We start from the raw sequence: 56,406 nt of genomic DNA, 5'->3' as shown, positions 1-56,406 counted from the left end.
ATCCGGTCCTGCTCGGTGTACCTGAGCAACTCGCCGACGAAGTAACCGTTGTTGAGGATGTTGTGGTGCGACAGCGTCGCACCCTTGGGGAAGCCGGTGGTGCCGGAGGTGTACTGGATGTTGATCGGGTCGTCCGGCGACAACTCCCGCTCGCGCTCGGCGAGACGGGCCGGGTCGGCGCCGCGCCCGGCGGCGAGCAGCGCCTCCCAGTCCGGACCGCCGAGCAGCACCACCCGGTCCAACTCCGGGCAGCGGGGCCGCACTTCCCGGATCATCCCGGCGTAGTCGGAGGTCTTGAAGCGCTCGGCCGCGACCAGCAGGCGGACACCGGCCTGGTTCAGCACGTACTCCAACTCGTGCGAGCGGTAGGCCGGGTTGACGGTGACCAGGATCGCGCCGAGCCTGGCGGTGGCGTACTGGGTGAGCGTCCACTCGGCGCAGTTGGGCGCCCAGATGCCGACCCGGTCGCCCTTGGCGAGCCCGAGGTCGAGCAGGCCGAGGGCCAGCGCCTCGACGTCGGCGGCGAGTTCGGCGTACGTCCAGCGGCGGGCGGTGGCCCGGTCGACCAGGGCGTCCCGCTCGGGGAAGGCGCGCACCGCGCGGTCGAGGTTCTCCCCGATGGTGTCCCCGAGCAGCGGGACGTCCGAGGCGCCGGAGGAGTAGCTGCGCGGGGTCGGCATGATCGGCACGGTGTGACTCCTGGGTGGGCGCGTGCGGGTCCGGGACCATGGTCGCGGTCCCGCGCCCGCGCCGCCACCCCCGAACGGGGGTGCGGACACGGCGCTGGGGCCGCCCGTCGGGTTCGACGGACGGCCCCAGCAGTCGGATCAGCCCCAGCAGTCGGGTCAGCCGTTGATGCAGGTGTTGGCGATGGCCGGGTTGAGGATGCCGATGATGCCGATCGAGTTGCCGCAGACGTTGGCCTCGAAGTTAATCGGGATCTGGATCTGGTTGCCGGAGAGCACACCGGGGGAGCCGAAGGCGAGACCGTTCGCGGTCGCGTCGCCCGCGGCAGCGGTGCCGGCACCGGCCAGGACGGCCACCGCGGCGAGCGCGGTGGCGGCGAGGGTGGTACGAATACGCATTGCGTCACTCCTTGGGAGGGTGGCGGAACATCCGTGTGACGATCACACTCGCCACCGATCACACTCGACGCAGGGCGCGGCACGCCGGTATTGGTCGGTCGGAGGGCGTGTCGCTCCCGCCGCGGCGGGCCGGCGGCAGGCCCGGCCGCGCCGTGCCCGCCCCCCTCACCTCCGCAGGTCAGCCGTCCGCGGGCCCGCCCGACCGCGCCGCTACCGCGTCCAGCAGCTCCCGGGCCGGGCGCAGCCCGGGCTCGGCCGCCAGCGCGCGGCGCAGCAGCACCAGGGCCGAGGCGTCGTCCCCGGCCCGGGCGGCGGCCAGCGCCTCGTTGTAGTCGATCCGGCCGGCGTGGCGCAGCCGGACCAGCGCGGCGAGGTCCTCCCGGCAGGACGGGCAGCGCAGGCCCTGCGGGTCCGCCGGGACGGCGCACTGCGGGCAGAGCACCTCGATCGGCGGCACGTCGAGCAGCGGCACGCCCGTCGCAGGCCCGCCCGATGAGGGCACCTCAGGAGACGGCACCTCGGGGGACGACACCTCGTCCGAAGACACCTCGGTCACGTCGGAGCTCATCGCGGACCGGCCTCCTCCGGGCGGACGGGGCCGAGCGACTCCGCGAGCGGCTCACTGCCCAGCTCCCGCTGCGCCTGCGCGTACAGCGCCAGCAGGGCCGAGCTGTGCTGGTTGGCGGCCTCCATGTTGGCCGACTCCACCGCCTCGTCCAGCCCGCGCAGCTCGGCCATGATCCGCTGCGCCAGCGCCGGCGAGACCATGTTCTGGTTGACGTAGACGTTGCACATGGTGAGCATCCGGAAGGTGTGCCCGAGCGAGTCGCACAGCTCGTCGGCCCGCTGGGCGGCGCGCATCGCGCCCTCCCAGTCGGCCGCCTCGCGGCGCAGCCGCAGCTCGGCGGCCACCGACCGCAGCCGGTCGAGGTCGCTCGGGTCGAGGTGCTTCTCGCAGTAGTGGAGGAACAGGCTCAGGTACGCCTCCGAGCCTCGTACCCAGCGCTGCGCCTTGAGCTGGCGCTGGGCCCGCTCCAGCGCCTCGTCCACCGACTGGCCACGGGTCTGGCCGGCGGCCAGGTCGTCCAGGCTGTCCATGAGCCGCTGCGCCTCGCGCATCTCGGCCTCGGTGAGCTCGCCGCCCCAGCGGTCGGTGAAGGTCTCGATCTGCCGCTGCTGCTCCTCGACCTGGACCTTGAGCTCGGGGTCGAGGGTGACGCGCTCCAGCTTGACGGTCTTCTCGCCGCCGCCCTGGATCCGCACCGACAGGGTGATGGTGCGGTCCCGGTCGAGACCGAAGGACACCTCCACCGGGGTGCGGCCGCCGAGTCCGGCGGGCAGGCGCAGCGTCAGGTGGCCGATCAGCTCGTTCTGCTGGGCGATCTCGTGTTCGCCCTCGTAGACCGCGATCTCCAGCCGCTGGCGGCCGCTGCCGGAGACCACGAACTCGCGGCTGACCGGCGAACTGGTCGGGTAGCTGGTGTTCTTGGGGATGATGACGGCCAGCCGGCCGTCATTGAGCTCGATGCCGAGGTTCTTCGGGGTGATGTCGAACGGGTTGGTGACCTGCATCAGCTCGCCGCAGCCCTGGCAGACTTCGCTGCCGGGCGGGTTGACCACGCCGCAGGCGGCGCAGCGCAGGCCGACGTCCTCGGCGGCGGTCGAGGCCACCCTGGTCCCGCCGGGGGCGGCGGAGTTGAGCGCCTCGCCGCACAGCTCGCAGGCGGTGACGCCGGGGGCGGCCGGGGTGCCGCAGCGCGGGCAGTTGTCGCTGCGCACGACGGTGGCCGCCTGGGACTGCGCCGGGATGCCCGCTCCGGTGGCCGAAGCGCCCGCCTCCTGGCCGCACTTGGGGCAGGAGGCAGCCTCGGCGTCGACCGGGATGTGGCAGCCGGTGCAGGAGACCCGGGGCCCGCCGAGCAGCGAGGTGGCGCAGTTGGCGCAGTTGGAGGCGGAGAGGTCGCCGGGGGCCCGGCACTCGGGGCACTCCACCTCGCCGACCAGCGCGGACTGTACGGCCGCGCCGAGCGCCACGCACTGCATCGGGTTGACGCCGCGCCGGATCCGGCGCGGCCCGAAGACCTCGCCGAGCCGCCGGGCCACCAGCGGGATCGCGGTGGAGCCGCCGACCAGCACCACCTCGTCGATGTCCCCGACGGTGAGGTTGGCCTGCATGATGGCCTTGTGGGTCAGCTCGATGGTGCGCTCGATCTGGGCCTCGATCAGCTCCTCGAAGCGGGCCCGCTCGAACTCCGTCTCCAGCACCAGCTGGCCGGCGCCGAGGCCGGGCAGGATCACCTCGGAGGCCTCCTGGTGGGAGAGCTCGATCTTGATGGTCTCGGCGGTGGAGGCGATCTTCGGCCGGTCCCGCAGGTCGGGCTGGTAGTCGGCACCGTACTCCTCCCGGATGTCCTCCAGCAGCGCGGTGGTGATGGCGCGGTCGAAGTCGTCGCCGCCGAGCAGGTTGTCGCCCTCGATGCCGAGCACCGAGACCGAGCCGGGCACCAGCAGCAGGATGGAGATGTCGAAGGTGCCGCCGCCGAGGTCGTAGACCAGGACGGTCCGGCCCTCGTCGCCGGCCTCGGAGGTGATCCCGTAGGCGAGCGCGGCGGCGGTCGGCTCGTTGATGATCCGCAGCACGTGCAGGCCGGCCAGCCGGCCCGCCTCCTGGGTGGCCGCGACCTGCCGCTCGCCGAAGTACGCGGGGACGGTGATGACGGCCCGGTGGAAGGGCTCGCCGAAGCGCTGCTCGGCGTCCTCCTTCAGGCGGTGCAGGATGATCGCGGAGATCTCGATCGGGGTGTAGGAGCGGCCGTTGAACCAGACGTTCACGTCGCCGTCGGTGCCCGCCGTGACCTTGTAGTCGACCTCCTTGAGGGCGGCCTGGACCTGCGGGTCCTTGAACTTGCGGCCCATGAAGCGCTTGACCGAGCGGATCACGTTGGCGCCGTCGATGGCGACCCGGCTGCGCGCGGTCGAGCCGACCAGCAGCTCGCCCTTGCGGCCGCTGCCGACCACGGAGGGCGTGGCCTCCTGGTTCTGCCGGTTGAAGATGATCTCCGGCTCGCCCCGGCGCAGGTGGGCCACCACGGAGTTGGTGGTTCCCAGGTCGATGCCGAGTGTGCGGTACATGTCGTTCCCCTCTTGCCCCTCGTGGTCCTGACTACTTCTTCCGCTTGCGCCGGCCGCCCGTGGCCGCTCCCTTCCGGCGGGCCCGGGGCGGGGCCGTCGTGGCCCGGGCGGGGTTCACCGGCGCGGCGGCTTCGGGTTCGGGTTCGGGCTCCGGTGTCACGGCCGCGGGCTCCGGTGTCACGGCCGCGGACCCGGGTGCCGGTTCGGGCCCGGGCTCCCCCGGCCGGTCCGGCGCCGCCCCCGGCTCGGGCTCCGGGGCGAGCGCGCGCTCGACGTCCTCGGCGAACACCGGCTCCGGTTCCGGGGCGCGCGCGGCGACGACGACCTGGGCGCGGCGCAGCACCTCCTCCCCCCAGAAGAACCCGGTGACCACCGTCTGCACGACCGTCTCCGGCGCCACCCCGAACCGCGGTTCGGTGCCGACGATCTCGGTCAGCGCCGGGTCCGCCGCCAGGCCCTCCAGTCGCATCGGGCGCACCCCCGCCTTGGCGAGCCGTCCGAGCAGCCGTCGGCGGGTGGCCTCGATTCCGGCGCCGCGCCCGAGCAGCACCAGTTCACGGTCCAGGCCGAGCGCGGCGAGGGCGTCGTCCACCTCGACCAGGATGCCCAGCAGGTCCCGCTGGGTGGCCCGGGCGGTCTGCGCCTCATCGGCCCGCAGGCGCTGCAACAGGGAGGCCCGGTAGAGCAGTTGGCTGAACGCCTGGTCGAGGTCGACCTCCAGGGCGCGCTGCGGGATCTCCAGCGGCTGGTGGCCCTCGTAGGAGGGGGCGGGCGGTGCGTCGGTCATTCCGGTACCTCGATCTGCGGCAGCACGGACAGGTCGGCGGCGTAGCGGGCGGGGATGGGCGGTTCGGGATCGGCGCCGCCGGGGGCGGGTTCGGCGAAGTCGGCCGCCGACTCGGCCCGGTGCAGCGCCAGCAGGGAGGCGGCGGGCGGCAGCGGCGGGCGTTCGATGACCAGCAGCGGTTCGGCGAGAGCGGGCGCCAGCAGGTCGGCCGCCTGGTCGACGGGCTCCGGCGGCAGCGGGCGCTGGAGGTCCGACTCCAGCCGCCGGTCCGGGTTTCGCAGCAGTGCGGCGGCGTCCTGGATCTGCTGGCGGGTGTACCGGCCCGCCCGCATCGCCGGGCCGACGGCGAGGTTGATCTCGCGCACGCCGGCCGTGAGCGCAACGCCCAGGACCTCGTACGGCGACGGTTCGTGCAGTGGCATGGCGGGCGGCTTCTCTCCTCACGGCTGACGGTGGCTCAGGGATGGCGCAGGACCTACGACGACGGTGGCCGCTCTGCGGTTGCGGTCAGCGCAGCGCGCCGATCCTGCGCTGCAGGGCGCGCAGGTCGCGGTCGTCCGGGTTGTGCTCGACGGCCTGGCGGATCAGCTGGCGGGCCTCCCTGAACTGGCGCAGGTTGGCCCGGTTGACGGCGTAGGAGCTGTAGACGACGCTCAGTTCGATGTGCAGCTTGGTGACGTCCTCCGGCGTGCGGGCCAGGTTGAGCGCCTCCTCCAGCAGCCGGGTCGCCTCGGGGTAGCGGTGGGCCTCGTAGTGGCTGATGGCCTCGCCGCGCCAGACGCTGACCATCAGGCGGCGGATGTCGGGCGAGTCGTCGTAGGCCCTGGCCTTCTGCAGCATGGCGGCCTGGGTCGTGAACGGGCGGTCCTGCAGGTTGTCCAGCATGTGGTTGGCCAGCATCACGGCGACCCGGCGCGGGGCCTCCTGCTCGACGTCGCCGTCCCACTCCGGGTCGGCCCGCAGGGCGTCCGCCATCCGGCCGACGGCGAGGGCGCGGTGGTCGGCGAAGGCGGCGGAGCGGGCGAGGTGGCGGAGCACGAAGGCGAGGCCGTGCCGGTGGTCCGGGTCCGGGTTGAGCGTGATCAGCTCCCGCCATGCCTCGGCGGCCTCTTCCAGCTCCGCGTCGGTGGCGTCGGGGCGGCTGAGCTGGCTGGCCCGGTTGCCGAGGGCGGCCTCCAGGAAGTGCCGGGCGGTCGGCTCGCCGGGGGCGAGTTCGAGGCTCTTGCGCAGCAGGACCAGGGCGCGGGGGTAGTCCTTGTCCTCGTTGTTGATCTTGCGGGCCCACTGGGCGTAGGTGGCGCCGAGGTCGCCGCGCACCTCGGGGTGGTCGGGGGCCAGCGCGAGGGCCTTCTCCAGGAGTTCGGTGGCGCCCGCCTGGTCGTCGTCGCTGCTCTTGAGCAGGGCGCGGGCGGCTCGTACGCCGGATTCGGCGGCGATCGCGGGCGTGTCGGCGGGCAGTACGGTGCCGGGCACGGTGCGGGCCCGGGTGAGGCAGTCCAGGGCCTCGCGCCAGTCCTGGTTGCGGTGGTGCTCGCGGGCCTGGCTGACCAGGCTCTCGCCGAGCAGGCCCTGCCAGCCGGCGCCGCGTTCGGCCTCGGGCACCGCGTCCAGGGCGCCGACGGCGGCGGCCTGGCGGCCCTGGAGGAGCAGGTAGCGCTGCGGGCCGAGGTCGCCGAACAGGCCGAGGGCCCGGGTCAGCGGGTGCCCGTCGGGGCTCTCCGGCCACCGCCAGGCCCGCACCGCCTCGTCGAACCCGGCGGCCCAGACGGCGAGTTCGGGCTCCTGGCGGAGCAGCCGGTCGAGGGCGGGGCCGAGCGCCAGGCGTCGGGCCGGGCGGCCGGGCAGGGTGATCCGGACGTCCTCCTGGGCGAAGGCGTCCGCGCTGTGCGCCTCCATGCCGAGGAGCAGCGTCCAGGCGGTGACCTCGTCGCCGCTGCGGCCGGCGGCCCGGTCCAGCGCGCGCAGGTCCTCGCGGAGGCGGTCGGTGAGCGCGCTGCGGGCGGCGGACATCCGCGGCGGTTCGACCGGGCGGCCGGTGATCCGGGCGGACTCCGCCCACAGGTCGGGCTGGTGCAGGGCGGCGACCAGGCAGCCGAGCGTCCAGGCCCAGATCCGCTCGTCGGGCGCCGCCTCCTCCTGGGTGGAGACGGCCAGCCGGTAGCCGGCCAGGCCGAGGGCGTGCAGCAGCCGGGGGTGCGCCGGGTCCGTGAGCAGCAACGCGTGGTAGCCGTTCCAGGCTTCGCGGTGGCGGCCCTCGACGGCGTGCTGGTGGGCCTCGTGCTCGGCGAGCAGGACGAGCGCGGCGGCGGCCTGCGGGTGGCCCGGGGCGAGGGTGAGCACCCGGCGCAGGTCGCCGGCCGCGCGGCCGGGCTCCCCGGCGTCCAGGGCGGCGCCGGCCCGGCGGAGCAGGACGGCGCTGCGCGCGGCGCCGTGGTCCTCCGGCAGGTCGGCCAGGGCCTCGTCCAGCCGGCCGAGTTCGGCGCGCAGCAGGGCAAGGTCCAGCCGTACGGGCGCGGCGGCGGGGCTGTCGCCGAGCGCCTGCGCCCAGGCGGAGAGGACGGGCTCGGCCTGTTCGGGCACCCCGGCCCGGCGGGCGCAGTCCAGGACGGCGCGCAGTGCGGGCGCGGCGCAGCGCACGCAGCGCGGCGAGGCGGCGTCGGCGGGGCGGTGCAGGTGGGCGGCGCAGGCCTCCCGGCCGCAGCCGGCGCAGGCGTCGGTGGCGGGGCCCGCGCAGACCCCGCACTCGGCGGTCTCGGGAAGCGGCTGCGGCGGCTCGGGGGCGGTACCGGCGGTCAGGAAGTGGCGGTACCAGTCCAGCGCGGTGGCCCAGTTGCCGGCCCGTTCGGCGAGCAGCGCCCGCAGCCGGGCCAGGGCGGGGTCGCCGGCCGGGTCGGGGGCGAGCGGGGCGAGCAGGGCGATGGTCTGGACCGGACGGCCGGTCAGCAGGGCGACGGCGGCCAGGTGGTAGCGGTCGCGCGGCCCGGTGGCGGGGTCGAGCAGGGTCGCCGGCGGTTCCGTCGAGCCCTCGGCCAGAGCGAGCGCGGCGCGCAGCCGGGCCTGCCGGTGGGTGACGGCGCCGGGCAGGGCGTCGGCGAGGGCGAGGGCGGCGGCGGCCCGCTCGCGCGGTTCGAGGTGGTCGCGGCCGGTGACCAGCAGGTGCGCGGCCTCGCGCAGGGCGGCCTCGCGCAGCGCGGCCCGGTAGCCGGGGGCGGCCGGGTGGTCGGCGGCGGCCTGCTGCCAGAGCTCCCGGGCGGCCACCGGGTCGGCGGCCAGCCGGGTGCGGGCGAGCCGGTCGCGGGCCAGGGCGAGCCGCTCGCGCAGCTCCTCGTCGCGCAGCGGCTCCCAGCGGGCCAGGGCGCCGGCCGGGTCGTCGGTACGGGCCAGGGCGAGACCGTGGTGGAAGGCGGCGATCCGGGCCCAGCGGGAGTCCGGTTCGGTGTCGGCCTCGGCGCCGAGGACGGGCTCGGCCTCGGCCGCCTCGCCGGCGGCGAGCAGGGCCGCCCCGAGCCGGACCCGGGCGGGGCGCCAGTCGGGGGCCAGGCCCAGGCCGGTGCGGTAGTCGGCGGCCGCCTCGGCGGGGCGCGCGGCCCGCTCGTGCACCAGGGCGAGGCCGAACCGGGCCGGGGCGAAGGAGGGTTGGACGGTCAGGGCGGCGGTGAACTGCTCCCGGGCCTGGTCGTCGGCCCCGAGCAGCAGGGCGAGCCGGCCGAGGGCGTAGCGGGGGCGGGGGTCGCCGGGGGTCTCGGTGGCGGCGGCCGCGAGGTCGGCCCACGCGGCGTCGGTGGCGCCGAGCCGCTGCCGGGCCAGGCCGCGGAAGAGCAGGCTGTCGGTGCGCAGCGCCGGGCCGCGCACCCACGGGGAGGGCTCGCCGGGGCCGCGCCGCAGCGCCTCGTCGAAGGCGGCGACGGCGGGTTCGTCCCGGTGCAGGGTGAACAGCTGGGCGCCCCAGCGGAACCAGAGTTCGCCGCTGCCGCCGGGCGCGGCCGCGGCGAGCAGGGCCTCGGCCTCGGCGGCGCGGTCGGTGCCGCGCAGCAGGGCGGAGCGGGCCAGCACCGGCCAGTCCCGGCCGGGCAGCGCGGCCAGGGTCCGGGTGGTGGCGCTCTCGCGCTGCTCGGGGGTGCCCTCGCGGCAGAGCCGCTGCAGCCAGTCCACGGCGCGGGCTGCCGCCGCGGCCTCCTCGCCGGGTTCGGCGCCGTCGGCGACGGCCTGGAGGAAGGCGAGCAGCGGCCCGAGGTCGCCGTCCGGGGCGGATATCCGCTCCTCGGCGAGGTGGCGCAGGCTCCACCGGGGTACCTGCCGGGCCGGGTCCGCGAGCAGCGGGAAGGCCTCGCGGTGCAGGGCGAGGGTGGACGGCCGGTCGCCGGTGGGGATGGTGGCCTCGGCCTGGCCGAGCAGGGCGAGACCGCGCTGTGGGCCCAGCTCCGCGGGGCCGGCGGCGAGTCGGCGGGCGAGGCGCTCGTACCGGCGCCGGGCCTGCGGGGCCTTGCCGGCGGCGAGCCGTTCGGCCGCCGCGGCCAGCGCCTTGGCCACCGCCTCGGCGTCCAGGGCCTGTCGGCGGCGGACCAGTACGACGGCTGCCGCACCGGCCAGTGCCACCACGATCAGCAGCACCGCGAGCTGCGCCATGCACCGTCCCCCTGCGCGTCGAGTTCGCCCCCGTCATGATCAACAAGCTTCGGACGATCATGAGTTGACGTCGTGTCGTGATGTTGCTCGGGCGCCCATCAGAATAGGCCCTCCACCGGTCAGACGAACAGAAAGGAGCACTATCCTGGGCAGCGCACGGGAAACAGCACGCAGGACGCACGACGTACGAGGCCACTCGCACGAAGCAGCACGTACCAAGCAGCACAGCAGCGCGTCAGGACCGGCCCAGCGTCGGTGACAAGCCAACAGGGGTCAGTCGGGGGTTGTGTGTCCGAGTCGCGTTGGGTGCCCGGGCTCCGGTTCGGACCGGAGTTCGACCCCGAGCAGTACGAACTCCTGGAATTCCACCACCGGGGCGGCGAGGCCGAGGTGTGGCGAGCGGTGCGGACCGGCCACAGCGGGCTCAAGGAGCTGGTCGCCGCGAAGATCATGCTGGAGCGAGACCCCTCCGAAGTGCGTCGCTGGCTCGGGCGTTGGGACGACGTCTCGCACAATGCCCACCGCCTGGGCGTGACCGACCTGGTGGTGCCCAGCTTCCTGCTCGGCCCCTCCCCGCACCGGCCCGGCGCCGCGCCCTCCGGCGGGCTGCTCGGCTACCAGATCTCCCCCTGGGTCGAGGGCGTGCCGCTGCACACCTGGGGCCGCACCCAGCGTGGCGGGCCGGCGGCGGTGGCCGAGGTGCTGGCCCGGCTCTGCCGGATCGTCGACGAGCTGCACCGCAAGCGCTGGGTGCACCGGGACATCTCCCCCGCCAACGTCCTGGTGGACGCGCAGGGCCAGGTCAAGCTGATCGACCTGACCTTCCTGGCCCCGCTCGACCACACCCTCACCGTCGCGGTGTTCACCCCCGGGCACGTCCCGCCGGAGGCCGAGCAGGTCGGCGGCTTCCCGACCACCGCCAAGGACCTGTTCGCGGTCGGAACCCTCGCCCGCGCCCTGCTGCTGCCCGACCACGGCCGGCTCGACCACCGGCTGGCCGCCGAGCAGGCCCGCGCCGAACTGCTCGCCGCCGGCTACGGCGAGGAGCTGGCGCGCTGGGCCTGCGAGCCGCTGGCCCGCGACCCGGACCGCCGCCCTCCCCGCTCGGCCCGTGGGTCGCGCGCGGCCGCGAACTCCTGCGCTCCCACCGGCCGGTGGCGCGGACCGCGGGCCTGGCCGTGCTGCCCGACCGGGCCGGCCGGCCGCTGCTGGTCACCGGCGGCGCCGACGGCACGGCACTGGCCGGCCCCGGGCACGGCGGGCAGCGCTTGCCGGCCGGTCAGGGGCCCGGCGCGGTACGGGAGCTGGTGGCCGGCTGGGCCGGGCGCGCGGGCGAGCTGGTGGTCTGCGCCGAGGACCGCGGCGGCACGCTCTGGGTCGGCACCGCGGCCGGCTGGTGGGAGGCCGCGCGCGGGGTCAGCGGGCTCGCGGGGGCGGTCAACTCCGCCGGGGAGATGACGGTCTGGACGGCGGCCGGCGGCGCGCTGCGCTCCTACCGCTGGGCGCCCGGCCTCACCCTCACCGGCCAGGAGCTGCCCGGCTGCCCGGCCGACCGGGTGCTCGCCGCGCTGGAGGAGCGGGCCGGGTCCTGGCTGGTCCTGGTCGAGCACCGCGAGCGGGTGCTGAGCTGGCGGCCGGGCACGGCCGAGCGCCCCGTCCCGCTGGGGCCGCCCGGCGCGCTGCGCGCCGGGGCGCTGGCCCGGACCTCCGCCGGTCCACAGGCCGCCACGCTGCGGCCGGACGGCTCCGTCCAGTTGCACACCCTCGGCACGGCCGGACCGGCGCCCGAGATCGGCGACGGCGAACCCTCCCTCGGCATCGCGATGGCCGGCCACCGGGGCGGCCCGACCGTGGCGCTGGCCGGCGCGGGCGGCGTCCGGCTGCGGCTGCCGGCCGGCGGCGCCTCCCGGCGGCCGCGCTGGTGGCGGCCGACGCTGCGCCCGGCCACCCAGGTCGCACTCGCGATGGGCGAGGACTGGCGGCTGTGCCTGGCCGCGGTGGTGGAGGGCGAGTTGCAGTGCTGGCAGGAGGACGCGGCGTACCGGTGGCAGGCAGTGGGGCTGCCCGAGCAGGGCTGACGTGACGCCGAGGCCCTGGAACCGGGTTCGGTTCCAGGGCCTCGGGGTGTCGGCGCGGGCTCAGCGGATACGGCTCACGGGGTGGCGGCTCAGCGGAAGCGGCGCAGCCGCAGGCTGTTGCCGACCACGAAGACCGAGGAGAAGGCCATCGCGGCCCCCGCGATCATCGGGTTGAGCATCCCGGCCGCGGCCAGCGGCAGGGCGGCGACGTTGTAGCCGAACGCCCAGAACAGGTTGCCCTTGATGGTGGCCAGGGTGCGACGGGAGAGCCGGATCGCGTCGGCCGCCGCCAGCAGGTCGCCGCGGACCAGGGTGAGGTCGCCCGCCTCGATCGCGGCGTCGGTGCCGGTGCCCATCGCCAGGCCCAGGTCGGCCTGGGCGAGCGCGGCCGCGTCGTTGACGCCGTCGCCGACCATCGCCACGACCCTGCCCTCGGCCTGCAGCCGCTTGACGGTGTCGACCTTGTCCTGCGGCATGACCTCGGCGATCACGTGCTCCGGGGCGATGCCGACCTCGGCCGCGACGGCCTCGGCGACCGCCCGGTGGTCGCCGGTCAGCAGCACCGGGGTCAGGCCCAGGCCGCGCAGCCGGGCGATCGCCTCGGCGCTGGTCGGTTTGACCGCGTCCGCCACCTCCAGGACGGCCCGGGCCTCGCCGTCCCAGCCCACCGCGATCGCGGTGCGGCCGGCCGCCTCGGCGGTGCGCTTGGCCTCGGCCAGGCCCTGCGGCAGGTACTGCGACCAGTCGTTCAGCAGCGCCTCCCGGCCGGCGATCACCGCGTGGCCGTCCACCACGCCCTGGACGCCCAGGCCCGGCACGTTCTCGAAGCCCTCGACCGCGGGCAGTTCACCGGCCTTGGCGGCGGCGGTGGCGATCGCCCGGGCGATCGGGTGCTCGGAGGCGTGCTCCAGGGCACCCGCCAGGCGCAGCACCTCGGCCTCGGCCACGCCCTCGGCGGTGTGCACCGAGAGCAGGGTCATCCGGCCGGTGGTGACGGTGCCGGTCTTGTCCAGGACGATGGTGTCGACCTTGCGGGTGGACTCCAGCACCTCCGGGCCCTTGATCAGGACGCCCAGCTGGGCACCGCGGCCGGTGCCGACCATGAGCGCGGTCGGGGTGGCCAGGCCCAGGGCGCACGGGCAGGCGATGATCAGCACGGCCACGGCGGCGGTGAAGGCGGCGGTCCAGCCCTCGCCGGTGCCCAGCCAGTAGCCGAGGGTGGCCACCGCCAGGATGATCACGATCGGGACGAAGACGGCGGATATCCGGTCCGCGAGGCGCTGCGCGGCGGCCTTGCCGTTCTGCGCGTCCTCGACCAGCCGGGCCATCCGGGACAGCTGGGTGTCCGCGCCGACCTTGGTCGCCTCGACGACCAGGCGGCCGCCCGCGTTGACGGTGGCACCGGTGACGCCGTCGCCGACGGAGACCTCCACCGGCACCGACTCCCCGGTGAGCATCGACGCGTCCACCGCCGAGGCGCCCTCGACCACCAGACCGTCGGTGGCGATCTTCTCGCCCGGCCGCACCACGAACCGGTCGCCCACGGCCAGATCCCCGATCGGGATCCGGACCTCGCGGCCCCGCCGGAGGACGGACACGTCCTTGGCGCCCAGCTCCAGCAGGGCCTTGAGCGCGGCCCCCGCGGTCCGCTTGGAGCGGGCCTCGAAGTAGCGGCCGGCCAGGATGAAGGCGGTGACGCCGGCCGCCGCCTCCAGGTAGATGTTCGACGAGCCGTCGCTGCGGGCGATGGTCAGCTCGAAGCCGTGCCGCATGCCCGGCATCCCGGCGTCGCCGAGGAACAGGGCCCACACGGACCAGAGGAACGCGGCGCCGGTGCCGAGCGAGACCAGGGTGTCCATGGTGGCGGCGCCGTGCCGGGCGTTGGTGAACGCGGCCTTGTGGAACGGCCAGGCGGCGTACGTGACCACGGGCGCCGCCAGCACCAGGGACAGCCACTGCCAGTTGTCGAACTGCAGGGCCGGCACCATCGCCATCGCGATCACCGGCACCGCGAGGGCGACCGCCGTGAACAGCCGCTGGCGCAGCGGGACCAGTTCGTCGGGCGGCTCGCCCTGCCCGGCCGGGGCGTCGGCGACCGGTGGTTTCGGCAGCGCGGCGGTGTAGCCGGTGGCCTCGACGGTGGCGATCAGGTCGGCGACGTCGACGCCCTCCTCGAAGGCGACCTTGGCCTTCTCGGTGGCGTAGTTGACGCTCGCCGAGACGCCGTCCATCCGGTTCAGCTTCTTCTCGATCCGGGCCGCGCACGAGGCGCAGGTCATGCCGCCGATCGAGAGTTCCACCTCGGTGGAGGCGGGTGCCTGGGTGGTCATCGTTGCTCCTCGTGACAGTCGTCGTGCAGGGCGTGCGGAGGGTGTCCGCGGGTCCACGCCGTCGTGCTCGGCGCCATACCCGGGAGGGGTATCCTGCGGCGCTGAGTTCATTTATACCCCCTAGGGGTATCTAGGGCAAGCGCCGATGACCACCCGGGCCCTGCGGCCACCCGGCGCCGGGCGATCCCCGACGGGTCGCCCGGCACCGCGTCAGTGGTGGCCGTTCCCGTGTCCGTCCGCGGCGGCGGCGGCAGCGTCAGGCGAACCGCCCATCATCCGGAGCATGTCGCGGCCGCCGGTGCGGAGGAAGCGGGCGAGGAGGGCCACGGCGACCAGGAGGAAGGCGAGGTTCAGCCAGGTGGTGTAGTTCCACTCGATGCCCGACATCGGGATCTCGGCATCGCGCTGGTCGGGGATCAGCCCGAGGCCGCCGAAGAGGAACTCGACGACGTAGCCGGCCACCACCATGGCCGCGTAGAAGGTGCCGAGCAGGAAGAGGGCCGTGCGGCGGCCGTAGTACTTCCGGTAGATGTTCAGGATCGGCAGGATCAGCAGGTCCGCGAAGATGAACGCGACGACCCCGCCGAAGCTGATCCCGCCCTTCCACAGCACCACGGCGAGCGGCACGTTGCCGATCGAGCAGACGAAGGACGCGATCGCCACCAGCGGGCCGATCAGCGGGCCCCACAGCTTGCCGGCCAGCGGGTGGTCGGCGAAGAAGAAGGCCTGCCAGAAGGAGTCCGGCACCCAGGCGGCGATGGCACCGGCGATGAGCAGCCCGAGGACGAGGTCCTTGAGGATGGCCGCCCACTCCATCACGAACACGTGCGAGACGGACGTGACGCCCTGCCGGGACAGCAGCCGGCGGGCGAAGGAGCCCTCCCCGGCGACGGACATGTCCATCGCCGCGTGGCCCTCCATCGAGCCGGCCCGGCCGCGGCCGGCCTGTTCGCGGGCCTCGCGGAGCAGTCCGTCGCGCAGCAGGAGCCGGAAGAGCAGGGCGAGGACGAGGATCATCACCGGACCGCCGATGAACTCGGCCGCGGTGAACTGCCAGCCCAGCAACAGGGCCAGGATGACGCCGAGTTCGACGACCAGGTTGGTCGAGGCGATCTCGAAGGCCATCGCGGCGGTGAAGTTCGCGCCCTTGCGGAACAGCGAGCGGGCGAGGGCGACGGCCGCGTACGAGCAGGAGGAGGAGGCCGCACCGAGCAGGGAGGCCACGGCGAGGGTGCGGGGGCGGTCGTCGCCGAGCAGCCGGACGACGGTGGACTTGCGGACGACGGCCTGGACGACGGCGGAGAGCAGGAAGCCGAGGATCAGCGCCCAGGTGATCTCCCAGGTCATCGATCCGGCGATGGACAGCGCGTGCAGGATCGCGTGCATGGTGGGTCCGCCTTCCCTGGTGCCACGGGTTCGCCAGCGCCGAGGACCATATACCCATACGGGGTATGAACCTACCGCGCCCCGCCGGGCCGGACGCTCCCCCGTCAGGCCGGCCCCTCGTCAGGCCCGGCCGCCGATCAGCGGCCGGGCCGCCGCCGTCGCGACGGCCTGCGACGCGGGGACGGCCGACGGGGACGGGCGCGGGACGGGTCGCGGCCCGGAGCGGTCCAGCCCGAGGTTGCGGTGGATCTCCAGGGCGGCGGTGGAGCGGTTCAGCGTGATGAAGTGCAGGCCGGGCGCGCCCTCCTGGAGCAGACGTTCGGCCATCCGGGTGGCGTGGTCCACGCCGATGCGGTGGGCCGCCGCCCGGTCCCCGCGGGCCGCCTCCAGCCGTGCCGCCAGGCCCGCCGGGAAGGAGGCGGCACTGAGTTCGGCGAAGCGGGCGATCTGGCGGACGTCGGTGGCCGGCATGATCTCCGGGATGACCGGGGTGTCGCAGCCGGCCTCGGCGAGCCGCTCGCGCAGCCGCAGGTAGTGCTCGACCTCGAAGAACATCTGGGTGACGGCGTAGTCGGCGCCGGCCCGGCACTTGGCGACGAAGTGCCGGATGTCGTCCGCCCAGTCCGCCGAGCGCGGGTGGCGCTCCGGGAAAGCCGCCACCCCGACCGTGAACGCGCCGCAGTCCTTGACCAGTTCGACCAGTTCGGCGGCGTGCCGCAGGCCTCGGGGATGCGGCTCCCAGGCGCCGTTCGGGTTGCCGGGCGGGTCGCCGCGCAGGGCGAGGACGTCACGGATCCCGACGTCCGCATAGCGCCGCAGGACGGCCTGGAGCTCGGCGGTGGAGTGGCCGACGGCGGTGAGGTGGGCCACCGGCCGCAGGGTGGTCTGGGCGGCGATCCGCTCGGTGGTCTCGATGGTGCGGTCGCGCGAGGAGCCGCCCGCGCCGTAGGTGACGGAGACGAAGGTCGGCGCGACCGCCTCCACCCGCCGGATCGCGGCCCACAGTGCGCGCTCGCCGGCGTCGTCCTTGGCGGGGAAGAACTCGAAGGAGTACGTCCGTTCGCCGGCCGCCAGGATCTCGCGCAGGCCGCGCGGGCCACGTGCTCCGGGGCGGGTGGTGTGGTCCATGGGGTGTCACCTCGGGTGGTGGGGTCGGTCGCCGGTCAGGGCCGGCCGCCCGGGACGCGGGCGGCCGCGTCCACCCTGCCCGGCAGGGCGCAACGAGAGCGCCACAAGGGCCGGTTGACGATCGGTCAAGGCCGTCCGGGGGTGTTCGGATTCGAACTCCAGATTACCCTAGGGGGGTATGGTATGTTCTCCGGCGAAGCAGCCGACCGCACCTGCGGCCGGCGCCGGGCACTGACGACAGGAGCACACCCATGACCGAGACCGCCGTCACCGTCGAGTCCGCCGCCACCGAGACCGCCACCTCCTGCTGCGGCTCGTGCGGCCCCGGCGCCACCGCGGCCCCCGACGCCGGGACCGCCGGACGGGCCGCCTTCCAGGTGAAGGGCATGACCTGCGGCCACTGCGTCACCTCGGTGACCGCCGAGCTGAAGAAGATCGACGGCGTCACCGACGTCGCCGTGGACCTCGCCACCGGCACGGTCACCGTCGACAGCACCCTGCCGCTCGCCGACAGCGCCGTCGCCGCCGCCATCGACGAGGCCGGCTACGACCTGGTCGGCCGCCTCGACGGCTGACCGGCCACCCGGCCACCCGCCTGCCCCCATCGGCCCGGACGGCTCCGCCCGTCCGGGCCGAAAGCCCGTCCGGCGCACCCCGGTAGAGTGGGGAACCCCCGCCCGGAGGCGCCGCGCCCCGGGCCTCCCCGGACCGCGCAGGAACCGGAGTCGGCCATGGCCAGCCACAGCCCCCACAAGGACGACTTCCTCAAGCGGCTGCGCCGCATCGAGGGCCAGATCCGCGGCCTGCAGCGCATGGTCGAACAGGACACCTACTGCATCGACGTCCTCACCCAGGTCTCCGCCGCCAGCCGCGCCCTCCAGTCCTTCGCCCTCCGGCTGCTCGACGAGCACATCGAATGCTGCGTCCGCGACGCCATCGCCGAGGGCGGCCAGCAGGCCGGCACCAGGGTCAGGGAAGCCAACCAGGCCATCGCCCGCCTCGTCCGCTCCTGACCGGACGCCGAAAGTCCCTGACGGCCGGGCGGGCCCTGGGTCCCGTCCGGCACTTGGTGAGCGGCGTCCGGGGCTTTCGGCTACGGGGTGGGGGTATGCGCGCGGGGGGCGCAAGGCCAGGCCGGATGTACGGGGTGGGGGTATGCCTCGCCGTTCAGCCCGCGGACGGCGCCCTGAGCAGCGGAAGGACGATGTCGTCGAGGATCTCGTCGACGACGTGGTCGGGCGGGACGCCCCCGCCGAGCAGGAAGGACTCGCGCAGCAGGTCGAGCGGGAGGGAGCAGGTGCGCGGGGTCAGCCGCGCGGGGTTGATCTCGCCCCGGTCGGCGGCCCGGCGCAGCATCGTCGTCAGGCCGTCCACCGGGCCCCGCAGGGCCAGTCCGCGGAAGTGCTCGAGCAGTTCGGGGTCTCGCATCAGGTCGATCAGGAGGCCGTGCACGGCGTCCGGCGGCAGATCGTCGAAGCGGTGCAGCAGGCTGCGCAGGAAGAGCGCCAGGTCGGCCCGCAACTCGCCGGTGTCGGGCGGCTCCCGGTAGTCGGGGGCGTTGCGGTCGAGGGCGGCGATCACCAGTGCGGCGCGGTTGGACCAGCGGCGGTAGAGCACCGGCTTGCTGGTCCGGGCGCGGGCGGCGACGCCGTCCATGGTGAGTCGGTCGTAGCCGTGTTCGGCGAGTTCGGCCCAGACGGCGTCGAGGATCGCCCGCTCCAGTTCGTCACCGCGCCGACGCGAGGCCTTGGCGCCCGCCGGTCCGTCTTCCGCCGCTCTGCCGGTCATCACGAGTGCCGCACCAGATTCTCGTAGATACGTTGCGTTTCTTATTAGGGCGAGTCTACAGTCGAGACCAAGAAACGCGACGTATCTTATTTCGGGAGGGGACCCCTCATGAGCACTGCCCGTACGACCGACGTCCTCGTGGTCGGCGCCGGCCCGGTCGGTCTGACGCTCGCCCTCGGGCTGGCCCGCGCGGGGGTCGACTGCCGGATCATCGAACGGGATCCGCAGTTCCGCGACCGCGGCGTCCGCGGCAAGGGCGTCAACCCCCGGACGCTGGAGGTGTTCGACGACCTCGGCGTGGTCGACGAGATCCTCGCCCGCGGCGACGTCAACCTCAGGGTCCGCAGCTACGAGGGCGCCCGGCTCGTCCAGGAGGTCGACCCGGGTCCCGCCAACGCCCCGACCACCGACCGCCCGTACGCCGGCATGCTGCTGCTCGCCCAGCACCAGACGGAGGCCGTGCTGCGCGACCGGCTCGCCGACCACGGCGTCACGGTCGAGCCGGCCACCGAACTCCTCGACTACACCCAGGACGCGGACGGCGTCCTCACCACCGTCCGGCGCGGGGAGCCCACCGAGGCCGGCCCGGGCGGGACCGTCCGCGGCGGGGAGCGCACCGAACGGATCGGCGCCCGCTACCTGGTCGGCTGCGACGGCGGCCGCAGCACCGTCCGCAAGCGCGCCGGCATCCCGTTCCTCGGCGAGACCTGGGAGGAGGAGCGGTTCCTGATGGCCACGATGCGCATCGACGGGGTCGACCCGGACTGCATGCACGTCTGGAACCACCCACAACTCGGCGTCGGCGCCCTGGTGTTGGTCCCGCTGCGCCAGGACGGGACCTGGGCCGTCCACGCCGCCGTCAGCCCGGACGAGCACGGCCGGCTACCCGCCCCCACCCTGGACACCTTCCAGCGGCTGTTCGCCGAACGGGCCGGCCTGCCCGGCGTCCGGCTGCACGCGCCGACCTGGTCCACCGTCTGGCGGCCGACCGTCCGCCTGGTCGAGCGCTACCGCGACGGCCGCGTCCTCCTCGCCGGGGACTCCGCCCACTGCCAGTCCGCGGCCGGCGGCCAGGGCATGAACACCGGCATCCAGGACGCGCACAACCTGGGCTGGAAACTGGCGGCCGTGCTGCAGGGCGCCCCCGAGCGACTCCTCGACAGCTACCAGGCCGAGCGGCTGCCGGTCGCCCGCGCCTCCCTCGCCGCCTCCTCCACCCAGCACCGGGCGCTGTTCAGCAGCGGCAGTGGGGGCCAGGCCCTGGCCGACCAGTTCCGCAGCCTGACCGACTCGGCCGGCGGCGACCTCACCGGACTGTCCGTCCACTACCGGGGCGGGCCGCTCGGCCGCGACCTCGACGACGCCACCGGCATCCGCGCCGGGGACCGCGCCCCGGACGCCCCCTGCCGCACCGCCGACGGCACCCCCACCCGCCTGTTCGACCTCCTCCGCGGCCCGCACGCCACCCTGCTGACCTTCGGCGAGCACCCCGCCCTGGCATCCCTGCCCGAACTCCCGGGCGTGCGCCGGGCCGACGTCCTCGACCCCGACGGCCACGCCCACCGCGCCTACGGGATCAGCGGGGACGCCCTCGTACTGGTCCGCCCGGACGGCCACGTCTGGCTCACCGCGGGCACGGCCGACCCGGCCGCACTCACCGCCCACCTGCGCACGTACGGGGTCGGCTCCGACGCGGCGGCCCTGTCCTGCCCGTCCTGAGGAAGTCCGTCCGCGAGCGGCGGCTGACCCGCCACGCTGCCAGGTCGTCCGAGAACGCCGGCTCTCGGTGGTCTCGGACGACCTGCCCCCTCTCCCCGGGTCCGGCTCCGGCGCCTACTTGGTGATCTTGGTGACCTGGCCGGCGCCGACCGTGCGGCCGCCCTCGCGGATGGTGAAGCGCAGGCCCTCCTCCATCGCGATCGGCTGGATGAGGGTGACGCTCATCTCCGCGTTGTCGCCGGGCATGACCATCTCCAGGCCCTCCTTGAGAGTCACCACGCCGGTCACGTCCGTGGTGCGGAAGTAGAACTGCGGCCGGTAGTTGTTGAAGAAGGGAGTGTGCCGCCCGCCCTCGTCCTTGGAGAGGATGTAGGCGGTGGCCTCGAACTCCGTGTGCGGGGTGACCGAACCCGGCTTGATGATGCACTGGCCGCGCTCGACGTCCTCGCGCTTGATGCCGCGCAGCAGCAGTCCGACGTTCTCGTCGGCCTGGCCCTCGTCCGGGTGCTGGTCGTCGACTGGCTCACCGAGGAGACCCGCACGCGCGAGGAGTTGCGCGACGTCTGCATCGGCGCCGTCCTGGGCGCCCTCCGGCCGCTCCTGCCCGCCGATCCGGCGCCCGACCGGCTCGGATGAGCCCCTCCCGGGAACGGTGAAATCGCTACCATCGGAAGCCATGGGAAAAGCACCAGAAGCGTCCAATTCCCCATGGAAATACGATAGTTGGATTCTCACTCCACGCCGGACCGCCGACCCCGAAGGGCCTCATGTCCACCGCCGCACCCGCCCTCCCCCCGTTGCACCGACTGCCCGTCACCCCCGTCCAGGCGCCGCACCCCACCACCCTCCCCGACGGCACCCCCGCGTGGCTGGTCACCCGCTACCACGACGTCCGGCAGACCCTCACCGACCCCCGTTTCACCCGCGGCGACCTGCACACCGTCGGCACCCCCGGCGGCGGCGCCGACGTGGCCAGCAACCCGGCGTCGATGTTCAACCAGGACGGCCCCGCCCACCGCCGACTGCGCAGCACCGTCCAGCGGGCCTTCACCGCCCGCGCCATCGCCGGCTGGCAACCCTGGGTCGCGGAGAGCGTCCAGCAGGCCGTCGACGCCCTCGCGGCCGACGGCGCCCCCGCCGACCTCGTCGCCGGGTTCACCCAGCCGGTGCCCTTCGCGGTCACCAGCCGCCTGATGGGGCTCGACGGGGACGGCCCGGACCGCCTCGACGAACGACGGCTCCGCCGCTGGACCCGCGCCGTCCTCGCCGACGGCACCCCGGACGGCGGCGACCCGGCCGCTCCCGGCCCGGGCGACGACCTGTCGGACGACCCCGTCGACGCCCTCGCCGAATACGCCGCCTACACCGCCGAACTGATCGCCCGCCGCCGCCGCGCCCCCGGCGAGGACCTGGTCAGCCGCCTCGTCCAGGCCGCCGACCAGGACGGCGGCGTTCCCGAGGAATCACTCGTCCACCTGGTCTGCGGACTCACCGCGAGCGGCAACGAGAGCGTCACCGGCGCCCTCGGCAACGCCCTCGTCTACCTGCTCGGCGAACGCCCCGACCACTGGCCCCGCCTCGCCGACCCCGACACCACCGAACGCGTCACCGAACGCCTCCTCCACTTCATCCCGCTCGGCGACGACGAGGCCACCACCCGCCGTGCCACCCACCCGGTCGACCTCGGCGGTGTCCGCATCCCCGCCGGCGCCGTCCTCGCCATCAGCCTCGGCAGCGCCAACCGCGACCCCGCGGTCTTCCCCGACGGCCTCGACACCGACCTCGACCACCCGCTGCCCGCCCCGACCCTCGCCTTCAGCGCCGGCCCGCACTACTGCCTCGGCGCCTGGCGGATGCGCCTCGAAATGCGCGAATCCCTCCACCGCCTCGCCATCGCCCTCCCCCGTCTCCGCCTCACCACCCCCGTCGACCGGCTCACCTGGCAACTCGGCACCACCACCCGCAGCCCCGCCCACCTACCGGCCGCCTGGTAACCCCTGGCCACCCCCGGAAGACGCCCGCACCGGCCCTCCCGCCGCCCCGCGCCGGAAGGGCCGTAGGGCTCGTCCTCAAACCCCCACCGCCCGCCCGGAGCGCGGGCGTGGCGGCGTCGGGGAGCGCGCACCGCAAGGCGGTCTCCCGCCCGAAGGCCGAGGGCCAACGGCGACCGACGACAACGCGGCGCGGCGCGGCGCGTGCCCCAGCGTCGGCGCGCAGACGGGGGTCCACAGACGGGCCTCAGCGCGCGGTTTCGCATACGAGCCCGGATCGCGCCGCGCGGGCCGGGATGCTCGAAGACGCCCCCTTGCACCCCCGGCCCGGAACGGCCTCGATCCGGGTCAGAGCCCGAAGTGCGCCACGGCCCGTTCGGCGACCTCGTCGGGCTCCAGGTAGGTGTTGTCGATCAGCAGGTGCGCATCGGGGCTGTGGGCGAAGTCGTCGACCGAGTTGAGCCGGTACCTGGCGTCCATGCCGACCAGGTTGCCGTTGGACCACTCCAGATCGCGCTTGGAGGCCTTCTCCGCCAGCCGGGACTCGCCGGCGTTGCGCTCCAGCCGGACGGCCTGGTCGGCGGACAGCTCCAGGAACAGCACCCGCGCGCCGCGCTCGCGGAACGGGGCCACGTAGCGCTCGACCAGGGCGGCGTCCTCGGGGTCGTCGAAGTCCCAGACGAGGGTGAACACCAGGCCGGGCAGGTCACTGGCAGCGGCCTCGGCGAAGATCTGCTCGCGGAAGGCGTGGTTGAGGCGCTGGAACTGCGGCGACTCGTAGCGGAACAACCGCAGCAGCGGCTCGATGGTCAGGTGGTTGTGGAAGAGCTTGAAACCGGTGCGCTCGGCTATCGCGCCGCCCACGGTCATCTTCCCGACCGCGGCCGGGCCGATGACGAAGAGCAGGGTCGGGGTTGTGCTGTTGGACATCGCGCCAGCATAGGGGCAGGCCAGGGCATCCGAGCACGCCGAGTGCCGCGTCGACCGCACGCGGTGGCCGCCGCACCGTCGTGACCGTGTCCGACCGGGCCGGTACCGTGGCAGGCGTGTCCCAGGTGTCCCGAGTGCCCCTTCCCGACCTGGTCCGGCTCCGGCAGGCCCGTGACCGGATGGACCGCGACTACGCACAGCCACTGGACGTGCCGGCGCTGGCCCGGACCGCCCTGATGTCGCCGGGCCACTTCTCGCGCAGCTTCCGCGCGGCGTTCGGCGAGACCCCGTACGGCTACCTCATGACCCGCCGGATCGAGCGGGCGAAGGCGCTGCTGCGGCGCGGCGACCTGAGCGTGACGGACGTCTGCATGGCGGTCGGCTGTACCTCGCTGGGCTCGTTCAGCTCGCGGTTCACCCAGCTGGTCGGCGAGACCCCGAGCGCGTACCGGGCCCGGGACCACGAGCCGGACGCCGCCGTCCCGGCCTGCGTCGCCAAGGTCTACACCCGACCGATCAGGAACGGAGAAGCCGGCGGTCCCACCGGTCCGTAGCGTGATGGGCATGGACATCACGCTTGCACAGTGCTTCATCACCGTCGACGACCACGACAAGGCGCTCGCCTTCTACCGCGACGCGCTGGGTCTCGACGTGCGCAACGACGTCGGCTACGCGGGCATGCGGTGGGTGACCATCGGCTCGCCCGCGCAGCCGGACCTGGACATCGTCCTCGAATCCCCCGTCGCCGACCCGAACGCCGCCGACTCCGACCGGCAGGCGGTGACCGACCTGATGGCCAGGGGCCTGCTGCGCGGGGTGATCTTCCGCACCGACGACTGCGACGCGACCTTCGAGCGGATCCGCGCCGCGGGCGCCGAGGTCCTGCAGGAGCCGGTGGACCAGCCGTACGGCGTCCGGGACTGCGCCTTCCGCGACCCGGCGGGCAACATGGTGCGCTTCAGCCAGCCGCGGAAGCAGGGCTGACCTGGGTCTACTGCTCGTCCTCGGGCGGGGCGTCCGGGTCCGGGGGCAGGCCCACCTCCTCGCGGTCCTCCTCGGTGCGCTCTTCGAGTTCCTCCTCGTCGGGGCGGCGCGGCAGGCCGCGCCCGTGGCCGGTGTCCGGGTTCCCCTCGACGTCCTTGTTGGACTTGTGGTGCGACATGGCGCCTCCTCGTCTCCGATTCCGGCGGTACCACCCCCACTCAAACGCTCGCCCCGGAGAGCCGCAAGCCGGGGCGAGCCGCACCACGGCTCCTCGTCCCGCGCCACCCGGACGGGCCGATCGGCCGATCGGCCCGTCCGGATCGTCCGGATCGGGTCAGGGCGCGGTGACGCCCGGCTGGGCGCCGGCGCCGAAGGCCCAGCACGGCCTGGGCGGTGGCCCGTACGGCGGTGGCCTGGTTGAACCCGGTCGCGGCGTAGGCCACGGCGCCGCGCACGGCGGGGTCGGCGGAGCAGCCCTGCTGGAACTTCACCAGCCGGCCCCAGCCCTTGAGCCCGGCCCCGAGGCGCCCGGCGTCGAGCAGCGCCTCGGTGGCCAGACCGGTGCTGTTGGCGTTGGCGGCGACTCCGGACGCTGGCCGCCATGGTCGCGTCGTCCCGCTCGTGGGCCGCGCGGGGTGCCCCGGTGACCGGGGGCGGGCACGGCGCTCGGGCCGCGCCCGCCCCCGGTCTTCGTCAGGTCAGCCGGCGAGCTCGGCGCGCAGTCGCCGGGCGGCGCCGACCAGGCTCTCCAGGGAGGCCCGGGTCTCGGGCCAGCCGCGGGTCTTCAGGCCGCAGTCGGGGTTGACCCAGAGCCGCTCGGCGGGGATCGCCGCGAGCCCGGCGCGCAGCAGCTCGACGGCCTCCTCGGTGCTCGGGACGCTCGGCGAGTGGATGTCCCACACGCCCGGGCCGACCTCGCGCGGGTAGCCGGCCTCGGCCAGTTCCCCGGCGACCTCCATGTGCGAGCGGATGGCCTCCAGCGAGATGACGTCCGCGTCGAGCTCGTCGATCGCCGTCATGATCGCGCCGAACTCGACGTAGCACATGTGGGTGTGGATCTGGGTGTCCGCGCGGACCCCGGAGGTCGCCAGGCGGAAGGACTCGGTGGCCCAGTCGAGGTAGGCCGGGCGGTCGGCGGCGCGCAACGGCAGGGTCTCGCGCAGGGCCGGCCCGAACAATACGCCGCGCTTGCAATTAATCGGTGTGTGCAACTATTGTCGAGTCATTCAAAGTGCACCTGCAAGCATTCGCGAGGGTGTCCCACCACACCTCCCGCACTCCTCACGACCGGCGCCCCGCCCCCGCACGGCCGGATGCCGCCCATCCGCCCCACCAGGAGTCCGCCATGAGCACCACCCTCTTCACCCCCTACAGCCTGAGGACGCTGACCGCCCCCAACCGCATCTGGATGGCGGCGATGTGCCAGTACAGCGCCGCGCCGGACGGCGACGCGGTCGGCGTGCCGACGGACTGGCACTTCGCCCACCTCGCGGCACGCGCCACCGGCGGCACGGGGCTGATCATCACGGAGGCCACGGCCGTCAGCCCCGAAGGCCGCATCACCCCCTACGACCTCGGCATCTGGAACGACGCCCAGGTCACGGCCTTCCGGCGGATCACCGCCTTCCTGAAGGCGCAGGGCACCGTTCCGGTCATCCAGCTCGCCCACGCCGGCCGCAAGGCGTCCACCGAGCGCACCTGGGTCGACCGCGGACGCGCCCTCGCCCCGGACGAAGCCCACGGATGGACGCCGGTCGCCCCCAGCGCCATCCCCTTCACGTCGACGCGGACCAGGCCCGACGAGCTGACCGTGGATCATATCCGTGGAATCGCCGGCCAGTTCGCCGAGGCCGCCCGCCGCGCGCTCGACGCCGGCTTCCAGGCCATCGAGATCCACGGCGCCCACGGCTACCTCATCCACCAGTTCCTCTCCCCCCACAGCAACCACCGCACCGACGCGTACGGCGGCTCCTTCGAGGGCCGGATCCGCTTCGCGCTGGAGGTCGTCGACGCCGTCCGCTCGGAGTGGCCCGAGGAGCTGCCGGTCCTCTTCCGCGTCTCCGCGACGGACTGGCTCACGGAGAATCCGGAGGACGGCCGCGAGGGGTGGACGTCGGAGGACACCGTCCGGCTGGCCAAGGAACTCCAGGCCCACGGCGTGGACCTGATGGACGTCTCCACCGGAGGCCTCGTCCCCGACGCCAGGATCGAAGCCGGCCCCGACTACCAGGTGCCCTTCGCCGAGGCGGTACGCAACGGGACCGGCATGCCCGTGGCGGCCGTCGGCCAGATCACCGATCCCGTCCAGGCCCAGGACATCCTCGCCTCCGGCAGGGCCGACGCCGTCCTGCTAGGCCGCGAGCTCCTGCGCAACCCGTACTGGGCGCGCCAGGCCGCCGCCGCGCTCGGCGGCCAGGTCTCCTCCCCCGACCAGTACCACCTCGCCTAAGGCTGTCGGCCGGGCGGGTGCCTCCAGGGCTGTCGGAGGTGGCGCCGGGTGGGGCCGGACGGGTGACTCAGCGCCGTTCCTCCGGGCGGCCGTCGGCCTCCCAACGCGTGTGGAAGGTGCCCTCCCGGTCCACCCGGCGGTAGGTGTGCGCGCCGAAGAAGTCCCGCTGCCCCTGCACCAGCGCGGCCGGCAGCCGCTCCGCCCGCAGGCTGTCGTAGTAGGCGAGCGCGGTCGCGAAGCCCGGGGCGGGCACGCCCAGCTGGGCCGCCGTGGAGACGACCCGCCGCCACGCCGACTGCGCGGCGCCCAGCGCCTCCCGGAAGTGCGCGTCGGTCAGCAGCGTGGGACGTTCCCGGTCCGCCTCGTAGGCGGCCCTGATCCGGTCCAGGAACCGGGCCCGGATGATGCAGCCGCCACGCCAGATCGCGGCCATCTCACCGGGGTCGACCTGCCAGGAGTACTCCGCGCTGCCGGCCTGGATCTCGTTGAAGCCCTGGGCGTAGGCCACCATCTTGGAGGCGTACAGGGCCTGCTCGACATCGTCCGCGAACCGGTCGGACGCCGCACTGTCGAGCCAGGTCTCGGTGGGGCCGGGCAGCCCCCGCCCCGCCTGCCGCAGTGGCACACCGCCGGACAGTGCCCGCGCGAAGACCGCCTCGGCGATCCCGCTCACGGGCACGCCGAGCTCCAGTGCGCTCTGGACCGTCCAGCGGCCGGTGCCCTTCTGCTCCGCCTGGTCCAGCACGATGTCGACGAAGGGCTTCCCGGTCGCCGCATCGGTGTGGGCGAGGATCTCGGCGGTGATCTCGATCAGGTAGGACTCCAGGCGCCCGCCGTTCCAGGCCCGGAAGACCTCGGCGATCGCGTCCGGCTGCAGGCCGGATCCGTGCCGCAGCAGGTCGTACGCCTCGGCGATGAGCTGCATGTCGGCGTACTCGATGCCGTTGTGGACCATCTTGACGAAGTGGCCGGCGCCGTCGGGTCCGACGTGGGTGCAGCAGGGCTTGCCGTCGACCTTGGCCGCGATGTCCTCCAGCAGGGGTCCCAGGACCTGGTACGCCTCGGGGGTACCGCCGGGCATGATGCTCGGTCCCTCCAGCGCGCCCTGTTCACCACCGGAGATCCCGCTGCCCACGAAGTGCAGCCCGCGTTCCCGCAGGGCCGCCTCCCGCCTCCTGGTGTCGAGGAAGTGCGCGTTCCCGCCGTCGACCACCACGTCGCCCTTGTCGAGCAGCGGCACCAGCTCGTCGATGACCGCGTCGGTCGGCGCTCCGGCCTTCACCATGATCACGATCAGGCGCGGGCGCTCCAGGGCCGCGACGAAACCCTCCGTGGTCTCGGTCGCCACGAAGTCGCCCTCGTGACCGAACTCCTCCAGCAGGGCCGTCGTCCGCGCCTGGGTGCGGTTGTGCACGGCCACGCGGTATCCGTGGCGGGCGAAGTTCCGGGCCAGATTGCGGCCCATCACGGCCAGTCCGGTCACGCCGATCCGGGCCGGCGAGTGCTTGGTCATGGCAGGGGTCTCCAGGGGTTCTCAGGGGCCGAAGTCCTGTTGCTGTTCCGCTTGCTACTCCGCTTGCCGGGCCCTGCTCCGCTCGCTACTCCGCGGAGAGTGCCAGGACCTCGTCCTCGGGAAGCTCGACGTACGACTCCCCCTCCACCTCGATCTCCGATCCGGAGCGCCTGTTGAAGAGGATCTTCTCGCCGACCTTGACGTCCACCGGGTGCGGCTTGCCGCTCTCCAGCGGCCGGCCGGGCCCGACCGCCACCACCTCGCCCTTCCACGTCTCCGGGTCCTGCGCGGTCGGCGCCCCGATCGGCTTGACGATCAGACGGTCGTGCTTCGGGTGGAAGTCGGGCATGGCATGGTCCTCTCACGTAGGCGCCTGCGGCGCGGCCGCCCCACACATCGATTCTGCCGAGGTTCGCGATTCCCGCACCGCGTGGGACGGAGCTTTCGGCCTCCTGGAGGTACCGCCGCCCGCGCCGGGGTAGCGCCACCCGCCGGTCACGGCTCCGACCGCTCCGGCGCGCGTCGCAGGCGGAACGCGTCCGCGAGGACCGCTCTGGCCAGGACCTGGGCCGGCCCGCGGGCCGTGGTGCGTCCGGTGGTGAGGGCGAACTCGGTGGTGCCGAGATCCGGCAGGCCCGGCTGGTCCGGCAGCACCCGCAGGCCCGACGGGACCAGGCTCCGCGCGTGCGGCACCACCCCGAGGCCGGCCAGCGCGGCGGCCCGTACTCCGGAGAGGCTGGTGCTGGTGCAGGCGATCCGCCACGGCCGCCCGGCGCGTTCGCAGACCTCCAGGGCGCGGGCGCGGGTGAAGCTGGGCGGCGGGTAGACGATCAGCGGCAGCGGCTCCGCCGAGGCCACCCGGACGTCCTCCGCCCCTGTCCACACCAGCTCGTCCCGCCAGACCAGCCGTCCCTGCGAGCCGCCGCCGGGCGGGCGCTTGCCGAGCACCAGGTCGAGCCGCCCGTCGGCCAGTTGCTCGTAGAGCACGGCGCTGAGGCCCACGGTGAGTTCGAGGTCGACCTGGGGGTTGCTCCGCCGGAAGCCCCGCAGGATCTGCGGCAGCTCGGTGTGCACGAAGTCCTCCGAGGCGCCGAACCGCACCCGCCCGCGCACCTGCGTCTGCGCGAAGTAGCCGACCGCCTGCTCGTGCGCCTCCAGGATCGTCCGGGCGAAGCCGAGCATGGCCTCACCCTCGCTGGTGAGCTGCACGGAGTGGGTGTCGCGCAGGAAGAGCCGCCGGTCGGCGGCCTCCTCCAGCCGCCGCACGTGCTGACTGACCGTCGACTGCCGCAACCCCAGCCGCTGGGCGGCCCTGGTGAAGCCGCCGGTCTGGGCCACTGCGAGAAAGGACCTCAACTGGACCGGATCGAACACCCGGCCCACCCTACCCGCCGCCATCACGAACCATGATGACAGTGAGCACGGCCAGCGGGATTCACAATCACCCGGCCGGGCGGCAGGCTGAGGTGGCCCCCCGACCGCACCGCCACCGCGGAGAACCATGCCCCGCCCGAAGCGATCACCGCGCTCCCGCAGGTCCCGACGCCCCACCCGGCTCCGGGTCGACCCCTTCATCGCCTCCCTGCTGGGCAGCGTCGCACTGGCCGCCCTGCTCCCCGCCCGCGGCGCCGCCGCACCGGCCGTCTCGGACGCCGCCACCGGCGCGGTCGCCGTCCTATTCTTCCTCTACGGTGCCCGGCTCTCCGCCCGGGAGGCCTGGGAGGGGCTCAAACAGTGGCGGCTGCACGGCACGGTGCTGGCGGTGACCTTCGGCCTCTTCCCCCTGCTCGGGGTGGCCGCCCACCTGCTGGTGCCGGACGTGCTGTCGCCGCAGCTCTACCAGGGCCTGCTCTTCCTGACCCTGCTGCCCTCCACCGTGCAGTCCTCGATCGCCTTCACCGCCATCGCCCGCGGCAACACCGCCGCCGCGGTCTGCAGCGCGACCTTCTCCAGCCTCTTCGGCATCCTCCTGGCCCCGCTGCTCGCCGCCGTGCTCCTGCACACCAGGGGCGGCATCTCGGCGGGTGCCGTACTGGAGATCGCCGAGCAACTCCTCCTCCCCTTCGCCGCAGGCCAGTTGCTGCGCCGCTGGATCGCCGCCCGGATGGCCCGCCACCGTTCCGTCCTCGGCCTGGTCGACCGCGGCTCGATCCTGCTGGTCGTCTACAGCGCCTTCAGCGCCGCCGTGGTGGGCGGGATGTGGGGCACGCTCTCGCTGCCCCGGCTGGCGGCGCTGCTCGTGGTGGAGTCGGCGCTGCTGGCACTGATCCTGACCGCCACGCTGCTGGCCGGCCGCCGGCTCGGGTTCGACCGGGGCGACCTGATCGCGATCGTCTTCTGCGGCTCCAAGAAGAGCCTGGCCAGCGGCGTCCCGATGGCCGCCGTCCTCTTCCCGGGCGCGGCGGCCGGTCTGATGGTGCTGCCCCTGATGCTCTTCCACCAACTGCAACTGATGGTCTGCGCCGTCCTGGCCCGCCGCTGGGCCGCGCCCGCCCAGACCGCACCGGCCCCGGCACCGACCATGCCCGCACCGGGCCGTGGGCCGGGGGACCGGGCGCCCGGTACGCCGGCGGCCGTGGGCCGACGGGGTACCGGGCGAGACCGGGCCGGGCCGGGTTAGCTCGCCGGGACGATCGAGAAGGCGCCGTTCTGGAGGGCGGTCTCGGTGTACTGGCCGCTGTCGATGGCCTGCGGGCTGTAGGCGTCGAAGCTCCGGCCGTTCACCGTGATGCCGGAGAAGTCCAGGCTGGTGAAGGACGGGTAGCTCTGGCTGGGCGACTCGATCACGGCCTCGGCGCTGACGTTCTGGGCGTTGAGCCGCTGGCGGGTGGTCTCGGTCCAGCCCTTGGTGGTGTCGGTCAGCGTCAGGGTGTACGAGCCGCCGCCGTTGGCGACGACCCCGGCGGTGAAGCTGTCCCCCGCGTCCACCGGGTCGTTGAAGTACTGCGGCGGGGCCGGGTACATCTCGTACCAGCCGGAGTAGACGGGCGAGCCGCTGGAGCAGTCCACCTGGACGCCGGTCTGTTCGACCGTCTGCGAGCCGTAGCCGTCGATGCCGACCCAGGGGGCGAACAGGTCGTTGGCGGTGTTGCACTGGACCTGAGGCATCGTCCAGGACCCGGACACCGAACGGAAGCCGCTGCCCTGGGCGACGTAACCGCCCCAGACGCCGCCGTCGTAGGAGTGGCCGTAGTGGTGGGCGGAGGCCCTGGCGGCCGCGGGGGTCGCGGCGTCGGCCGGGCCGGCGGCGAGTGCGGCACCCGAGACGGCGAGCAGGACGGCCGTGGCCGTACGAGCGAGACGGAACGCGGACATGGGTGAACTCCCGGTGGGGGTATGGGGGATGACCTTGCGGCCGCCGGGTGGGGCCGGCGGCGGGCAACGCGCTGTCGCCCCAGCGTGCGCGCCGCCGGTGGGGCCCGGAAGGTTATGGGCCGGTCAGGATTCCGCCATGGCGGGTACATGTCTTCCTGCGGATCCTTGATTTCACCCCGCCGATGGCAGACAGTCCGAGGGCACGGTCCGATGACGGACGGCCTGCCGGCACAGGGCCGGCGCCGGCTCGGCCGGGAATGGGGGTGCCCGGTGCCGGAGTCGGGCGCAGGCAGGTTCGCCGGATTGGGCCTCGACGCGGCGGAGGAGGAGCTGTACCTGCGGCTGCTGTCCGACGGTGGCGCCTCGGCCCGGCAGCTCGGCGCCCGATGCGGCCTGGCCGCGGAACGGGCCACCGCAGTGCTGGAATCGCTGGCCGCGCAGGGCCTGGTGGAACGGCCGTCGCCGGACCGGGAGCAGTGGACCGCGGCCGCGCCGGACGTCGCGCTGGAGGAGCTGCTGCTCAGGCGTGAGGTCGAGTTGCGCCGGGCCCGCGGCCGGATCAACGAGTTGATGCGCACCTACCGGCGCAGCCCGGCCGAGGCCGGGATGGCCGAACTGGTCGAGGTGATCACCGGCCGGGGGTCGATCGCCGAGCTCTGGCGCAGCCTCCAGCTGGGCGTGCGCGAGCAGGTGCGGGTGCTGGACAAACCGCCGTACGTGCGGCGCAGCGACCCGGAGACCGAACTCGCCCTGCTCGGCCGCGGGGTGGAGATGCGGGCGGTCTACGAGAGCCGGGTGCTGCGCGAGCCGGAGCGCACGGCCGAGATCCGCTCCTTCATCCGGCTCGGCGAACGGGCCCGGGTGCTACCGGAGTTGCCGTTGAAGCTGGCGGTGGTGGACGCCCGCTGGGCGCTGCTTCCGGTGAGCGCGGGCACCGAGCTGGAACACGTCCTGCTGGTCCGGCCGTCCTCGCTGCTGGACGCGCTGATCGGCCTGTTCGAGCTGCACTGGTCGCACGCGATGCACTTCCCCGCGCCGGACACCGCGGACGAGCCGGAGGACCGGCACCACCGGCTGCTGGCGCTGCTCGCCTCCGGCCTGACGGACGAGAGCATCGCCCGTCAACTGGGCGTCTCCACCCGGACGGTGCAGCGCTGGGTACGGGAGCTGATGGACCGGTTCGGCGCACGCACCCGCTTCCAGGCCGGTATCCAGGCCGCCCGCGCCGACCTGCTCTGAACCGGTCCGCGGACCGGTCAGGCGGGGCGGCGGTGGTCGGTCAGGCCGGTGGCGAGGGTGGCGGCGGAGAGGAGGAAGAAGACCCCGGCCACGACGTAGCGTTCCACGCGCAGGAAGGTGCGGCTGCGCCGGGCGCTCTTGTGCAGGAGTGAGCCCAGCAGGGCCCACCCGGCGTTGGTCACCATGCCGACCACCACGAAGATCAGACCGAACACCAGGGTCTGCGACCAGACCGCTCCCCTGCCGCCGTCGATGAACGCGGGGAGGAAGGCGAGGAAGAACAGGGTGCTCTTCGGGTTGAGGGCGTTGACGACCAGTCCGTCGGAGAAGATCCGGGCGGTGCGGGCGGGCGGCGTCTCGGCCCGTTCGACGGAGGGGTCGGGGTCGGGGGTGCGCAGCCGCTTGATGCCGAGCCAGGCGAGGTAGGCGGCGCCCACGTACTTGACCACCGAGAAGGCCGTCTCGGAGGAGGCCACCAGGGCGGACAGGCCCACCACGGCCGCGATCACCTGGACCACGTCGCCGCAGGCGAGGCCCAGGGTGGACAGGAGTCCGGCCCGGCGGCCCTGGTCGAGGGTGCGGCCGGTCACGTAGAGCACGGACGGGCCGGGGATGAGCAGCAGGACCAGGGAGGCTGTGAAGAACCACCACAGGTTGGACAGGGCAGGCACGGGTTCCCATTCCTTTCGTCCGTGACTCCGCGGTCGCGATGGTCGCACAGTATCCGGTGTCCACCGCAGTGGTGCCCGGTTTCCCGGGAACGATTCAAATCCCTGTCATATCACCTGGGATGGACGGGAGTTGCCGCGGCGCGCGACCGTGTCGATGATCGGATCAGCGGCCGTGTCGATGACCGGGTCGGCGATCGGATCGGCGGGTCGGCGCAGGAGGCGGCCCAGTTCGCGGAGCACCTCCTGGCGGGCCGAGTGCAGGAAGAAGTGGCCGCCGTCGAACATCCGCATGGTGAACCGGCCGGTGCTCTGTCGGGCCCAGGCCGCGACGCCCTCCGGATCGACGTGCGGATCGGCCCGGCCGCCGAAGGCGGTGACCGGGACGGGCAAGGGCTCCTCCGGTCGGTGGCTGTAGGTGTCGTTGAGCTGGAAGTCGGCCCGCAGCCCGGGCAGGACCAGTCGCATCGCCCGGGCGTCCGCGAGCAGTTCCTCCGGAGTGCCGCCGAGCTCCCGGAGCCGTTCCACGAACTGGCCGTCGGGCAGGTGGTGGATGAGCGGCCGGTTGTGGACGAGCTGGGGGGCCCGGCGCCCGGAGACGACGAGGTGTTCGGGGGCGGGCCGGCCCTCGGCGCGGAGCCGGCGCGCGAGCGCGAAGGCGATCAGCGCGCCCATGCTGTGCCCGAACAGCACGAACGGGGCCTCGCAGGGCCCGGCGAGCACCTCGGTGAGGACGGGCACCAGCTCGTCGACGTCGCGGTACGCGGGCTGGAAGATCCGCGACTCGCGGCCCGGGAGCCGGACCGCGCACACCTCGACGTCCGCGGGCAGCGCGCGCGGCCACTCGGCGAAGGCGGAGCTCCCGCCCCCGGCGTAGGCGAAGCAGATCAGCCGCAGCCGGGCGTCGGGCCTGGGCGCCGGCCGGACCACCCACGCGCTGCCGACCGCCGTGTCCCGGCTCATCGAGCCCGGTCCGTTCCGGGCAGGACCTCCACCTTCAGGTACGACGGGTCGTCGGGCACGTCCGCGAGGTCGGCCTCGAAGACCGTCGGCCCGTCCTCGCCCGGAAGCTGCCGGAAGCCGGTGAACTTGTAGGTGACCAGCATCATCCGGTTGCGCCCGTTGGGCAGGTACTCGGCCCGCAGCCGCGCCCCCGCGTCGCGCGCGCGCCGGCGGAGGTGGTTGATCATCACGCCGCCGACGCCCCGGGACATCACCCGGCACGACATCAGCAGCAGCTTGAGGGTCCACAGATCGCCGTCCTTGGCGACCAGGACGAGACCGATCGTCCCGTACGGCCCGTGCCGGTCCTCCAGGCGCGCGACCAGCAGCTCGTGGGTGTCGGCCCGCCGGAAGGCGTCGAGCTCCTCGTAGGAGTACGTGTAGCCGGTGGTGTTGAGCTGGTGGGTGCGGACGGTCAGCTCCTCGGCCCGGAACAGGTCCTCCTCCTGGGCCGGGACGATGGTGAGCGTCATGCCCAGCGTGGCGAGGAAGGCGTCCTGCGGGCCGGTGAACTCCTGCTCGACCCGGTTGCGTTCCTGGTCGGCCAGGTACATCTCGCGCCGCCTGGCCGAGTCCTCGGTGACGAACCGGGGGGAGAACTCCGGCCGCTCGGCGAGCTCGGCGGCCTCCGCGGCGTCGATGCACCGGACTTCGGGGATCTCGAAGCCGACCTCGCCGCGCTCGACGGCGTCGTCGTCGACGAAGGCGAACGCGTCGAGGCCCAGGTTGAGGGACTTCGCGATGGAGCGGACGGAGGAGGACTTCGCGTTCCAGTTGATCTGCGGGTACAGGAAGTAGTCGAGCAGGCCGTGGCGGCGCAGCTCGGCCACGGCGGCGTCGTGGTCGTTGCGGCTGGCGATCGAGTGGAGGATGCCGCGGCGGTCCAGCTCGGTGATCACCTCCCGGATCCCGGGGCGCAGCTGCGCCTCGCCGTCCTCCAGGAGGATGCCGTCCCACACGGTGTTGTCGAGGTCCCAGACCACGCACTTGACGGTCGGGGCGGGCTCGGCAGGGTCGGTGGTCTCGTGCGTGGTCATCGGATTCCTTTCGTGGATGCCCTCGGCTTTAGCCAGGGGAGGAAGCGAAACTCCTGCGGAGCGGGACAGCGGGCAGCGTTTCGCCGCCAGGGCGGACCGCTGTGCTCCGACCCGCAGATTTGATCGTTACCTGTAGTCACGCTAGTTTGTGACGCATGATCAGGCCTCACGTGAAGCGGGCTTTCAAGTACCGCTTCTATCCGACGGATGCGCAGGCGGCTGAGCTGTCGCGCACCTTCGGGTGTGTGCGGAAGGTCTACAACATGGCGTTGCAGGCCCGCACGGAGGCGTGGACGCTGCGTCAGGAGAGGGTCAACTACAACGCCACGTCGGCGATGCTGACGGGGTGGAAGAGGACCGGGGAACTGTCCTACCTGTCCGAGGTGTCGTCGGTTCCGTTGCAGCAGGCGCTGCGGCACTTGCAGGGGGCGTTCGCCAACTTCTGGCAGAAGCGGGCGAAGTACCCGACGTTCAAGTCCCGGAAGAAGTCCCGCAGGTCCGCCGAGTACACGTCCTCGGCGTTCCGGTTCCGGGACGGCCGGCTGACGCTGGCGAAGATGGATCAGCCGCTGGACATTGTGTGGTCCAGGCCGCTGCCGCAGGGCGCGGCGCCGTCCACGGTGACCGTGTCGCAGGACAGCGCGGGGCGCTGGTTCGTCGCCCTGCTGTGCGAGGACCGCCCGACGATGCCCGCACCCGTGAACCCGGCGGTCGGGATCGACGCGGGGATCACCAGTCTGGTGACGCTGTCCACCGGGGAGAAGATCACCAACCCCCGGCACCAGCGCAAGGACCGGGAACGCCTCGCCAAGGCCCAGCGGGAGCTGTCCCGCAAGGCCAAGGGCTCCAACAACCGGGCCAGGGCCCGGCTCAAGGTCGCGAAGGTGCACGCGCGCATCGCCGACCGCCGCAGGGACTTCCTGCACAAGCTCACCACCCGACTCGTCCGTGAGAACCAAACGGTCGTGATCGAGGACCTGACCGTCCGCAACATGCTGGGGAACCACACGCTCGCCCGCGCCATCAGCGACGCGAGCTGGACCGAGATGCGGTCCATGCTGGAGTACAAGGCCCAGTGGTACGGCCGGGACCTGGTGACCATCGACCGGTGGTTCCCCAGCTCGAAACTGTGCTCGGCCTGCGGCGTGATCGCCGCGAGGATGCCCCTGAACGTCCGCGCGTGGGAATGCGCCTGCGGCGCGCGGCACGACCGGGACGTGAACGCGGCACGCAACATCCTGGCCGCCGGACTGGCGGTTACAGCCTGTGGAGACGGTGTAAGACCTCAACGGAGCACTCCGGGCGGGCAGTCGTCGGCGAAGCAGGAAGTCGTCCCACCGCAGCGCACACGCGCAGCGGCTCAGTCGCGAGGCTGAGGGGAATCCCCCGGCCTTCAGCCGGGGGAGGAAGTCAAGCCGTCACCTCTCCGGTGGGGCTGGTGGGGGCCGTGGCCCGCGGGCGGGCGTGGTAGGCCGATTCGGCGATCGTGGTCTGCTGGAGCTCGGTGCTGCCCTCGATGATCTCCATGACCTTCGCGTCCCGCAGGTAGCGCTGCACCGGGTAGTCACCGCCGCAGCCGTGAGCGCCGTGCACCTGGACGGCGTCCGAGGCCGACCGGAACGCGGTGACGGAGGAGTGGTACTTGGCGAGCCAGGTGGCGTACAGGCTCTCGGTGGAGCGGGCCTGCCGCAGCCAGCCCGCCTGCTGGCACAGCAGCCGGGCGGCGGCGGTGCCGGTGGCCATGTCGGCGATCATGCGCTGGACGAGTTGGTGGTCGCGGAGCCGGACGCCGAAGGTCTCCCTGCGGTCGGCGTGGTCGAGGCTGGCGTCCAGGCAGGCCTGGGAGAGGCCGACGCACCCCCAGGCGACGCTGTAGCGGCCCAGCTCCAGCGCGCCGGCGGCGACGGCACTCAGTCCGAAGCCGGGGCGGGCGAGGAGCGCGTCGCCGGCCACCCGGCAGTCCGCCAGGTCCAGTTCGGCGAGCATCGACGCCCTGGTGCCGAGGACGCCGGTGATCGGCCGGACCTCCAGCCCGGGGGCGTCGCGCGGTACCAGGAACGCCGTCTCCAGGCCGTCGAGGCGGGCGAACAGCAGGTAGACGTCGGCACGTCGGCCGAAGGTGATCCACCGCTTCGCACCGTCGAGCCGGAAGCCGTCGCCGACCCGCCGGGCGGTGGTGGCCAGCGCCTTGACGTCGCTACCGGCGCCCGGCTCGGTGAGCGCGAAGGCGCCGATCGCCTCGCCCGAGGCGAGCTTCGGGAGCCAGTCGGCGCGCTGGCTCGCGGTCCCCCACCGGGCGACGGCCTGGCAGGCCATGCCGTGCACGGTGACGAGGCTGCGGACGGACGAACACCCGCGCCCCAGCTCCTCGTTGAGGAGGCCGAAGGTGATCGCGTCCAGCCCGGCGCCGCCGTACTCGGGCGGTACGGCGGACGCCAGGTAGCCGCGGTCGGCGAAGTCCTTGAGGAACTCCTCGGGGAGCCGCTCGGCGCGGTCCCACCCGTTCGCGGACGGGGCGACCGCTTCCCGGGCGAAGGACTCGTACTCCTCCCGCGCCTCGGCCTGGCGCGGGCTCAGCTGCACTCTGATGGCCATCTGCCCTCCCTTGCCTGAGCGGTGGTCACGGGCGCCGGTCGGCGGCACCCACGGCGAGCTTGCGGGTGACGAGCGCGTCGACGGCCCGCACGGTGTTGAAGTTGCGGATCTCCAGGTCCTCGTCCTCGACCGTGATGTCGAACTCGCCCTCGACGAACAGCACGAGCTGCATGACGAAGAGCGAATTGACGAATCCGGTGGCGAACATGTCCTCGTCCTCGGCGAGCCGGTGCTCACCGAAGTAGCGGGCGAGGAAGGCGAAGATCTGCGGCTTGTGGTCGGCCGTCGTCATGGCGCGTGGTTCCTTCTTCTCGATCGGGTGAACCATCGGGTGGACCGGGTGGACCGGGTGAGCCAGGTGGGGGCCGGTCAGGCGGCCGTGGTGGCGTAGTCGTAGAAGCCCTGGCCGCTCTTGCGCCCGAGCAGCCCGGCGTCGACCATCCGGACGAGCAGCGGGCAGGGGCGGTACTTGCTGTCGCTGAAGGCCGCGTACAGGCCCTCGACGGACTGCAGGATGGTGTCCAGGCCGATCAGGTCGGCGGTCTCCAGGGGGCCCATGGTGTGGCCGAAGCAGGTCTTGAAGATCCGGTCGACCTCGGCCGCTCCCGCCACCCCCTCGTGGACGAGGTAGACGGCCTCGTTCACGGTGAGCATCAGGACCCGGTTGGTGACGAAGCCGGGCGAGTCCTCCACCAGGATCCCCTCCTTGCCGAGTTGGGCGAGCAGGGTGCGGGCGGTCGCCACCGTCTCGGCGGAGGTGTGGTGGCCGCGGATCATCTCCACCACCGGCTTGAGCGGCACCGGGTTCATGAAGTGCATGCCGAGCACCTGGGCCGGACGGGAGGTCGCCGCGCCGATCCGGGTGATCGGGATGACGGAGGTGTTGGCCGCGAACACGGTGCGCGGCGGGCAGACGGCGTCCAGGCGCCGGTAGACGCCCTGCTTGAGGCCCCAGTCCTCCGTGATGTTCTCGATCACGAAGTCGGCCTCCTCGAAGCCCTCGTACCCGGTGGTGAGGGTGATGCGCTTGAGGACGGTCTCCCGGTCCTCCTTGGGCCGGTCCTCCTTGGGCCGGTCGTTCGCCGGCCGGGCCGGTCCCTTCGCGCCCAGCAGCCGCGCGAACCGCAGGCCCTCGCGGATCGTGCGCTCGGCGGCCGCGAGGATCTCCTCGGTCCGGTCGACGAGGAGGACCTGATGGCCGGTCTGGGCGAGCGCCTGTGCCAGGCCGGTGCCCATGACGCCGGCGCCGACCACGCCGACCGTGTGGATCTCAGACATGTGCCGTGCTCCGCTTCTCGGTTCCGTCGTCCGGGGTGGTGTCGCTGGGGGTGGTGTCGCTTTGCGTGGTGTCGTCGTTCGGGGTGGTGTCACTGGGGGTGCCGTCCGGCGTGGCGCCGTCCGGGGTGGTGCCCGGCCGCTTCCGGAGCGCGGCGGCCAGCTCCGCCACGGTCAGCGACTCGAAGAGGGTGTTCAGCGGCAGGTGGACGCCGAACCGCCGCCGGATCCGGGCCGAGAGCTGGAGCCCGAGCAGGGAGTGCCCGCCGAGTTCGAAGAAGTCGTCGTGCACTCCGACCCGTTCCAGGCCGAGCAGTTCCGCCCACAGCGCCGTCAGGGCCGCCTCCGTCTCGTCCCCGGGCTCCGCGTACGCGGTGGAGACGCCCGGACGCGGGTGGACGCCGTGCGCCGCGGCAGCGCCCGCCTGCGGACCGCCCGACGGATCGTCCGACCGGCCGTCCGGCGGAGCGCCGACGCGGTGCCGGTGGATGTCGGCGAACACCGCGTCCAGGTCCTTGGCGACCACGGCGACCTGCGGGCCGAGGCCCGCGCCGAGCAGGCGCAGCAGCGCCTCGACGCCCTCCTCCGGCCGGATGCCCTGGTCGAGGTGCTCCCGCAGCGGCCCGGGCCCGCCGCGCCGGGCGGCCGCGGGCGGGAAGCGGTAGGCGGCGACCTCGGAGGAGGTGCCGTCCCGCAGCGCCGTCAGCCTGGTCTCCAGGTCGGTGACCCGCTTGAGCACGAAGTCCTCGACGCGCGCGACCTCTTGGCCGGACGCGTCCATCAGCGTGAAGTCCGCGGTGAAGGTCTCCTTGCCGCGCCGGTCCGCCGCCCGGAAGCGGTGGTGGCTGACGACGCGGCGCGGCAGCGGCGCGAGCAACGTGAGGCTCCCGTAGCCGAGCGGGATCCGGAACTCCTCGGCGAGGTTCATCCCGTGGAAGCCGGCGCCCAGGTCGAGCAGCGAGGGGTGGAGCGCGATCCGCTCCAGGTCCGCGGCGAACTCCTCCGGGAGTTCCAGCTCCGCCAGCGCCTCCGTCTCGCCCAGGTGCACCCGGCGCAGGCAGCGGGAGCGCGGGCCGAAGCCCATCGGCCCGGTGTGGGTGACGGCGCCCAGGTCGCGCATGCCGGCCGCGGAGATCAGCTCCGCGATGTCGTGCCGCCGCGGTGGGGCGGTGTCGTCCGGCACCGGGCCGACCGCGCCGGTCACGTGGACCTGCCAGCCCTCCTCCTCGGCCCGCCCGTCCCCGGCGGCATCGGCCGGGCGGCTCACCACCGCGAAGCGCGCCGGGGTGTGCCGCTTCTCCAGGACGACCCGCAGCTCCCGGCGCTGGTCCTCGCCCACGACCACCGGGGACAGGAAGGTGACCTCGCTCAGCACGGCCCGGGCGTCGCCGCTCTGGTGCTCGTGGACGGCCCGGGCGAGCTCCAGGTGGCCGGTGCCCGGCACCACCGCGTTGCCCGCCATGCGGTGCTCGTCGATCAGCCAGGACGTGGCCACGGCGAGGGAGACGGAGTACACCGCGGCGCTCTCGTCGTCCCGCAGGCAGGCGTCCAGCAGCGGGTGGTCGACCGGGCCGGTCCGGTTCCCGTCCGCGTCGCCCGGGTCGGCGGCGCCGACGGTGCGGACGGCCATGCCGACCTCCTGCCAGCCGTCCCAGTCGACCGACACGGTGTACGGGCCGCCGGTCGCCTCGGCGTGCTGCGCCAGGGCGTCGAGGAAGGCGTTGGCGGCGACGTAGTCGACCTGTCCGACGCCGCCGGTCAGCGCGAGGCTGGACGAGCAGTGGACGGTGAAGTCGGGCGACAGCCGGCGGGCCAGCGCGTCGACCACCAGGCCGCCGTGGACCTTGGGGTCCAGTACCCGGGCCGCGGCCTCGGCCGTCTTGAGCTGGGCGAGCCCGGCGGCCGGCACCCCGGCGGCGTGCACGATCCCGTCGACGGATCCGAACCGCTCCAGCGCCTGGTCGGCGACCCGGTGCATGGCGGCGGAGTCGGCCACGTCGGCGGCCGCGACCAGCACCTGCGCGCCGAGCCGCTCCAGCTCCAGGACGGCCCGGATCCGCTCGACCGTCCGGCCGGGCGGCGCGGGCTCGCCGGGCGCCGGGCTGTCGGCGAGCAGGCCCGCCCAGTCCTCCCGGGGCGGCAGCGGGCTGCGGCCGACCAGGACCAGCCGCGCCCGCGCGGCCGTGGCGAAGTGGCGGGCGAGCGAGAGGCCGATGCCGCCGAAGCCGCCGGTGATCAGGTAGACGCCGCCCTCGCGCAGCGGGGTGCGGGCGCCCGGCGCGTCCTCCACCCGCACCGGCCGGTGCGCGCGCCGCCAGCGGCGCCGGCCGCGCAGCGCGGTCAGCGGCCCTGACGACGGGTCGAGCAGTTCCTCGTACAGTTGCTCGCCGTCGGCCGGGGACCAGCTCCGGCCGGCCGGCAGCGAGAGGTCGACGGCCCGGCAGAGCGTGCCGGGCTGTTCCAGCGGCAGCACCAGGCAGGGCCCGGTGACGGTGGCCTTCTCCGGGGCGACCGGCTCCGTCCCGAGCACCGCGAAGGCGTCGCTGGAGACCACCGAGATGTCCAGCGGCGCGCCGGGGGCGTGGTCGGCCGCCGCCCGGTTGAGCCACAGCAGGCTGTGGAAGCCCCGCTCCAGCGTCTGCGCCGCCGACCGGCGCGGGCCGACCGACCACAGGTGCACCACCCGGTCGGGCAGGCCGCCGTCGGGGCCGATCCGCGCCACCAGGCGCTGGTGGTCGGCGAGGCTGCCGGGCGCGATCTCGTAGCAGCCGTCCGGGAGTTCGCGCCAGCCGGCGCCAGCCCGTACCGTGACGGCGCGGTGGCCGTCCGCCGCGAGCCGGGCGGCGAGCGCCTCGCCCACGCCCTCGTCGTCGACGAACAGCAGCCAGGACCGGGGCTCCCGGGGCGACGGCACCGGCCGGGGCGGCGCCGACTCCCAGACCGGCGTGTGGAACCAGTCCGCCAGGTCCGCCTTCTTCGCCAGGGACGGCGCGGGCCGGGCGGGGGTGCGGGGCGCCGGGTCGATCCAGTGGCGGCTCTCCTCGAACGGGTACGTCGGCAGCGCCACCCGGGGCGCGTCGTTGCCGCCGCTGACGGCGGACCAGTCCAGGTCCACGCCGGCGACCCAGAGCCGGCCGGCGGCGCCGAGCAGGAACCGCTCCTCCGGCTGCCGGTCGAACTCCCCGGGCAGCGAGGCGACCGCCACCCCCGCCGCGGCGGACGGGGGCCGCAGTTGGAGGGCCAGGCTGGTCAGCGACTGGCCGGGGCCGGTCTCCAGCAGCACCCGCCCGGGGTCCTCCCAGAGCCGGCGGACGCCGTCGGCGAAGCGGACCGGCAGGCGCAGGTGCCGCACCCAGTACCCGGGGTCGGTGACCAGGCCGGCGTCGGCCCAGTCGCCGGTGACGTTCGAGATGTACGGGATCCGGGGCGGGTGGAGCGTCACGCCCGCCGCCAGCTCGGCGAACTCCGCGGCGATCGGGTCCATCAGGTGCGAGTGGAAGGCGTGGGTGGTGCGCAGCGGCCGGGCCGCGATCCCCTCCTCGCCGAGCCGGGCCGCCAGCGCCCCGACCGCCTCGCCGGTCCCGGCGACCACGCACAGGGCGGGCCCGTTGACGGCGGCCAGCGAGAGGTGCTCGTCCAGCAGGCCGAGGACCCGTTCCTCAGGCAGCGGCACGGCCAGCATGGCGCCCCCGGGCAGTCCCTCGATCAGCCGGGCCCGGTGGGCGACCAGCAGCAGCGCGTCGTCCAGCGAGAGCACCCCGGCGAGGTGGGCCGCCACGTACTCGCCGATGCTGTAGCCGGCCAGGGCTGTCGGCCGGATCCCCCAGGACTCCCAGAGGCGGGCCAGCGCGTACTCGACCGCGAAGGTCGCCGGCTGTGCGTACAGGGTGCGGTCGAGTTCGCCGCGCGGGCCGTCGGCGGTGCCGCGGCGCAGCATCCGGCGCAGGTCGGGTCCGCCCGTCCCGCCGTCCGGTGCGTCCGCGGGGTACAGCAGGTCGCGCAGGTCGACGCCGAGGTGCGCCCGGAACCCCTCGGCGCAGCGGTCCAGTTCCCGGCGGAAGACCGGGTCGCCGGCGTGGACCTCGCGTCCCATGCCGACCCGCTGCTCGCCCAGGCCGGGGAAGACCAGGGCGACCTTGCGGGGCGATCCGTCGTGCTGGCCGCCGCGGACGGCGCGCGGGTCGCGCTCGCGCAGGGCGCGTGCGGTCTCGGCGGCGTCCTCGGCGATCACGAAGCGGCGGTGGCCGAAGTGGCGCCGACCGGTCTGGAGCGTCCGCGCGACCCCGGCGAGGTCCGGAGCGCCGCCGCCCGAGCGCTCGGCAGGGCGGTCGAGCCGGTCGGCGAGGCGGTCGGCGAGGCGGTCCGTGGCGGTCTCCAGCGCGGTGGCGGTGCGCGCCGAGAGCGGCAGCAGCCGGCGGGCGCGCCCGGTGGGCCGCCGCTCGGGCGCGGGGGCCTCCTCCAGGACGACGTGGGCGTTGGTGCCGCCCATGCCGAAGGAGCTGACGCCGGCCCGGCGCGGCCCGCCGTCGCCGCGCCAGTCGGTCAGCCGGGTGTTGACCCGGAACGGCACGGCGGTGAAGTCGATGGCCGGGTTGGCGACGTCGAAGTGCAGGCTCGGCGGGATCTGCCGGTGCTGGAGCGCCAGGACGGTCTTGATCAGCCCGGCGACGCCGGCCGCGGCGTGGGTGTGGCCGATGTTGCCCTTGACCGCCCCGATCGCGCAGCTGCCCGGCGCGAGGCCCTGGAACACCTGGGTCAGCGCCTCCACCTCGATCGGGTCGCCGAGTGGGGTGCCGCTGCCGTGCGCCTCCACGTACGAGACGGTGGCCGGGTCGACCTCGGCCATGGTGAGCGCGGCGCGGATGACGCGCGCCTGGCCCGCCACCCCGGGCGCGGTGAAGCCGATCCGCTCGGCGCCGTCGTTGCCGACCGCCGATCCCCGGATCACGGCCCGGATCGGGTCGCCGTCGGCGAGCGCGTCCTCCAGCCGCTTGAGCACGACCATGCCCGCGCCGTTGGCGGCGACGGTGCCCTGCGCCGTGGCGTCGAACGGGCGGCAGTGCCCGTCGGCGGAGAAGATCCCGCCGGGCTGGAGGAGGTAGCCCTGCCTCTGGTGGGCCCGGACGGTGGCGCCGCCCGCCAGCGCGAGGTCGCACGCCCCGCTGAGCAGGGCCTGCCCGGCCAGGTGCACCGCGACCAGCGAGGTGGAACAGGCCGACTGGACGGTGAGCGCGGGGCCGGAGAGGTCGAGTTTGTAGGCGATCCTGGTCGCCAGGAAGTCCTTCTCGTTGGCGACGTTGCGGGCGAAGACCTCGCCCGGGTCGGTGCCGTCGATCCGGGCGTCCACGTGGTCGACGTAACTGTTGTAGTAGCTGCCCGCGTACACGCCGACCTGCCCCGGCACCGACCTCGGATCGTGGCCGGAGTCCTCCAGCGCCTCCCACGCGCACCGCAGCAGCACCCGGTGCTGGGGGTCCATCAGGTCGGCCTCCTTCGGGCTCACCCCGAAGAAGTCCGCGTCGAAGAGGTCCGCGTCCGCCAGGACGCCCTGCGCCGCCACGTAGTCCGGGTCGGTGCGCAGCGCCTCGGGGACGCCCGCGGCGGCCAGTTCCTCGGGCGAGAAGAAGGTGATCGACTCGGTGCCGGTGCGCAGGTTCTCCCAGTACTGCTCCGGGCCGGAGGCGCCGGGGAAGCGGCAGGCGAGTCCGATGACGGCGATCTCCAGGCCGGTCGTGCCGTCCGCCTCGGCGGGGTCGCGCTCCATCAGCCGTTCTCCTTCCGTGCGCCCGCCCGCTGTTGGCCGAGCTGTCGGCGCAGCCGGTTGCGGCCCCGGTCGTACCGCTCCCGGGTGCCGGGCTCGGGCTGCGCCGCTCCGCCACCGTCCTCGGCGAGGTACCGGGCGAGGGCGCCCACCGTGGGGCGCATGGTCAGTTCCACCAGCGGGACGTCCCGGCCGAGTTGCTCGCCCAGTCGGGCGGCGACCCGGCTCAGCAGCAGCGAGTTGCCGCCCAGGTCGAAGAAGTTGTCGTCGACGCCGACCCGCTCGGCGCCGAGCACCTCGGACCAGAGGGCCGCGATCCGCTGCTCCAGCGGGTCGTCGGACGCGGCCGGGGCCGGTGCGGCGGCGGCCGCCGGGGCGGGGGCCAGCAGTTCCGCGAGCCGCAGGCGCTGCACCTTGCCGGTCGCGCTGCGCGGGACGTCGTCCACCACGAAGACCCGGCTGGGCACCTTGAAGTCGGCGAGCCGGGCCGCCGCGAACTCGCGCAGCTCCCGCTCGACCACCTCCGCTCCCGGGCGCGGGACGACGGCCACCGCCACGTCCTCGCCCAGCGTGGGGTGGGGCAGCGCGAAGGCCACGGCCGTCTTGACGGCCGGGTGGCCGGTGAGGACGTCGTCGACCTCGGCCGGAGCGACCTTGGAGCCGCCCCGGTTGATGATCTCCTTGCTGCGCCCGACGACGTACAGGTAGCCGTCCTCGTCCAGCCGCCCCTCGTCCCCGGTGCGCAGCCAACCACCGGCGAAGGCAAGGGCGTTGGCCTCGGGGTTGGCCTCGTAACCGGCCATCACGTTGGCGCCCCGGATGGCGATCTCGCCGGCCTCGCCGGTCGGCACCTCGCGGCCGGCCTTGTCCAGGATCACCACCGGACCGCCCACCGGCAGGCCGACCGAGCGCGGCTTGCGCCGGCCCGGGGGCAGCGGGTTGCTGGTCACCAGCGAGCCGGCCTCGGTCATCCCGTACGCCTCGACGACCGGGGCCCCGAACGTGGTCTCCAACGCGGTGAGCACCGGGCCCGGCAGGGGGGCGGAGGCGGAGCGGATGAACCGGAGCCGGGCCGCGGCGAGGGTGTCGCGGTGGTCGTCGGCCACGGAGAGCAGGGCCTGGTGCATGGCCGGCACCGCCGTGTACCAGGTGGGGCCGAACTGCTCCAGCCAGGAGAAGAAGCCGGTGTCGCTGAAGCCCGGGGGGCAGATGATGCCCGCGCCGCGGACGAGCGTCGCCAGCAGGGTGCTGGTCAGGCCGTGGGCGTGGAAGAGCGGCATCACGTTGAGGCAGCGGTCGCCCTCGCCGAGGTCGAACGCCGCGCCGGTGTTGCGGGCGGCGACGCACAGGTTGGCGTGGGTGAGCGGCACCAGCTTGGGGCGGTCGGTCGTCCCGGAGGTGTGCAGGATCAGCGCGGTCTCGTCGGTGCCGGACGGACCGCCCTCGACGGCGGGCAGCGGGCCGCCCAGGTCGGCGCAGTCGAGCGTGAACTCGCCGGCGGGCGTGCCGGGTTCGCTGCTCAGCTCGATGACGCGCAGGCCGCGCTCGCGGGCCACCTCCACCGCGGGCGAGTCGTCGCCGCGCTCGACCAGGAGGGCGTCGGCCCGCATGTCGTCGAGGTAGAAGGCGAACTCCCGCCGCTGGTACGCGGGGTTGAGCGGGGCGCTCTGCGCGTACGAGGCCGTGCCCAGGAAGGCCGTCGCGAGGTCGGGGCCGTTGCGGAGCACGATGGCCACCCGGTGCCGGCGGCCGATGCCGAAGGAGTTCAGCGCCCGCCCGATCTCCTCGATCCGGTGGGCGAGCGCCCGGTAGCCGAGCGGGCTCCGGTCGGGTGCGAGCAGGGCGACGGCGTCCGGCCGGGCCGCCGCCTGGTCGGCGATCAACCGGCTCAGGCCGGTGGTCGGTGCGTCCTCGGTCACGGTCATCTTCGCTGTCCACTTCCTCGGTAGGGGGTCCCCGGGAGGGGGTTCACCGGCGGGGTTCACCGCGCCGGCAGGTCCACCACGGCCCAGGCGGCCGGCGGCCGGTCGGCGGCGATCCGGGTGCCGGTCCGGACCCGGGCGGGGCGCGGCTCCCCGTCGTCGATCCGTACGGCCAGCCGGTGCGGTGCGCCGGTGCCGGGCCGTAGGCGGTAGCGCAGGGGCGGCACCCGGAACCCGAGTCCGGAGGCCTTGGCCAGGGCCTCCTTCACGCACCACAGGTGCAGCGGGCGGACGGATCCGCAGGCCCGGCCCAGCGCGGCGAGTTCCGCGTCCGTGCCGAACCGGTGCAGGCCGCGCTCGGCGGTGGACCACTCGGTCTCCACGTCGACGCCCAGCCCGTCCGGCGCCCCGCGTTCGGCCCCGCGCCCGGCCCCGCCGACCCGGCCCGCCGGCGCCGGGTCGGCCCACCGCACGGCGACCACCACCTGCTCGGCCGTGTGCGCCACGGAGAACTGCACCACGGGCCGGAGGGCGACGCCGTCCCAGCTGACCAGCCGCACCGCGTCCGGATCGGCCAGGCCGATCCGCCGGTACGCGCCCGGCAGGTCGGGGACCAGGCCGAGCCGGAGCAGGCCGCGCCGGAGCGTGTGGCGGGCCGCGTACCACTGGTCCTGCCGGGCCTGGCCGACGAAGCCGCCGAGCCCGGACTCCCCCGCCCCGAGCCGCCCGGCCCGCACGGCCTCGGCCGCCGCGCCGGGCCGCACCGGGGCCCAGAGCAGCCGGAGGCCGCTCACGGCACCGCGACGTGGCCGTGCACCACGTCCTCCAGCGTGCGCACCCCGGGCCCGGCGGCGGCCGCGTAGCGGATCGCGCGCAGCACGCCGGGGAGGAACGCCCGCCGGTCCGCCACCCGGTGCAGGACCTCCACGTGCTCGCCGGAGCCCGCCGCCACCAGCCGGTGCTCGCTGACGGCGTCCCCCAGGCGGAAGGACGCGATGTCCGGGGCGGGCGCCCCCGGAGCGCGGGCGCCCTGCCAGGCCGCGGCCAGGTGGCGGGCCGTCCCGCTGGGGCGGTCGCGCTTGCCGACGAAGTGCAGATCGGTGACGCCCGCGTCCCAGCCCTCGTCCGTCAGCGCGGCCAGGTCCCGGACGAAGCGGGTGACGGCGAGCAGCGCGAGGCTGAAGTTGGCCGCCACGACGACGGACCGCTGCCGCCCCACCTCCGCCAGCAGCCGGTGGTGTCGGTCGCCGAGGCCGCTGGTGCCGATGACCAGCGCGCAGGGCACCGAGCGGGCCTGGTCGAGCAGGTCGGCGGTCGCCTCCTCGGCGGTGAAGTCGACCACGACGGGGTCCGCGTCCTTGACGTCCGCGAGCCGGCCCACCACCGGGGCGCCCACGTCCCCGGCCCCGCCCTCGCCCGGGCCACCGCCGGCCCCGGGGCGCAGCGACAACCGGGCCGCGAGGTCGAGGTCCGGGGCGTCGAGGACGGCCTGGCGGACGAGGCCCGCCATCCGCCCGGTCAGACCGGACACGACCACGGGAACGGTCACGACGCGACCTCCGCCGGGATCAGGCCCATCCGCCGGGCCAGTTCGCCCTCGACGACGCGTCGGCCCCCGAACAGGGCCTGGACGGCGTCGGCGGGCCAGTCGGCGGCGTCCACCGGGGTGTTCGGGAGGCCCAGCTCGGTCGCCAGGTCCTCCGCCAACCGGGCCGCCCGGCGGGCCAGGTCGACACAGCTCAGCAGGACCGCGAGCGCGGCCTGGCCGCCCGGCTGCCCGGCCTTGAAGCCCGGCCCGAACCGGGCGGCGGCCGCGGCGAGGGAGATCTCGATCTCCAGCCGGCTCAGTTCGTGGGCCAGCTCCTGCGAGGTGGACAGCGCCTCGACGCCCTCGCCGGTCGTCGCCAGCACCCGGCGCAGGTCGGCCACGACGCGTGCCGGCCAGGCCGGGGCCCGGCGGACGAACGCCCAGGCGTAGCCGTCCAGGACGGCCGCCGGCAGGCCGGTCGGGGACCAGTCGACGGGCCGGGAGAGGGCCGTCGGGGCGAGGGCGACCCCGTCGAGGTCCGCCCAGCCCCAGCCCGTGGCCCGTCCGGCGCCGTGCAGCCGCACGCCCGGGGCGTCGTGCCGGACGAGCGCCAGCCTGGCCTCCCCGTCCAGCGCGACGCCGACCACCGACAGATCGGCGTCCTCGGTCGCGTACCGGTAGCGGCCGTGCAGGACGACCCGGCCGCCGTCCTCGGCGGCCCGGAGGGTGGCCCGGACGGTGGGCGCGGCGAGGCTGAACAGGGCGTTCGGCGTGAACAGGCCCAGGGCCGCGGTGAGCCGGCCGGTCCGGACGCCGTCGGCCTCCGCCGCGGCGTCGACGGTGTCGACGGCGTCGAAGGCGTCGAAGGCGTCGAGCAGCGGCAGCACCCCGTGGACGTGCTCGGTCAGCGCCGCCGCCAGCGCGAAGGGGTGCCGCTGCCAGACCTCGTCCAGCGCCTCCTCGACGCCGCCCGGGGCGAGTTCGCCCGAGGGGACGCCGCCCGCGGGAAGGTCGAGGCCGCGGCAGGCCAGCAGCCCGTGCAGGGCCCGCAGCTCGGAGCTCATGCGCCGCCCCCTTCGGCGAGCCGCGCGCTGACGAAGCGCACGATGGAGTCGACCGAGGTGAGGTGCTCCGGGTCGGCCTCGGGGTCGAGCACGACGCCGTACCGCTGCTCCAGCACCTCCAACAGGTTGATGTAGCCGATGGAGTTGACCCCGGCCCGGTCCAGCTCGCCCCCGGCGGCCCGCAGGTCGGCGACGGTGACGACCCGTCCGGTGGCCGTCTCCACGATCTGCTCGATCTGCTCGCGCAGGTCCGGGACGTCCGGGAGGCCCGTGTCGGCCCGGGCGGCGTCGTTGACTGTGCTCATCCGTTGCTCTCCAGTTCAGGGGAATGGCCGTCGGCTCCGCCGGCCCGGGCGTCCGCGACCAGGCGCCGCAGCTCGGTCACCCGGACCTTGCCGACGGTCGACCGGGGGATCGCGGGCAGGAACGTCACCCGTCCGGGCACCTTGAAGGGCGCGAGGTCCGCCCGGCAGGCGTCCAGGACCTCGGTCCGGGTGATCCGCCCGGCGGCGGTCAGCGCGGCGTGCAGTACCGTCTCGCCGTTGGCGTCGGCGTCCGCGAACACCACGGCGTCGGCCACCGCGTCGAGCGCGAGGAGGATCCGTTCCACCTCGGTCGGGTCGATCTTCCGGCCGGCCAGGTTGATCGGCCCGCCGAGCCGGCCGGTGATGAACAGCCGGCCGTCCGCCAGCCGCCCGAGGTCGCCGGTGCGGTAGTAGCCGTCGGCGTCCAGCCGCTGCGCGAACGCCCCCGGCGCGTTGAGGTAGCCGGCCGCCATCGAGGCCGTCCGCACCCGCACCTCGGACTCGCCGGTGGGCAGTTCCACCACCGTGACCGAGACGCCCGGCAGCGCGCTGCCCAGCCCCTCGGTGCGGCCGGGGTCCCGTTCGTACGTGCACGGGCCCGTCTCGGCGACACCGTAGTAGTCGGCGATGCGCACGCCGTACCGCGCCTCGAACTCCCGCCGGACACCGGGGTCGAGCACCGCCGCCGCGGAGACGGCCCGGGTCACGGTCGCGAACGCGCCGAGGTCCGGCCGGGACGCGGTCGCGAGCAGCCGGTAGGCCAGCGGGAAGGCGACCAGCCGGGTCGCCGCCGCGCGGGCGACGGCTCGCGAGATACCGCCGGAGGTGGGCACGCCCTGGTAGAGGTGCAGTTCGGCACCGGTCAGGAAGACCGGCAGCAGCGAGGTGTTGAACGCGAGCCCGTTGGTGAACCCGGCCAGGCACAGCACCCGGTCGTCCGGGCCGAGCCCGGTGCCGGCCACCCAGGTGCGGGCCGCCGAGACGACGGCCTGCGCGGTGAACTCCAGGCACTTCGGCAGGCCCGTGCTGCCGGAGGTGAACCGGCAGGTCGCGGTGGCCGCTCGGGGCGCGGGGGCCCCGGTGGCCGTCGCGGGCAGCAGGGCCAGGGTCAGCGAGCTGCCCGGTACGGCCGTCGCCCGGTTGTCGAGCGGGAACGGCCCGGCCCCGTCGTGGAGGAAGGCGGAGACGCCGCAGCTCGTCCGGATGCCCTCCAGCTCGGCGGCGCCGAACTTCGCGTCGGCGAGGAAGGGCAGCCGCCCGGCGACCAGCAGGGCGTAGTAGGAGACCAGGTACTCCGCGCTGTTGCCGGCGTACAGCCCGACGTTGACCAGGCCGGGTCCGAGCAGCGCGTCCAGCGTCCGGGCCCGCTCGCGGACGAGGGCGGCGAAGCCGGCGTACGTCAGCTCCGCACCGCCGCCGACCACGGCCCGGCGGTCGCCGTGCTCGGCGCACGCCGCCAGGAACACCTCGCCGAGCGCACGTCCGTCAGCCACGACGCACCCCCTCCCCGGCGTGGCCGGCGCGGCCGGCGGGGTCGAGCTCCAGCTCCGCCCGGCAGGCCAGGCTGTGGTTGGCGATCGTCAGCATCGTCGTCTGGCTCCCGCCCGACATCCGGAAGCCGCGCACCTGGGCGTGGGCCCGCAGCGAGACGCTGTCCCACATGTAGCCCGCGCCGCCCTCCAAGTCGGTGCAGAGCGCGGCCAGTTCATTGGCCTTCTCGACGCAGAACCACTTGAGCTCGGCGATCTCGGGCACCGTGCTGCCACCGGACGTCACCCGCAGGTAGGCGTCCGCGATGCCCGCCTCCATCAGCTCCTGGCGGGCCCGGGCACGGGCCAGCGCATGGGAGTTGACCGGCCAGGCGCCCAGCGGACGGCCGCCGAGGCTACGGCCGCGGACGTACCCGGTGATGTGCTCCAGCAGCGCGCGGTGGGTGAAGAAGGCGTCGGCGGCGATCAGCAGGCGCATCCGCGACATCACGCGGTTCCACCGCATCAACTGGCTGACCCCGCTGCGCGCCACCACCTGGTCGGTGGAGAGCCGCACGCCGTCGAACTCCACCAGGGCCGAATCGACGGCGCGGGTACCGAACTTGTCGTACACCTCGGTCACCCGCACGCCCGGGGCGGACTTCTCCACCGCGAGGATGGCGGGCGCGCCGTCGAGGAGGGCGCTGACGAAGCACAGGTCGGCGGTCGCACCGTTGATCACGAACTTCTTGCGGCCCCGGAGGACGAGCCCCGCCCCCTCGGTGGTCGCGGTCGCGGGCTCCTCGGCGGACGGGTCGGTGTCGCACTGACAGGCCACCAGCTCGCCCGAGAGCAGCCCCGGGAGGTAGCGGTCCCGCAGCGCGGGATCCCGGGCGGAGACCAGCCAGTCGCAGGCGATCTCGTTCTGGACGTGCATCGCGAGGGCGATGCCGCCGTCGCGGACGCCGGCCAGCGCCTCCCCGAGCACCAGCGAGCCGAGCAGGCCCAACCCCTGCCCGCCCCGCTCGCGCGGGACCGACACGCCCAGGTAGCCGCTCGCCGCCAACTCCCGCCAGGCCTCCCGGCGGAGCGGCCCGCCGGCGGTGGTGCGCCACTTGTCGAGCCACTCCGGGGTGAAGTAGCCCACCGCCCGGGCCTGAAGATCACGGTGACTGTCCGTCAGATGCGCGGACAGGACGCTGTTGCTCACGATGGAATCCACGCTGCTCCCTGTGGTCGGGCCTCGGCTCGGCGTTCAGCTCGGCTGCTGCGGGCCGCGGGTGCTCTGAGGGGTGTGGTCGACGTTCTGAGAGGTGTGGTCGACGTTCCGAGGGCTGTGCACGCTCTGGTGGCTGTAGGCGATCGGCGCCCGGTCCCACTTGACGGCGTTCTCGTCGGGCGTTCCGGCCACCAGGACGTAGATGACCTCCTCCTCGGCCCCCAGCCGGGCCAGGTCACTGATCCGCCCGGCGTCGAACCCGCCGAGGCAGCTGATGCCGAAGTCCTGTGCGGCGGCCCCGAGGGACAACCGCTGCGCGATGCTCGCGGCGTGGAAGTGCAGTTCGGCCAGGCCCTGTTGACCGCGCTCGCCCAGCAGTTGGCCCACCGGGGCGTGCAGGGTCAGGACGACCGCGCAGTTCGCCGCCACGCCCTGGTTCATGCACGACGCGACAACCGCCTGCTCCGATCCGCCGTCACCGCCGACCGGCAGCAGACGGTGGCCCTCGGCGTCGTACTCGTAGGCGCCCGAGGGCACGCCGTCCACGCTGCGGACCAGCAGGCGCAGGCCCGCGAGCGGCCCGTCCGCGCAGTCCACCGTCACCCCGCCGCGCACGGCCGCCAGCGCCCGTCCGAGCGCGTCGGCGTCGAGCGGCTTCGCCAGAAAGCCCTTGGCCGACTGCCGGCCGAGGACGACCGGGCCGAGGTCCTCGGGGAGGACCCCGTCCCGCCCGGCCAGGGCCACCGGCGCAGCGGACCCGTCGACCGCACCGCCTGGCGCCGCGTCGCCCGGGAGCCCGCCGCCCCGAGGCCCGCCACTCGGCCGCACCGACGCGGTGCGGCCGAACCGCAGGGGCAGCACCCGGGGTTGGTGGTAGGTGCTGACGGGACTGACCAGGCCCCAGGCCTCGCGCTCGGACGGATCCGGCTCCTCCAGGTGCGAGCCGCTGTCGTGCCGCCAGATCGGCAGCGCGAACGGGTTCGCGGTCCGGATACCGCCCGACCCGCCCTGCGCGGGCCTGCTGCCCGCCGGCCCGCGCTGCGCCGAAGCGTCCAGGGTGACCAGCGCCTGCGGCTCCCGGCACAGGTCCTCCAGCCCGAACACCCGGGAGACCTCGCCGCGGTCGAAGCGCAGCCGGACGACGGCGGCGAACCCCGCATCGGCACCGGCCAGCGCGATGTTGGTCGCGGCATGGGCGCCGTCCAGGTGCGTGTAGAGGTAGCCCCGCCGGCCGTACTTGCGCATGGCGTGCCACGGTCGGCCCACCACGGCCACCACGGCGGCGGGCAGTTCGTCGGTCGCCGGCGCCTCGGTCGCCAGCACGGCGGCGATCTCCCGGCGGTCGACGGCGGTCATCCGGCGCAGGCTGCAGCCGGCCACGTCGTACTGGTAGAGCACGTAGTCGTGGGCCCCCTGGAAGGCCACCAGCACCTCGAAGGGGTAGAGCGCGCCGGCGGACGGGGTCGTCCGGGCCCGCATCAGGGTCTTCCCCTTGGTGATCACCGCGCCCGAGCGCTCCCCGTACCCCAGCCCGAGGACCTCGGCGACCCGCCTCCAGACGATGCTCACGCCCGGATCCGGCGCGTCGGCCGGGCTGGGGACGGTCGCCAGGCTCGACCGCAGGCGGGTCTCGTTCCAGAAGTTGGCGAGCAGAGGATTGGTCAACTCTTCGACACCCATGGGTCCTCTCGCGTTCTCGGATCGGTGGCGGGAGATCTCGGGAAATGGGAGGTCGGCCCGGATCAGAGGTCTGATCGCCGACAGTCGCAAAGCAATCAGCCGACCGTCGGGCCTGTCCAGCAAATGCCATTGGCACACTCCGGCCATGGCCTCGCCCGGCCGACGCGGGCGGCTCGGTCTGCGGCGACCGGCGGCCGGGGAGGCGGCGCCTGTCATGATCGCGTCCGCTGGCTGAGATGCGGGCTTCCGGACGAGGGGGTCCTGACGGACGATGGGGTTGCAGTCCGTACCGGAGGGAATCCCGACCGTAGGCAATCCGTCCGGCCCGAACGGCGTGCGGCGCGGGATTCTCAAGGGATTGGGGGACGCGTGCAGGTGCAACACGAGCGGCGCGAGCCGTTGATACCCGAGGCGCGGATGGGCAGAATCCTCGACTCGGCGCGTCGGACCATCCACGAACTCGCCAGCACCGTCAGCGAACTGGACCGCGAGCTGGCCGGCTTCCACGCCGACGCGCTGCCCGCACAGCTCGACCGTCAGGGCAGCCAGGCCGTGGAGGTCTTCCGGGGCGCGGCGGACGTGCGGGTCCTCCTGCAGGACGCCACCGCGATGGTGACCAACCGGATCCTCAGCATGTATCCCGGCACACCGCTACCGGCCCCGCTCCTCGCGGCCGACCAGCGCCGGGGCGAGGAGGCGCTGGGCCGGGGGGTGGCGATCCGGACGATCCACAGCGAGTCGATGCTCCGGGTGCCACGCGGCCGGGCCCACCTGAACGCGCTGCGCACCGCGGGCGCCGAGATCCGCACCGCCCCCACCCTGCCCTACCGCCTCCTCGTGCTGGACTCCAGCCTGGCGCTCGTCCCGGCCCTGGGGAACGACGAGGGGACCGAGCCCGCGGTGGGCGTGGTGCGCAGCCCCGATCTGGTACGACTCTTCGAGCAGCTCTTCGAGTTCTGCTGGCAGGGCGCCCGCCCGGCCGAGAGCGCCACCACCTCCCGCCCCGGGCAGCCGACGAGGCGCCAGTACGAGGTGCTGCGGCTCATGCGGCTGGGGTACAAGGACGAGGCGATCGCCCGGGAGATCGGGGTCTCCTCCCGCACCATGCGGCGGATCGTCGCGGCGCTCTACGAACAGCTCGACGCGAGCAGCCGGTTCAGCGCGGGCATGGCCGTCCAGTCGCGTGGCTGGCTGTCCCGGCCACCCGACTGACCGGCGCCCGAAGCCTCGACCGGCCAGGCCCTCAAGCGGCCAGGCCCTCAGCCCGCCAGGCCCTCGATCACCTCGGCCCCCGGGAGCCGGCCCAGCGCGGCGCCCGGCAGGATCAGCTTCCCCCGGCGCCGCCCGCTGCCCACCAGCACGTGCGGGGCGGCGGCCACCGCCGCGTCGATCAGCAGCGGCCAGGTGCCGGGAAGCCCGACGGGGGTGATGCCGCCGTACTCCATGCCGGTCTCGGCGACGGCCGTGTCCATCGACGCGAACGACGCCTTGCGCGCCCCGAGGTGCTTCCGGACGGCCTGGTTCACATCCAGCCGGGTGGTGGCGAGCACCACACAGGCCGCCAGGGTGACCTCCCCGCCGCGCTTGGCGGCGACCACCACACAGTTCGCGGAGAACTCCAGCGGAGCGTCGTAGGCCTCGCAGAACGCCGCCGTGTCCGCCTTCTCGGGATCGGTGTCCACGTAGACCACCGACCGGGCCGCCTCCCGCGCGTCCCAGTTCTTGAGCGCGTCGACCACCGGAGCGGCGAGTTCGTCACAGGCGTCCAACGCCAGGCGGGCGAGCGGGAAGTTCCCGAACGGCGGGTTCACGTGGTCACTCATGGGCCGACTCTAGCGAACTCCCGCCTCCCCCACCCGAATCCGCCCCGGCCGGCGGCCGATTGGCGACACCGACCGGTCCCACTCCCCGGACGGCCGGCGCTACGGCTTCTCCTTCTTGTACGTCATCGACTTCCCCTCGTTCAACCGCTGGACCAGGTCGAAGGCCGCGACCGCGAGCGGCATGAGGTTCGGGGTGCGCAGTTCGTCCTTCATCCGGCGCAGCTCGGCCACCAAGGCGGTCTCCTCCTTGCCGAGCCCGCCCACCTGGTCGTCCACCGAGCCCAGCGCGCCGAGGGAGCCGTGGATGTGCACCCAGTCCTCCTCGGTGACCTCGGCCTTCTCCACCTCGGTCAGGTGCGTGTACTTCCGCAGCAGGTCCTTGCCGGCCGGCATGCCCATCAGCCACTGGTGGCGGGTCAGCGGGATCGCCCGCTCCCGGCGATCGCCGGCGTCCCCGTGCTCGACGGTCTCGGGGTACACCCGGGCCTGCCGGTCGGTCGGGTCGAAGCCGGCCGCCCGCAGGATGAACGCGGCGAACTCCTCCGGGTGCGCGCGGTAGTGGATCCGGAACGGAAGGG

Annotated in this window: 47 protein-coding genes and 2 pseudogenes (2 of these 49 running past the window's edge); 13 read left to right on the top strand and 36 right to left on the bottom strand. The window is 74.3% G+C overall.

Annotation, left to right across the window (positions count from 1 at the left end; genetic code table 11):
* From ACIOJE_RS14260 to ACIOJE_RS14230, 7 genes are all read right to left on the bottom strand, one after another.
* On the bottom strand, nt 1–680 hold the start of the coding sequence (locus tag ACIOJE_RS14260; RefSeq protein WP_400776424.1) for an AMP-binding protein. Its footprint begins 943 nt before the window's first position; only the first 680 of its 1,623 coding nucleotides appear in the window; its start codon is at nt 678–680; the stop codon falls past the left edge of the window.
* A gap of 165 nt (nt 681–845) precedes the next feature.
* On the bottom strand, nt 846–1,085 hold the full coding sequence (locus tag ACIOJE_RS14255; RefSeq protein WP_400776215.1) for a chaplin: 240 nt from the start codon (nt 1,083–1,085) through the stop codon (nt 846–848).
* Between the two features lie 178 nt (nt 1,086–1,263).
* The gene (locus ACIOJE_RS14250; RefSeq protein WP_400776212.1) at nt 1,264–1,653 is read right to left on the bottom strand and encodes a hypothetical protein; all 390 of its coding nucleotides are present in this window, start codon (nt 1,651–1,653) and stop codon (nt 1,264–1,266) included.
* On the bottom strand, nt 1,650–4,217 hold the full coding sequence (locus tag ACIOJE_RS14245; protein WP_400776210.1) for an Hsp70 family protein: 2,568 nt from the start codon (nt 4,215–4,217) through the stop codon (nt 1,650–1,652). The genes ACIOJE_RS14250 and ACIOJE_RS14245 overlap by 4 nt, the downstream gene beginning before the upstream one ends.
* Nucleotides 4,218–4,248: 31 nt before the next feature.
* The gene (locus ACIOJE_RS14240) at nt 4,249–5,004 is read right to left on the bottom strand and encodes a nucleotide exchange factor GrpE (protein ID WP_400776207.1); all 756 of its coding nucleotides are present in this window, start codon (nt 5,002–5,004) and stop codon (nt 4,249–4,251) included.
* Nucleotides 5,001–5,426 carry a hypothetical protein gene (locus tag ACIOJE_RS14235; protein ID WP_400672930.1) on the bottom strand — a complete coding sequence of 142 codons (426 nt, stop codon included), beginning with the start codon at nt 5,424–5,426 and terminating at the stop codon, nt 5,001–5,003. Before ACIOJE_RS14235 ends, ACIOJE_RS14240 begins: the two co-directional genes overlap by 4 nt.
* Nucleotides 5,427–5,511: 85 nt before the next feature.
* Nucleotides 5,512–9,630, bottom strand: coding sequence for a hypothetical protein (locus ACIOJE_RS14230; protein WP_400776204.1), 4,119 nt, complete (start codon nt 9,628–9,630; stop codon nt 5,512–5,514).
* Between the two features lie 306 nt (nt 9,631–9,936).
* Between ACIOJE_RS14230 and ACIOJE_RS14225 the strand changes: the two genes are divergently transcribed.
* Nucleotides 9,937–11,088, top strand: a complete 1,152-nt coding sequence (locus ACIOJE_RS14225) for a protein kinase (protein WP_400776202.1) — start codon at nt 9,937–9,939, stop codon at nt 11,086–11,088.
* On the top strand, nt 11,085–11,708 hold the full coding sequence (locus ACIOJE_RS14220) for a hypothetical protein (protein ID WP_400776199.1): 624 nt from the start codon (nt 11,085–11,087) through the stop codon (nt 11,706–11,708). The genes ACIOJE_RS14225 and ACIOJE_RS14220 overlap by 4 nt, the downstream gene beginning before the upstream one ends.
* 89 nt (nt 11,709–11,797) lie before the next feature.
* Here the strand turns inward: ACIOJE_RS14220 and ACIOJE_RS14215 are convergent, their stop codons facing one another.
* The 3 genes from ACIOJE_RS14215 to metF form a co-directional block, all read right to left on the bottom strand.
* A complete protein-coding gene (locus ACIOJE_RS14215; protein ID WP_400776197.1) occupies nt 11,798–14,038 on the bottom strand; it encodes a heavy metal translocating P-type ATPase in 2,241 nt (746 codons plus the stop codon).
* Nucleotides 14,039–14,248: 210 nt separating this feature from the next.
* Nucleotides 14,249–15,424: a permease gene (locus ACIOJE_RS14210; RefSeq protein WP_400776194.1), complete on the bottom strand. Its 1,176-nt coding sequence runs from the start codon at nt 15,422–15,424 to the stop codon at nt 14,249–14,251.
* Nucleotides 15,425–15,544: 120 nt separating this feature from the next.
* Complete coding sequence (gene metF, locus ACIOJE_RS14205; RefSeq protein ID WP_400776191.1) at nt 15,545–16,552, bottom strand: methylenetetrahydrofolate reductase [NAD(P)H]; 1,008 nt, start codon at nt 16,550–16,552, stop codon at nt 15,545–15,547.
* 251 nt (nt 16,553–16,803) lie between these two features.
* On the opposite strand from metF, the gene ACIOJE_RS14200 reads away from it, so the two are divergent.
* Nucleotides 16,804–17,127 (top strand): heavy-metal-associated domain-containing protein, encoded by a 324-nt coding sequence (locus ACIOJE_RS14200; RefSeq protein ID WP_400776188.1) that lies wholly within the window; start codon nt 16,804–16,806, stop codon nt 17,125–17,127.
* Nucleotides 17,128–17,283: 156 nt separating this feature from the next.
* Entirely contained in the window at nt 17,284–17,565 is a 282-nt protein-coding gene (locus tag ACIOJE_RS14195; RefSeq protein ID WP_280680448.1) for a metal-sensitive transcriptional regulator, read from the top strand.
* 154 nt (nt 17,566–17,719) lie between these two features.
* On the opposite strand, the gene ACIOJE_RS14190 is transcribed toward ACIOJE_RS14195, so the two are convergent.
* Entirely contained in the window at nt 17,720–18,340 is a 621-nt protein-coding gene (locus ACIOJE_RS14190; RefSeq protein WP_400776186.1) for a TetR/AcrR family transcriptional regulator, read from the bottom strand.
* A 108-nt stretch (nt 18,341–18,448) separates the two neighbouring features.
* Here ACIOJE_RS14190 and ACIOJE_RS14185 point away from each other — a divergent pair, with 108 nt between their 5' ends.
* Nucleotides 18,449–20,059, top strand: coding sequence for an FAD-dependent oxidoreductase (locus ACIOJE_RS14185; RefSeq protein WP_400776183.1), 1,611 nt, complete (start codon nt 18,449–18,451; stop codon nt 20,057–20,059).
* Nucleotides 20,060–20,173: 114 nt separating this feature from the next.
* Here ACIOJE_RS14185 and ACIOJE_RS14180 read toward each other — a convergent pair.
* Nucleotides 20,174–20,560: pseudogene (locus ACIOJE_RS14180) on the bottom strand (elongation factor Tu); the annotation flags it as partial.
* A 266-nt stretch (nt 20,561–20,826) separates the two neighbouring features.
* On the opposite strand from ACIOJE_RS14180, the gene ACIOJE_RS14175 reads away from it, so the two are divergent.
* Nucleotides 20,827–22,053: a cytochrome P450 gene (locus tag ACIOJE_RS14175; protein ID WP_400776181.1), complete on the top strand. Its 1,227-nt coding sequence runs from the start codon at nt 20,827–20,829 to the stop codon at nt 22,051–22,053.
* A gap of 345 nt (nt 22,054–22,398) precedes the next feature.
* Here the strand turns inward: ACIOJE_RS14175 and ACIOJE_RS14170 are convergent, their stop codons facing one another.
* The gene (locus ACIOJE_RS14170; RefSeq protein WP_400776180.1) at nt 22,399–22,980 is read right to left on the bottom strand and encodes a hypothetical protein; all 582 of its coding nucleotides are present in this window, start codon (nt 22,978–22,980) and stop codon (nt 22,399–22,401) included.
* A gap of 134 nt (nt 22,981–23,114) precedes the next feature.
* Here ACIOJE_RS14170 and ACIOJE_RS14165 point away from each other — a divergent pair, with 134 nt between their 5' ends.
* Both ACIOJE_RS14165 and ACIOJE_RS14160 read left to right on the top strand, forming a co-directional pair.
* A complete protein-coding gene (locus ACIOJE_RS14165) occupies nt 23,115–23,534 on the top strand; it encodes a helix-turn-helix transcriptional regulator (protein ID WP_280680443.1) in 420 nt (139 codons plus the stop codon).
* 10 nt (nt 23,535–23,544) lie between these two features.
* Nucleotides 23,545–23,964 carry a VOC family protein gene (locus ACIOJE_RS14160; protein ID WP_280680442.1) on the top strand — a complete coding sequence of 140 codons (420 nt, stop codon included), beginning with the start codon at nt 23,545–23,547 and terminating at the stop codon, nt 23,962–23,964.
* Nucleotides 23,965–23,971: 7 nt separating this feature from the next.
* On the opposite strand, the gene ACIOJE_RS14155 is transcribed toward ACIOJE_RS14160, so the two are convergent.
* Nucleotides 23,972–24,142 carry a hypothetical protein gene (locus ACIOJE_RS14155; RefSeq protein WP_280680441.1) on the bottom strand — a complete coding sequence of 57 codons (171 nt, stop codon included), beginning with the start codon at nt 24,140–24,142 and terminating at the stop codon, nt 23,972–23,974.
* Between the two features lie 520 nt (nt 24,143–24,662).
* A pseudogene (locus ACIOJE_RS14150) lies at nt 24,663–25,133 on the bottom strand (5-methyltetrahydropteroyltriglutamate--homocysteine S-methyltransferase); the annotation flags it as partial.
* Nucleotides 25,134–25,309: 176 nt separating this feature from the next.
* Here ACIOJE_RS14150 and ACIOJE_RS14145 point away from each other — a divergent pair.
* The gene (locus ACIOJE_RS14145) at nt 25,310–26,413 is read left to right on the top strand and encodes an NADH:flavin oxidoreductase/NADH oxidase (RefSeq protein WP_400776177.1); all 1,104 of its coding nucleotides are present in this window, start codon (nt 25,310–25,312) and stop codon (nt 26,411–26,413) included.
* 67 nt (nt 26,414–26,480) lie between these two features.
* Here ACIOJE_RS14145 and gndA read toward each other — a convergent pair whose 3' ends face one another.
* The 3 genes from gndA to ACIOJE_RS14130 all read right to left on the bottom strand — a co-directional run bounded on the left by gndA (nt 26,481) and on the right by ACIOJE_RS14130 (nt 29,300).
* Nucleotides 26,481–27,926: an NADP-dependent phosphogluconate dehydrogenase gene (gene gndA / locus ACIOJE_RS14140; RefSeq protein ID WP_280680439.1), complete on the bottom strand. Its 1,446-nt coding sequence runs from the start codon at nt 27,924–27,926 to the stop codon at nt 26,481–26,483.
* Nucleotides 27,927–28,011: 85 nt separating this feature from the next.
* Entirely contained in the window at nt 28,012–28,275 is a 264-nt protein-coding gene (locus ACIOJE_RS14135) for a co-chaperone GroES (protein ID WP_280680438.1), read from the bottom strand.
* 146 nt (nt 28,276–28,421) lie between these two features.
* Nucleotides 28,422–29,300 carry a LysR substrate-binding domain-containing protein gene (locus ACIOJE_RS14130; RefSeq protein ID WP_400776175.1) on the bottom strand — a complete coding sequence of 293 codons (879 nt, stop codon included), beginning with the start codon at nt 29,298–29,300 and terminating at the stop codon, nt 28,422–28,424.
* Between the two features lie 127 nt (nt 29,301–29,427).
* Between ACIOJE_RS14130 and ACIOJE_RS14125 the strand changes: the two genes are divergently transcribed.
* A complete protein-coding gene (locus tag ACIOJE_RS14125; RefSeq protein ID WP_400776173.1) occupies nt 29,428–30,546 on the top strand; it encodes a bile acid:sodium symporter family protein in 1,119 nt (372 codons plus the stop codon).
* Here ACIOJE_RS14125 and ACIOJE_RS14120 read toward each other — a convergent pair.
* The gene (locus ACIOJE_RS14120) at nt 30,543–31,241 is read right to left on the bottom strand and encodes a G1 family glutamic endopeptidase (protein ID WP_400776170.1); all 699 of its coding nucleotides are present in this window, start codon (nt 31,239–31,241) and stop codon (nt 30,543–30,545) included. The genes ACIOJE_RS14125 and ACIOJE_RS14120 overlap by 4 nt on opposite strands.
* 210 nt (nt 31,242–31,451) lie before the next feature.
* Between ACIOJE_RS14120 and ACIOJE_RS14115 the strand changes: the two genes are divergently transcribed.
* On the top strand, nt 31,452–32,480 hold the full coding sequence (locus tag ACIOJE_RS14115) for a helix-turn-helix domain-containing protein (RefSeq protein ID WP_400776167.1): 1,029 nt from the start codon (nt 31,452–31,454) through the stop codon (nt 32,478–32,480).
* Between the two features lie 17 nt (nt 32,481–32,497).
* On the opposite strand, the gene ACIOJE_RS14110 is transcribed toward ACIOJE_RS14115, so the two are convergent.
* The 3 genes from ACIOJE_RS14110 to ACIOJE_RS14100 all read right to left on the bottom strand — a co-directional run bounded on the left by ACIOJE_RS14110 (nt 32,498) and on the right by ACIOJE_RS14100 (nt 35,187).
* Complete coding sequence (locus ACIOJE_RS14110; RefSeq protein WP_280680433.1) at nt 32,498–33,151, bottom strand: LysE family translocator; 654 nt, start codon at nt 33,149–33,151, stop codon at nt 32,498–32,500.
* 105 nt (nt 33,152–33,256) lie between these two features.
* On the bottom strand, nt 33,257–34,111 hold the full coding sequence (locus tag ACIOJE_RS14105; RefSeq protein ID WP_400776164.1) for a thioesterase II family protein: 855 nt from the start codon (nt 34,109–34,111) through the stop codon (nt 33,257–33,259).
* On the bottom strand, nt 34,108–35,187 hold the full coding sequence (locus ACIOJE_RS14100; RefSeq protein WP_400776161.1) for an HAD-IIIC family phosphatase: 1,080 nt from the start codon (nt 35,185–35,187) through the stop codon (nt 34,108–34,110). Before ACIOJE_RS14100 ends, ACIOJE_RS14105 begins: the two co-directional genes overlap by 4 nt.
* Before the next feature lie 155 nt (nt 35,188–35,342).
* Here ACIOJE_RS14100 and ACIOJE_RS14095 point away from each other — a divergent pair, with 155 nt between their 5' ends.
* A complete protein-coding gene (locus ACIOJE_RS14095) occupies nt 35,343–36,563 on the top strand; it encodes an RNA-guided endonuclease InsQ/TnpB family protein (RefSeq protein WP_400776159.1) in 1,221 nt (406 codons plus the stop codon).
* A gap of 34 nt (nt 36,564–36,597) precedes the next feature.
* On the opposite strand, the gene ACIOJE_RS14090 is transcribed toward ACIOJE_RS14095, so the two are convergent.
* The 12 genes from ACIOJE_RS14090 to ACIOJE_RS14035 form a co-directional block, all read right to left on the bottom strand.
* Nucleotides 36,598–37,782: an acyl-CoA dehydrogenase family protein gene (locus ACIOJE_RS14090; protein ID WP_280680429.1), complete on the bottom strand. Its 1,185-nt coding sequence runs from the start codon at nt 37,780–37,782 to the stop codon at nt 36,598–36,600.
* Nucleotides 37,783–37,807: 25 nt separating this feature from the next.
* Nucleotides 37,808–38,074 (bottom strand): acyl carrier protein, encoded by a 267-nt coding sequence (locus ACIOJE_RS14085; RefSeq protein WP_280680428.1) that lies wholly within the window; start codon nt 38,072–38,074, stop codon nt 37,808–37,810.
* 77 nt (nt 38,075–38,151) lie between these two features.
* The gene (locus ACIOJE_RS14080) at nt 38,152–39,060 is read right to left on the bottom strand and encodes a 3-hydroxyacyl-CoA dehydrogenase family protein (RefSeq protein WP_400776156.1); all 909 of its coding nucleotides are present in this window, start codon (nt 39,058–39,060) and stop codon (nt 38,152–38,154) included.
* Nucleotides 39,053–44,821 carry an SDR family NAD(P)-dependent oxidoreductase gene (locus tag ACIOJE_RS14075; protein WP_400776154.1) on the bottom strand — a complete coding sequence of 1,923 codons (5,769 nt, stop codon included), beginning with the start codon at nt 44,819–44,821 and terminating at the stop codon, nt 39,053–39,055. Before ACIOJE_RS14075 ends, ACIOJE_RS14080 begins: the two co-directional genes overlap by 8 nt.
* Nucleotides 44,821–46,743 (bottom strand): AMP-binding protein, encoded by a 1,923-nt coding sequence (locus ACIOJE_RS14070; RefSeq protein WP_400776151.1) that lies wholly within the window; start codon nt 46,741–46,743, stop codon nt 44,821–44,823. The genes ACIOJE_RS14075 and ACIOJE_RS14070 overlap by 1 nt, the downstream gene beginning before the upstream one ends.
* 56 nt (nt 46,744–46,799) lie before the next feature.
* A complete protein-coding gene (locus ACIOJE_RS14065) occupies nt 46,800–47,534 on the bottom strand; it encodes a 4'-phosphopantetheinyl transferase superfamily protein (protein ID WP_400776149.1) in 735 nt (244 codons plus the stop codon).
* Nucleotides 47,531–48,289, bottom strand: a complete 759-nt coding sequence (locus ACIOJE_RS14060) for a 4-hydroxy-tetrahydrodipicolinate reductase (RefSeq protein WP_400776147.1) — start codon at nt 48,287–48,289, stop codon at nt 47,531–47,533. The genes ACIOJE_RS14065 and ACIOJE_RS14060 overlap by 4 nt, the downstream gene beginning before the upstream one ends.
* Nucleotides 48,286–49,332, bottom strand: a complete 1,047-nt coding sequence (locus tag ACIOJE_RS14055) for a hypothetical protein (RefSeq protein ID WP_400776144.1) — start codon at nt 49,330–49,332, stop codon at nt 48,286–48,288. Before ACIOJE_RS14055 ends, ACIOJE_RS14060 begins: the two co-directional genes overlap by 4 nt.
* Nucleotides 49,329–49,637, bottom strand: coding sequence for a phosphopantetheine-binding protein (locus ACIOJE_RS14050; protein ID WP_280680421.1), 309 nt, complete (start codon nt 49,635–49,637; stop codon nt 49,329–49,331). Before ACIOJE_RS14050 ends, ACIOJE_RS14055 begins: the two co-directional genes overlap by 4 nt.
* On the bottom strand, nt 49,634–51,130 hold the full coding sequence (locus ACIOJE_RS14045) for a class I adenylate-forming enzyme family protein (RefSeq protein WP_400776141.1): 1,497 nt from the start codon (nt 51,128–51,130) through the stop codon (nt 49,634–49,636). The genes ACIOJE_RS14050 and ACIOJE_RS14045 overlap by 4 nt, the downstream gene beginning before the upstream one ends.
* Entirely contained in the window at nt 51,123–52,316 is a 1,194-nt protein-coding gene (locus ACIOJE_RS14040; protein ID WP_400776139.1) for an acyl-CoA dehydrogenase family protein, read from the bottom strand. Before ACIOJE_RS14040 ends, ACIOJE_RS14045 begins: the two co-directional genes overlap by 8 nt.
* A 45-nt stretch (nt 52,317–52,361) precedes the next feature.
* Nucleotides 52,362–53,990, bottom strand: coding sequence for a nitroreductase family protein (locus ACIOJE_RS14035; protein WP_400776137.1), 1,629 nt, complete (start codon nt 53,988–53,990; stop codon nt 52,362–52,364).
* Between the two features lie 384 nt (nt 53,991–54,374).
* Here ACIOJE_RS14035 and ACIOJE_RS14030 point away from each other — a divergent pair, with 384 nt between their 5' ends.
* Nucleotides 54,375–55,217: a LuxR C-terminal-related transcriptional regulator gene (locus ACIOJE_RS14030; RefSeq protein ID WP_280680417.1), complete on the top strand. Its 843-nt coding sequence runs from the start codon at nt 54,375–54,377 to the stop codon at nt 55,215–55,217.
* A 47-nt stretch (nt 55,218–55,264) separates the two neighbouring features.
* On the opposite strand, the gene ACIOJE_RS14025 is transcribed toward ACIOJE_RS14030, so the two are convergent.
* Both ACIOJE_RS14025 and ACIOJE_RS14020 read right to left on the bottom strand, forming a co-directional pair.
* Nucleotides 55,265–55,816, bottom strand: a complete 552-nt coding sequence (locus tag ACIOJE_RS14025; RefSeq protein WP_400776421.1) for a YbaK/EbsC family protein — start codon at nt 55,814–55,816, stop codon at nt 55,265–55,267.
* Nucleotides 55,817–55,927: 111 nt separating this feature from the next.
* Nucleotides 55,928–56,406: the end of a DUF4157 domain-containing protein gene (locus tag ACIOJE_RS14020; protein WP_400776135.1), read on the bottom strand. The gene runs 1,711 nt beyond the window's last position; only the last 479 of its 2,190 coding nucleotides appear in the window; its start codon lies off the right edge, out of view; the stop codon is at nt 55,928–55,930.

The organism is Kitasatospora sp. NPDC087861, from assembly GCF_044742585.1.
GTDB lineage: Bacteria > Actinomycetota > Actinomycetes > Streptomycetales > Streptomycetaceae > Kitasatospora.
Note: the sequence above shows the minus strand (reverse complement) of the source record. Positions and strands in the feature narration are given on the sequence as shown.

Coding starts and splice junctions, on each gene's coding strand:
- ACIOJE_RS14255 (WP_400776215.1), bottom strand. CDS start 1,085: ATGCGTATTCGTACCACCCTCGCCGCCACCGCGCTCGCCGCGGTGGCC.
- ACIOJE_RS14250 (WP_400776212.1), bottom strand. CDS start 1,653: ATGAGCTCCGACGTGACCGAGGTGTCTTCGGACGAGGTGTCGTCCCCC.
- ACIOJE_RS14245 (WP_400776210.1), bottom strand. CDS start 4,217: ATGTACCGCACACTCGGCATCGACCTGGGAACCACCAACTCCGTGGTG.
- ACIOJE_RS14240 (WP_400776207.1), bottom strand. CDS start 5,004: ATGACCGACGCACCGCCCGCCCCCTCCTACGAGGGCCACCAGCCGCTG.
- ACIOJE_RS14235 (WP_400672930.1), bottom strand. CDS start 5,426: ATGCCACTGCACGAACCGTCGCCGTACGAGGTCCTGGGCGTTGCGCTC.
- ACIOJE_RS14230 (WP_400776204.1), bottom strand. CDS start 9,630: ATGGCGCAGCTCGCGGTGCTGCTGATCGTGGTGGCACTGGCCGGTGCG.
- ACIOJE_RS14220 (WP_400776199.1), top strand. CDS start 11,085: ATGACGGTCTGGACGGCGGCCGGCGGCGCGCTGCGCTCCTACCGCTGG.
- ACIOJE_RS14215 (WP_400776197.1), bottom strand. CDS start 14,038: ATGACCACCCAGGCACCCGCCTCCACCGAGGTGGAACTCTCGATCGGC.
- ACIOJE_RS14210 (WP_400776194.1), bottom strand. CDS start 15,424: ATGCACGCGATCCTGCACGCGCTGTCCATCGCCGGATCGATGACCTGG.
- metF (WP_400776191.1), bottom strand. CDS start 16,552: ATGGACCACACCACCCGCCCCGGAGCACGTGGCCCGCGCGGCCTGCGC.
- ACIOJE_RS14200 (WP_400776188.1), top strand. CDS start 16,804: ATGACCGAGACCGCCGTCACCGTCGAGTCCGCCGCCACCGAGACCGCC.
- ACIOJE_RS14195 (WP_280680448.1), top strand. CDS start 17,284: ATGGCCAGCCACAGCCCCCACAAGGACGACTTCCTCAAGCGGCTGCGC.
- ACIOJE_RS14190 (WP_400776186.1), bottom strand. CDS start 18,340: ATGACCGGCAGAGCGGCGGAAGACGGACCGGCGGGCGCCAAGGCCTCG.
- ACIOJE_RS14185 (WP_400776183.1), top strand. CDS start 18,449: ATGAGCACTGCCCGTACGACCGACGTCCTCGTGGTCGGCGCCGGCCCG.
- ACIOJE_RS14175 (WP_400776181.1), top strand. CDS start 20,827: ATGTCCACCGCCGCACCCGCCCTCCCCCCGTTGCACCGACTGCCCGTC.
- ACIOJE_RS14170 (WP_400776180.1), bottom strand. CDS start 22,980: ATGTCCAACAGCACAACCCCGACCCTGCTCTTCGTCATCGGCCCGGCC.
- ACIOJE_RS14160 (WP_280680442.1), top strand. CDS start 23,545: ATGGACATCACGCTTGCACAGTGCTTCATCACCGTCGACGACCACGAC.
- ACIOJE_RS14155 (WP_280680441.1), bottom strand. CDS start 24,142: ATGTCGCACCACAAGTCCAACAAGGACGTCGAGGGGAACCCGGACACC.
- ACIOJE_RS14145 (WP_400776177.1), top strand. CDS start 25,310: ATGAGCACCACCCTCTTCACCCCCTACAGCCTGAGGACGCTGACCGCC.
- gndA (WP_280680439.1), bottom strand. CDS start 27,926: ATGACCAAGCACTCGCCGGCCCGGATCGGCGTGACCGGACTGGCCGTG.
- ACIOJE_RS14135 (WP_280680438.1), bottom strand. CDS start 28,275: ATGCCCGACTTCCACCCGAAGCACGACCGTCTGATCGTCAAGCCGATC.
- ACIOJE_RS14125 (WP_400776173.1), top strand. CDS start 29,428: ATGCCCCGCCCGAAGCGATCACCGCGCTCCCGCAGGTCCCGACGCCCC.
- ACIOJE_RS14120 (WP_400776170.1), bottom strand. CDS start 31,241: ATGTCCGCGTTCCGTCTCGCTCGTACGGCCACGGCCGTCCTGCTCGCC.
- ACIOJE_RS14115 (WP_400776167.1), top strand. CDS start 31,452: ATGACGGACGGCCTGCCGGCACAGGGCCGGCGCCGGCTCGGCCGGGAA.
- ACIOJE_RS14105 (WP_400776164.1), bottom strand. CDS start 34,111: ATGAGCCGGGACACGGCGGTCGGCAGCGCGTGGGTGGTCCGGCCGGCG.
- ACIOJE_RS14100 (WP_400776161.1), bottom strand. CDS start 35,187: ATGACCACGCACGAGACCACCGACCCTGCCGAGCCCGCCCCGACCGTC.
- ACIOJE_RS14095 (WP_400776159.1), top strand. CDS start 35,343: ATGATCAGGCCTCACGTGAAGCGGGCTTTCAAGTACCGCTTCTATCCG.
- ACIOJE_RS14090 (WP_280680429.1), bottom strand. CDS start 37,782: ATGGCCATCAGAGTGCAGCTGAGCCCGCGCCAGGCCGAGGCGCGGGAG.
- ACIOJE_RS14085 (WP_280680428.1), bottom strand. CDS start 38,074: ATGACGACGGCCGACCACAAGCCGCAGATCTTCGCCTTCCTCGCCCGC.
- ACIOJE_RS14080 (WP_400776156.1), bottom strand. CDS start 39,060: ATGTCTGAGATCCACACGGTCGGCGTGGTCGGCGCCGGCGTCATGGGC.
- ACIOJE_RS14075 (WP_400776154.1), bottom strand. CDS start 44,821: ATGGAGCGCGACCCCGCCGAGGCGGACGGCACGACCGGCCTGGAGATC.
- ACIOJE_RS14070 (WP_400776151.1), bottom strand. CDS start 46,743: ATGACCGTGACCGAGGACGCACCGACCACCGGCCTGAGCCGGTTGATC.
- ACIOJE_RS14055 (WP_400776144.1), bottom strand. CDS start 49,332: ATGAGCTCCGAGCTGCGGGCCCTGCACGGGCTGCTGGCCTGCCGCGGC.
- ACIOJE_RS14050 (WP_280680421.1), bottom strand. CDS start 49,637: ATGAGCACAGTCAACGACGCCGCCCGGGCCGACACGGGCCTCCCGGAC.